Origin of the sequence: Nitrospira sp. SG-bin1 (genome assembly GCA_002083365.1) — a bacterium.
Lineage (GTDB): Bacteria > Nitrospirota > Nitrospiria > Nitrospirales > Nitrospiraceae > Nitrospira_D.
In genome coordinates this window covers 1-57,671 of record LVWS01000047.1, presented here as the reverse complement: position 1 = coordinate 57,671, position 57,671 = coordinate 1, and the positions used below count along the sequence as shown (strand labels likewise).

The window sequence follows — 57,671 nt, the reverse complement described above, 5'->3', positions numbered from 1 at the left end:
GGCGATCACGGTCTGTCTTTTATCCCGCTGGACCAGAAAGACTTCTGTAGCCTGCCGTAATGCCTCGATCAGCCGATCCCTATACAATGGCGCCTTGCGCCATGTTGTGCGCCTGGCACGTTCTCCTCGCATCAGTCGAACCACGTCGAGGTGATCGAGATCTTCGCTGGTGAATGTGAGTGTCTGTTCCTTTCCTGCTCTCAGCTCGAACGAAAACTCTCCCGGCGACCACCAATCTTCCTGGAAATCAAGGCCTCGTTGCCGCTCGACAGAATATTCGAGACACCGATACCAATCGGGGGCATGGCGATAGGCTCCTGAGTGAAACGCGCGCACGGCCGGGACACCGCTATATGGCTGCCAGATCACCGATTCATGTTTGATCGCAGCGCGCGTCGACAGAATGCCGTTCTCGCGGTGCAGAGCGTGGTAGCCTCGACCGGTCAACATCGGCCGAACTTTAAGAACCACGAAACCGCCCTTAAGGCCTATCAATTTCCATCGAACGATGACCAGGTCCCGACCGCGAACGCAGAAGATTTCGCGTCGAATTCGAACCCCGTTATAGATAAAGGTCCATGTCGGCCAGGGAAGCGTGGAAAATTCACAACAATGGGTATATCCGTCGGGATATATCGCTCCCGGATAGAGATTCGTCGTGAGCGAGCATCTATCTTCGTCGACGCTCAGCCACTCTTCGACGTGATTGACCAGCACATATCGATCGCTGGGAGGTCGACGCGCCGTCATCAACAAGGCATGATATCGTCGTGTATTGGCCCCGGCAACGGTACCCGAGGCAAATCCTCCTCGACCGTTCGTCTCCAACCATTCAAGGCTGAGGGCGCGATCGAGGTTCTGACAATCGGTTTGCTCCACCATCTTCCCTCTCACCTTAACCGGTGTGGAAACTTGGTTTTCGACGGTGCGCATGCGATGTACACCGTACGTTATCGTGATTCCCTTGGATCCTGGGAAGGGGTTGCACCAGAGAAAAACCCGCGATTTCTGCCGTCCTATTCTCCCGACTGCTGAATCAACTTTGCGACAAGCCCTGTCCATCCCGTCTGGTGGCTGGCTCCAATCCCCGCTCCATTATCGCCATGGAAGTACTCGTAGAAAAGAATGGCGTCTTTCCAGAACGGATCTTCCTGAAACTTCCTCGTTGCCCCATAGACGGGACGTCGGCCGTCGTTGTCTTTGAGAAAAATATGTGTCAGCCGTCGAGAGAGCTCGGACGCAACTTCGTTCAAAGAAACAAATCGGCCGGAACGTACCGGATATTCAACCCGGTACTCGTCACCGAGGTAATAGTGGAATTTCTGAAGCGATTCGATCAACAGATAGTTGACCGGAAACCAGATTGGACCTCGCCAATTCGAATTGCCCCCGAAGAGCCCCGTGCTCGATTCAGCAGGTTCATAGTCCACGCGATACTCCATACCCATGATGGAAAGCACATAGGGATGGTCCTTGTGGTAGCGCGAGAGCGCCCGGATGCCGTACGGCGAGAGAAATTCTTCTTCGTCGAGCATGTACCGCAACACCGACTTGAGTCGCGTGGGATTGACCAGCGACAAAAACCTGCGCACCCCGCCATCATGGGAATGCGCCTCGATGTGCGCGCTGAAATCTGGCCGATTTTCGATGAACCACTGCATGCGGTGCTTAAACCGGGGAAGGCTGTCGATCAATTCCGAGTCCAACGTTTCTACGGCAAACAGCGGGATCAGCCCCACGAGAGAGCGCACTTTGAGCGGAAAGGTCCGTCCATCGGGAAGATGCAGCACATCATAAAAAAAGCCGTCTTCTCTGTCCCAGAGCTCGATTTTTTCGCCGCCGATATTGTTCATGGCTCGGCAGATATACACGAAATGTTCAAAAAACTTGCTCGCCACGTCCTCATACGCTCGATTGTCACGTGCCAACTCCAGAGAGATCGACAGCATATTGAGACAATACATCCCCATCCAACTTGTCGCATCCGACTGTTCAATATGGCCACCCGTCGGCAATGGAGCACTGCGATCAAAGACGCCGATGTTGTCGAGTCCCAGAAATCCTCCTTGAAAAATATTCTTGCCCTCGGCATCCTTTCGATTCACCCACCAGGTGAAGTTCAAGAGCAGCTTATGGAACACTCGTTCGAGGAAAACCCGATCACCGACTCCTCTGCGTTTCTTTTCGATCTTGTACACCCGCCATGCCGCCCAGGCATGAACCGGGGGATTTACGTCACCGAACGCCCATTCATAGGCCGGAATCTGACCGTTCGGGTGCATGTACCATTCTCTGAGCATCAGGATAAGTTGCTCTTTGGCGAAGGTTGAGTCGACAAGCGCGAGCGGAATGCAATGGAAGGCCAAATCCCAAGCGGCATACCAGGGATACTCCCACTTATCCGGCATGGAGATCACATCGGCATTGTAGAGATGGGTCCAGTCCGAGTTGCGCCCACGCAGCCGTTCATGAGGAGGATCCGGCATCCCTGGATCACCGACGAGCCAACGCTTCAGGTCATAATGGTAGAATTGTTTGCTCCACAGTAATCCCGCAAATGCCTGTCGTTGTACACGCCGTGCATCATCAGATAGATCCTGGGGAGCCAGCTCATTATAAAATTCATCGGCTTCCCGGATACGTCGCTTAAAAACGTCATTGAACACTCGAACTGTGAATCCAGCCGAATCCGTACTGTTAGTAAGACATAGCCGAATGACTTCCGATGCCCCGGCAGGCAATGAAAGCTGGTAGAAGGCGGCGGCCTTGGAGCCGACCTTCTCAGGATTGACCGCCTCCGCTTGATTATGGATCACGTAGTCATGAAAACTGTCCTTCACGTATCTGGCGCCATCTTGATCGCCATAGAGGCGCCGGGTATTCGTTTCATTTTCCGTAAAGAGTAACGGAGGGCTTCCTTCACACCAAAGGCGTCGCTCACCATAATACTCGTGATCCAATTCAATCACGCTCATCCCATCACCGGCTTTTCCTTCACGCATTCTCGGCCGACGAGCATCAATTCCCCACGACCAGGTATTCCTGAACCAGAGCGTTGGCAAGAGTGTCAGTTCGGCGCGATCCGGCCCTCGGTTCGTGAGTTGAATGCGGATGAGGAGTTCCTCAGGTGTCGCCTTCGCATACTCCACCATCACATCGAAGTAGCGATTCTCGTCAAAAACTCCGGTGTCGATCAGCTCATATTCCAACTCCCCACGTCTACGGCCTCGACTCTCGTCTACAAGCCTGGCATAGGGAAACCCTGCCTGTGGATACTTATAGAGATACTTCATGTATGAATGTGTAGGCGTTGAATCTAGATAAAAATAGTATTCTTTAACATCTTCGCCGTGATTTCCTTCGTTACCGGTCAAACCAAATACCCGCTCCTTCAGAATCGGATCGTGTCCATTCCAAAGAGCGATGGCAAAACAGATGTATTGGTGACGATCCGATATCCCGGCAAGCCCGTCTTCGTTCCATCGGTAGGCCCGCGAGCGAGCATGATCATGAGGAAAAGCTTCCCAGGCCGTTCCGTATGGACTGTAGTCCTCACGCACGGTTCCCCAGGCGCGCTCGCTCAAGTACGGCCCCCATCGCTTCCAGTGCCGCTTCCGGACAGCGTCTTCGCCAAGCCGTTGCCGCTCGGCGTTGAGAGGAGTTTGGGAACGAGAAGATGTCCGAACTATTTTCCGCACTGGACTTTTACCGTGAGCACGTTAGTCGCCGCAGAACCTACGATGCACCCCTTGCGGACAAGAATCAAGCTGGCGGTCGCATGACGCAAGGACCTGGACCATTCTACTTCTCGGTCTCGGAGTGGTTTACCTGAAGAACGTATTAGTCGTGGGTCGATGAGAGAGCAAGAGCCTTACAGGGAATCATCGATGATGAGGGGAGCAGCTCAGTTTATGGGGGAATTGCTATGAAAAAACGATTAGCCGAGAAATCGAATCCTAACTCCAGATAACTCGTTCCTGATTTAAGAGATAGTCAATGACTTCGATGCTGTTCCGCATCTGGATCTGGGCTTGTTCAGACATCGGAAGTACGGCTCCGACCAACTTGCCGGATTCCATATCCATGAGCGAGGGGATGCCTTCACCCGACGGCTTTTCAAGATTGCTACGGAAGCTAGCCAAGGGAGACCTCCTGGTTGAAACTTTCTCGGCGCGATTACGGTGTTACTTGAGCTCAGGAATGATCCGGAAGCGCGTGTATTTAAGCATACCATGCGCATTCCTCCCATCAGGAGTGCCTTCTATCTCATTGTTTTGAATGGTCTTATCAGCGACTTTGTGTCGGCACTGGAATGGGGGGAAGCGCTCCGAGGTACCCAAACGATCCACGATTGACTAGAGTGGTATCGGGCTTGAGCCGGAAGTCGTCATGCTCGACATCGACAAAAAGCGGATCAACCGTCATGTCGGATTCAGCCTGTAGCTCCGGCGCATAAACGTTTTGAGGCCCGGTTCTCATATAGTTTACATCGCAATTAAACAACGCGTTGTATGAGGTTTTGGTCTGGCTCGAAGCGGCGATAAGAAACCCGACTTTATTGAGGCTGAGGATATTTGCCGCCGCCTCAATCGTCGCTGAGTCGAGGAACGCCGCCCCACCACCATTCTTAACCAGAGTATTATTGATCAAGACCGCTTTTGCCTGGTCACTGATCACGACGGCCTCGAATAAACTTCTGGTGACGATATTGCGCTCAAGGCGAACCGAAGATCTGCCGGTCACGTTCACTCCGTAATCGTTGTCATGAATGACATTTCCCGTCAGAAGGACCTGAGAATCAGAAAAGTGAACGCCCGTCGTCTCACTCCCCCCGATCACACAGTCTTCGATATGGACATCCTGCACCTGCTGGCCGAAGACCATTCCGTTCACACGAACTTGACGTAGCGTGATGTGGTTTCCGTTGAAGATGCCGACAGCGTGCCCCCCATGCTCGTTGATCGTGAGGCCGCTGATCTCTATGTCCGTTGCCCCATACGGCCACTTCCCCACATGCAACACCCCCACCATTTGGCCTCGTCCAAGCAGAACGACATTGTCGATTCCCTCACCGAGAATCTTAATCTTCTCTTTGCTGTGAATGGTCAAGTCCTGAGCATAAAAACCAGCCTTGATCACGACCGTATCACCCTTGCCGGCGCCGTCGACGGCCTCTTGAATCGAAGAAAAATCCCCTGAGCCATCGAGTGCAACCGTGATGGTACGTGGAACAACCTTCGTGCTGTCTCCCTCGGCCCAGCAGAACACAGTGGTACTGAAACAAAGACCGCTCACGAGAAGGACGACAAGCCGCATGAAGATTTTCATACAAGCTGACAGCTAACCCTGTCAATCACCCTTTGTGGGACGGCATACCGCATGATAAGCTTCGCCGCCATGATCCTGATCGGACTTACCGGAGGCGTCGCCACGGGGAAAAGCACCGTGGCGAAGATGTTCAAGCAATGCGGTGCTGTGGTCATCGACGCTGATGAATTGGCGAGAGAGGTCGTCCAGCCAGGCAAACCGGCCTGGCGAGACATTCTCCGCCAATTCGGAAAGATCATCTTAAACGCTGACCGCACCATCAATCGGCAAACTCTCGGGCAGATCGTATTTGGTGATCGTATGAAGCTTCGCCGACTTGAACGAATCATCCATCCTCGTGTGGCTCGGGAGCAGTCCCGACTGACGAGAGAAGCAGCTCACAGAAATCCCCGTGCCGTCGTGGTGTACGATGTACCCCTGCTCATCGAGGCCGGCATCGACAACCGCGTGGATCAGATCATCGTCGTGACCGCTGATCAAGAAACGCAAATCGCCCGCCTGAGGAAACGGAACGGCCTCTCACGAGCTGAGGCACTGCGGCGTATTAAGAGCCAGCTGCCCCTCGCGATGAAACGCCGACGTGCAGATTATCTGCTCGACGGAACTGTGCCCAAAAACAGGCTTCACCGATTGGTCAGACAAATTTTCCAGCAGTTACAGTCAGAAGCCAGCACACCCGGCTACCGTCCTCTTCCCTAGCTGTGATAGAGTCAACCGACATGCATAACGTTGCCATCATCGGATCCGGACCAGCTGGATTGACTGCCGCCATCTATGCTGCGCGGGCGAATCTGGCTCCCCTGCTCATCGAAGGCTGGCAAGCGGGCGGCCAGCTCACGACCACGACGGAAGTGGAAAACTACCCCGGTTTTGCCAAGGGCATCATGGGGCCGGAGCTCATGAAAGAGATGCGCTCTCAAGCGGAACGGTTTGGCACGTTATTCAAAACAGGCGATGTGACAGCCGTTGATCTCAAGAATCGACCGTTTAAGATTGTGGTCGACGGAGAACAGACAGTGGAAACGAAGACGTTGATCATCGCGACCGGTGCCTCCCCGATTACCCTTGGTCTCCCAAACGAAAAACGACTGTGGGGCCATGGTGTGTCGAGCTGTGCGACCTGCGATGGGTTTTTCTTTAAAGGCAAAGAACTGGTCGTCGTAGGCGGCGGAGACAGTGCGATGGAAGAAGCGACGTTTTTGACCAAGTTCGCCACCAAAGTATCGATCGTTCATCGTCGCGACAAACTTCGAGCCTCCAAGATCATGCAAGATCGGGCCATGAAGAACGAAAAGATCTCCTTCATCTGGAACAGTGTTGTCGAGGATGTGCTCGGTCAGGATGTCGTGACCGGGGTCCGCATCAAAAATATCCTCTCCGGAAAAGTTCGGGAATTACCTTGTTCCGGGCTTTTTCTGGCGATCGGTCATCGCCCAAACACCGCGCTCTTCACCGATCAATTGAAGATGGACGCCGCCGGCTATCTTCTGGCACATCACGGAACGGCCACCAATATCCCCGGCGTGTTCGCGGCGGGAGATGTGCAAGACTCCCATTATCGCCAGGCCATTACCGCAGCCGGAACGGGCTGCATGGCCGCCATCGACGCCGAGCGATTTCTTGAAAGCCTTGGCCAGGGCTGAGCTGACATTCAAAGGCATACCACCGTATAAGCTCCTTGATCCATTACTTGATGGTCCATATGCGCGCTGCCATTGCTCACTATCATGAGCTCGCTCTGAAGGGTCACAACCGAGACTACTTCGAACAATGCCTCATTAAGAACATTCGTACAGCTCTCAAGGACATAGCGGTCCGGCGGCTCGAGAACCTCCACAGTCGTATCCGCATCTGGCTTCCGCCGGAATCGCCCCTCGAAGCGGTTCGAAACCGGCTCAGACGCGTCTGCGGCATTGCCAACTTTTCACTGGGCCGTGTGGTTCCGCTCCAATTGTCAAACCCCAACCTGGATGCGCTCACAACGGCCGTCCTCGAAGAGATTGAGACACGATCGTTCACCACGTTCAGAGTGACCGCCAGACGGGCCGACAAACGCCTGACCTTGACTTCGATGGATGTGGAGAGAACCATCGGTGCAGCAGTCTGCGAGGCAAGAGGCAAGAAAGTCAGTCTCAAAAATCCTGATCTGACGATCTATATCGAGCTCCTTTCAAAAGAAGCGTTCTGCGCCACCGAAAAAATCGAGGGACCTGGCGGCATGCCGGTCGGCGTCAGCGGCAGGGTTGCTTGTCTTATTTCGGGAGGTATCGACTCTCCAGTGGCGGCCTATCGCATGATCAAGCGAGGCTGTGTGTCTACTTTCGTTCACTTTTCCGGACGGCCTTTGGTTAGCCGAGCCTCGGAGGAGAAAGTTCAGGATCTGGTAAGGAACCTCACCGCATATCAGTATCATTCACACCTCCATATCATTCCCTTTGGAGAGATCCAGCGCGAGATTGTCCTGAGCACGCCCGCCCCCTTCCGGGTCGTGCTGTACCGACGGATAATGATCCGAATCGCCGAGGAATTTGCGAGGAAGGAACAATGTTGGGCATTAGTGACCGGCGATAGCCTAGGACAAGTGGCCTCTCAAACGTCGCAGAACTTATGTGCGATTGAAGAGGCCGCGGAATTGCCGATTCTCCGGCCGTTGATCGGCATGGACAAACGCGAGATCATCGACGAGGCCAGACGCCTCGGCACCTATGAAACGTCGATAGAGCCGGACCAGGACTGTTGCAAGCTGTTTGTACCTCCCCATCCAAGCACTAAAACTCGGCTTGACGACGTGCACAAGGTTGAACGGCTGATCGATGTTTCCGCTTTGGTCAAACAAGGAGTGGAGAAGGCCGAGTTAATCCAGTTTGCATTCCCTCCATCAACTGCATAACCTATACACTGGTTTTGTGCGGAACCAAGGGGGCTGGGGAGTCATGGGAAGCCATTGCAAAACGGCATCGACCACGGTAAGCTCGGCGCACTCATCGAGCATGTTCTCCTCGCCCTGCTCGATACTCAACCAGCCGACGATCCGCCAGAACGGAGAGGTGCGAGAGCGGCCGAATCGGGCAGTCTCGAAAACTGCTGTCGGGGTAACTCGACCGTGGGTTCGAATCCCACCCTCTCCGCCATACTAACAGCCATGTCTGCTCAATTTACTAACCATCCAGGAGCTCATCGCCCTAAGAATAACAGGGAGGGGGTGGGATTCGAACAAGAGGGTTCGCGAGGGAAAGGTTCCCCCGAGCGGGGAGCATACGAGGGGGCTGGCCCCCTCAGTAGGAGCGTGAGCGGCACGGCGAACGCGACTTCGAATGCCCACCCTCTCCGCCACCCCAAGCTTGCTCGTACCGGGAGCCAGTTGATAGTTCTTGGCGACCGGATAAAACACATCAAGTGTTTTGAGAGTGCGCCTTCCAGCGAACGCGACTTCGAATGCCCACCCTTTCCGCCCTACCAAGCTTGCTCGACGCGGAGCCCGTATAATAAATCCTGGCGACAGGATAAACGCCCCTTATGTGGTTCTCGTTTTGACCCAGCATTCATCTTGTGCTCAGACATGGCGGTCAGCCTTCTCTCCAAGCACTCTGCGCAGTTCCACCATCGCCCAGGTATCTCGTGCGCAATAACGTAAGAGGGCGTCTCGTATCGCCGCCTGTTCCACCCAATCACTTTCGATGAATACCATCCGATAGTACTCCGCCGCCGCCTGTCCTCCCTCTTGAATCGCGAGATCTCCGTACCCGAGCGATGGCACCACAGCCGGCAAGACGGATTTGATCGAATACGATCCGTTGAAGGCGGGATGATAATAGTGACTCTTGATGACCGGAAGGAGATCCCAGAGTCGTTTGAGAATCGCCTTCAGCGCCGAGTTGAACTCCGAAAAGGTCTCCGCCAGCTGGCGAATGAGCGTTTCTTCGTAGCCTGAATAGACCACAATACTCCCTGTCTCCCCGAGCGATTCGATGAGACTTTCCACCCAATGCCTGCGAGGGTCCGACGCTTCGCCGTGCAGGAACTCCCGGTGCACCACTTCACCGGATTCCAATTCAATATGATTGGACCACTGAACCGGCAGAGACTGATAGGGCCTCGTCAAGGGAAACCGCGGGAGTGCCAGCATGACGGTTTCAGCATCGAGATGGTGAATGGGATAGCGGAGCGAGCGAAGGATCGGACCCAATCCCGATGAAATCCATTCGACGTTGTCCTTGACCTTTCTTTGGACATCGGACAGCCTCATTTCATCCGGAATGTCATCAATCATCCTGATGCCCTGTTGCACAAGCTGAGCGATGCTCTCTTTCTTGCCCGGCAGATGATAGACCCAGCGCAACGGCTTGTCTTTCGTGCAATGGGCCCAGAAGGGACATTCGTAGGGGGCCTTGCAATGCGGGCCAGCCTCGATTAGCGGAGCCTGCGGCTCAGACACAATCGCTTTCATGGCGGTCAGTCGCTCTGGTATCCGTCCTTGTCGAGCGCTCACCGCCTCTGATACATCTTCAATCGAGAAGAGCGCCTCGAGATCTACCTCGCTTCCCTGGAAGAGATACCCCGTGTCGATATGCATCAGGCAGGTCGCCTCAAGCCTGACTCCGGCCCCTTGAACGACGTGGCGTTGTATGGCGAGGTCATCGAGGTGGATCTCTTTCACTCTGGTCGAGGACTTCACTTCGATCAAACGCCAGGACGACGGTCCTTCCTCACGGTTCCGGACGCGCTCTAAAATATCGACGCGGACAAGAACTCCGTCATATTCGAACGCCCCTTCAAAGATGGCGAGGATAGCTGGGTCCTGAAGCAGCGCCGCGGTCTCAGCGATCGCCGTTTCTCGCTGACGGAATCCCGCTTTCACGAGGACGCCGCCACGGAAACGCTGCTGAGCCAGGACGCCGATCTCGGTGCCCATGTTCAGAATGGCCTGTGTCGACGCATCCGGCGGCGTGGCCAAGGCGGGTTGATGAATTTCCAGATACAGTCGCTTGTGACATTGCAATCCCGACAAAAATTTCGATTTCGACAAGCGCGGTGGGACAAACGTCGTGGAAGATCCGTTGCAAGAGTCCTTTATCATCATGCCATCCACGGTTCGATCAAGGATTTCTCACCTGGTCCCGGAAGAAACTCTGTTAGGATAGCGCTCCATGGGCAACGGTGTCACCCAGATCAGGCGATCCGTGCTGACGTTAGCGCTCCCTGTCACGCTCACCACGCTTCTGCAACGGGCCGAAGGCATCGTGGCGGTATTTCTGGTGGGCGGACTGGGAGCCACCTCGATCGCCGCGGTCGGCCTGGGCCAATTGCTGGCCTTCGTCGCCACGACGTTGGTCTCCGGAATTTCGGTTGGGACGAATGTGATCGTCGCTCAGCTATGGGGCGCAAGGCGCCGGCAAGACGCTGGAGAAGCGGCCCGTCACTTCTTATGGCTTGCGCTCGGCGTCTCGCTCCTGTTGGCCGGCCTAGGGATAGCCGGCAATCGGTTCGTCATGCAACAACTGGGCGCGGAGCCTCCCGTCATTGAGCTCGCCCTGCCCTATTCGACGCTCATCTTCCTCGTGATTCCCTGTACCGTCCTCATCCAAGTCTTGTCCTCCATTCTCCAGGGCACAGGCGATACCAAGACTCCTATGTATGGTCTGATCGGTGTCAATCTCCTTCATGGATTTCTTGCCTATCCTCTGATCTACGGACACTGGGGAGCTCCTGCATTGGGGTTGAAGGGTGCGGCAATCGCCGTCGGCCTCGCTGAAGCGACAGGCATGCTCTATCTTTTGCTGCGCTGTCGTCCCATCCTCAAGGAGTCATCCACACTCCGCCTCGATCTCATCCGATCGATCTGGGACGTCGGGGCCTCTGTGTCGGGCGAGCGAATCGTCCAGCAAGCCGGCATTTTTCTTTACACAAAACTCGTCCTGCTGTACGGCACCGTGGCTTATGCGGCTCACCAAGTCGGACTATCGATTGAATCCTTCTCCTTTCTCCCTGGCTATGGACTCGCGATTGCCGCCGCCACCATGGTGGGACAAAGCATCGGAGCCGGCAAATATACCAGGGCAAAGCTGGAAAATTTGGAAGCCAACCGGCTGGCCATGCTGCTCATGACCGGCATGGGGCTCCTTTTTTTCTTTTTTCCCTACACGTTGCTTCGTGCGTTCACGACCGACGAAGCGGTGATCGAACTCGGAACGATGTTCTTAAAGATCGTCGCCTTATTGCAAGTCCCGCTGGCTCTCACCATGGTGTTGGCTGGGTCGCTGCGGGGCGCGGGCGACACACGCTTCATCATGGGCGCCACGATGATCGGGATGTGGGGCGTCCGTGTCCCGTTGGCCCTGGCGGCCGCGCTCTGGGCACGTCACTCCGTGTTCTATATTTGGGCGGCCATGATCGCGGATTGGACCGTACGAATGGGGTTGTTACTCTGGCGATATCAGTCGGAACGCTGGCGGCAGATTCAAGTGATTCGGTGAGACATTGTAATCATCCATTGGTGACGTCCTTAAGAAGAGGCACATCAAGATTTGTTGGCATACACCAAACGTGACGCAGCCTTTTCATAGAGTGAGACGAATTCCTGCGAATTGAAGTCATACACCCATACATCCCCCGTTGAAATGGAGTAGACCCAGCCATGAAGTTCGACTTTGCCCTTGCGCAGCTGCAGGGCCACTGACGGATGTGTGCGCAGGTGCTCGAGTTGAACACGGACATTCTCATGGATCGTCTTAATGAGGCGATCGTTGCCTTTAAGATCAGCGTAAAGTTCTCGCATCAAGCGCCTGGTCGTTTCAACCTGGCCCACCCACTCTTTGACGGCCGGCAGATTTTGCACCTCCTCCGGATTCAACAATGCTTTCATGACGCCGCAGTCGGTATGGCCACACACAATAATATGGGGGGTCTGCAACACCGCCATCGCATACTCGATCGTCGCGGTCGTGCCTCCCTGCATCGAACCGTAGGGCGGCACAATATTCCCGGCGTTTCGTAGAATAAACAACTCGCCAGGATCAGCTTGCGTCAGGAGAGTTGGATCAACCCGAGAATCCGAGCAGGTAATGAAGAGCGCACGGGGAGCCTGGCTTTGCGACAGCCGTGTAAACAGCGCCTTTTTGTTCCCAAACACTTCACTTCGAAACTTCAAAAAGCCTTTGACAAGTTTTTCCATGGTCCAACCTCATCATCGTCCATACACCGTATAAAGCTATCCTGCTCAGGACTCTCTCGCCGGTGGTTTCGTCATTCACCCCCTGGTTCGTCTGGCAAAAACCTGATGTCTCCGGTGGTGACATCGTACATCGCACCAACGATCTCGATCCGTCCTTGTGTGACGAGACAGGCGAGCGTGTTGCTCTGCGTGTGCAGCTGCTCAACGACACGCACGACATTGTAACGGGCTACGACATCGACCAGTGTTCCTCTCTCACCGGCAGGTTGTTCTTGCAAAACCCGATAGGTCGCTTGGTCCACCGATTGCTGGAGGTCGTTGATGATGTAATGGAAATGTTCGCACCCTGTTGCGTCGCCGGCCGTTTGACCTGCTTCAAGGAGGTTGATCGCTGTACCGACAGTAGCGCATCTCGTGTGCCCCATGACAAGAATGAGTTTTGCGCCGGCCACGGCACATCCATATTCCGCACTGGCGATGACTTTTCGACCCGAGATATTCCCGGCAATACGGATACTACAGATGTCGCCCATACCGAGATCAAAAACCCGCTCGGCCGGAGTTGGCGAATCAATGCAGCTGAGGACGACGGCTAACGGGTGCTGGGCTTCGGCCGTCGCGCGGACTTGCCGGTTAAAGTCGCGGGTGAGGCGCCTTCCGGTACGGACACGCTCATGGCCGTCTCTTAGGATTTGAAGGACTTGCTGGGGCGTGATGGTTGCTTGCAGCTCGCGGGTCGAATAATCGACATACTGTATCCGGTCTTCAAAGTTGTACTCACTTTGAAACCCAAGAAGACTCACCTCGACACCGTGAGCCGGGCCGGCTTGTTCCTCGAAGTCCCGAATCAAGTCCAGCACGTCCGGATCAATGTAGTCTGTGTTTCGAGCATCGAGCAACACCTGGCCGTTGTGTGGCACCTCCTCTAGAGCTTTCGAAAGGGCGGCACGGTTCAAGAAACTTACTTGATTGGCCAATTCAATATGGACCACTTCGCCGCCGAGATGCTTTTCAACAAAACGACGCACTGGCCGCCGCATATTACTGTTGAGAATAAACGCGATAGCGACGGTGAGGCCGATCACGATGCCAATTAAGAGATCGGTGAGCACAATCGCCGCGACCGTTGCTGCAAAAGGAATGAACTGGTAGCGGCCTTCACTCCACATTTGCTTGATGAGGGCCGGACTCGCCAGTTTGATGCCGGTCATCAGGAGAATAGCTCCAAGAGCGGACAGTGGGATCGTATTGAGCCAGACCGGAATCAGCGGAACGCTCACAAGCAGCAATGTGCCGTGTATGATCGTAGCCAGCTTTGTTTTACCACCGGCATTGACATTGACGGAGCTACGGATGATGACCGACGTCACCGGGAGCCCTCCCATGAATCCACTTGCGACGTTCCCGATGCCTTGGGCCAGGAGTTCTTGGCTTGGCGGTGATGTGCGTTGTTGGGGATCGAGCCGATCGACAGCCTTCAGATTAAGCAAGGTTTCCAGCGATGCCACGATGGCCAGAGTCATTCCGGCGATATAGATGGCAGGATTGGTCCACTGCGAGAAGTCTGGACGTGGAAGCATTCCAAAGAGCTCGCCCAAACCGCTAGTCACGGGTACCTGAACCAGGTGACTCGGCTGGATGAGCCATGGCTGGCCGAGTTGCTCGAACCACAAACTCGCTCCGATACCGAATAGGACTACGGCAACGGGAGCGGGAAAGAGCGATGTTTTCAACGGTTTCCAGGTGTCCCAGAGTACCAGCATGGCTACAGACACCAGACCGACGAGAGTGGCGCCCAGTTGAAAATCTCCGAACATGCTGAAGAGTTCGGAAAACGTCGTTTCAAGGTCCGGCTGAAAGAAGGACATTTCTCCTTCCGGATCAGGATCATGCCCGAGAAGATGCGGAATTTGTTTGAGGATGATGATGACGCCGATCGCAGCCAACAGTCCTTTGATCACACTGGTTGGGAAGAACGCAGCGATGAACCCTCCCTTCGCGATGCCCAAGCCAATTTGTAGGACCCCGGCCAGGATCACAGCCATCAGGAAGGCTGAGAATGAACCGAGTGAGGAGATCTGCGCGGCCACGACCGCCGATAAACCGGCAGCCGGACCGCTCACGCTGGTGTGCGATCCACTGAACACTCCCACCAAGAGGCCGCCGACAATACCTGCTATTAACCCCGACAGCAATGGAGCACCTGAAGCTAAGGCAATCCCGAGGCATAAGGGCAACGCTACAAGAAAAACAACGACGCCAGATTTGATATCGGCGAGCACCCTCACTGGAGATGTGCCGTTCTCTGACAACATCCAGAACCCCCTTGTTCGAAAAGCTTGCCTGCCAGTTGGCCATGAAACTCCACCGTATCAATAACGAGGAGACGTTCTCGGCCGATTCTCCATACGGCGGACTCAGTACACTCGATCGAACCGCTTTTCGTTCAGCCCTAACTTGACTGAGCGAGTCACAGGTGATTCCAATTGAGCCATGTTAGTCGGACACCGTTCCCCTTCCACAATCCGCTCACGATCTTCGACGGCACGCTCATGTCCACTGAGCACATGGCGTGTAATCCGCCCGGCAAGGAATCCCGGCTCCACCCGGAACTCCGAGGTCCCCAACGAGGTACATTCTTGCGGCCGAATTTCGAACGCGGTCGGAAGCTCGGTGTGCCAGTCCCCTCTGGAACTGTCGAAAACGATTCTTGTGACGCGATAGGAGCCCGCCGGAAGCTTGACTGCAAAAGACCCATCTAGAGGCAGACGAACGATCAGTGACCGCTTTCCACGCGTGACGTCTTCAATCCACCATCTCATGTCGGTTGACCACTTGAGTTCCGATAGCCGGCGCTGGTCCTCGGCACTGAGGCGATGTGCACCAAGCAGCAGCCCGTGACCTTCATCGATCGCCTCAGTATGGAAGTGCGACACCGGAACCACCCTCGACGCGCAGCCGATCGACATACCGACCATCGACAGCGAAACCCCCGTCAGATACACAATGTGAAATAATAAACGCTTCATCCTGCTCTCCTTTCTGCAACGACCAGTCAGGAGCATATGGATTGTTCACGGCATGCAAATCCCAATGAGCCCATTCTTGGCCGTGATCGGATTCGAACGACATCACGTCCGGCATGGGGGAGCGTCGGGCACCTAAGGTACTCACGCGATGCACCGGACGTGGCGGAACCTCAAGGAACGGTCAGAGGAGGACGGGAGAAGGGGGACGGAACACTGACGTGAGGAACACCGGAAGATGACGCACGGGACAGAGCTCGGTAAGCACGTGCAACAAACGGGACCGCTCCGGATCAGGCGACGGTGAAACAGCGGAAAAATCTTCAGAAATCAGCTCCGATTCTGTGAGCATATCCGAGTTCAACAGATCAAGCAGTGTGAACGGCGCTCCGAGCATTTGCAACACCACACAGACACAGAGGAGCGAGACCATACACGCGACACTCCACATATGGCATGACAATCCGGAGGCCCATCGGTTCATCTGAATCATATGAATCATATAGCACATGAAGAATCCTCTGTCATAGGTGGGAAAAATTTCACTCACCGGACAGCACCGACATCATCCACCATACGTCTACCCCTGCACCCCTGGTTGGTTCTTCACCCACTCTGGCTATTGCCTACCACCATTCACGCCCTGGACGGATCGGAGCCGATCGTACTACTCGGGGAACGGCAAGGTTCCAAAATCGTCATAAGCACGTGCCGTGCTTCCTTTGTGTCAACCGATAAGGTGAACCGAGGACACCTGATGCTGTAAGGTCTGTCTTCGTAAGCTGTGTCCGGGAGTTTCTTCGGAACCAAGCGTCGGGATTGACGCATTCCGGCCGGTCGTTTCGTTGACCCATTCATGGGCTGCTCACAGCGCCATGTTCTGAGCGGACTACGCGCCGATCACCCCTGGTGGATTCCGATACATGGATAGCACTATAGTGGAATCAGGGACTGTTCCCACTAGGTGAGCTTCTAGGTTCGCGAGTTGGCCATGACTTTATGGATCGTCCCTTTGGTGGGAATTTCCTAGTCGCTGATCAGCGCCATAGTCACCATAGTGGCGCTATACAGTGACACTAATTGCTGAGGTGCATCAGTGGATGACGACCATCGCACTCAACGAACACGGACCGATGCCGACCCCCAGGAAACCCAAGAATGGATGGACTCCATCGAGTATGTGATCGAGAAGAAGGGTGCTGAGCGCGCCGCCTACCTCTTCGAGCGACTCCGTGACCGGCTCGGCCAACGAGGGGTACGCATTCCCACTCCGGTCAATACGCCGTACGTCAATACGATCCCGGCCTCTCAAGAACCACCTTATCCCGGCAACCTTGAGCTTGAGCGACGTATTCGCAGCCTCGTCCGCTGGAATGCCATGGCGATGGTCGTCAAGGCCAACAAAGAACATCCCGGCATCGGCGGTCATATTTCGACGTACGCCTCGGCGGCGACTTTATATGAAGTCGCCTTCAATCATTTTCTGCACGGTAAAGATTCGCCGCAGGGCGGCGATCACTTGTATGTCCAGGGACATGCTGTGCCCGGTGTTTATGCACGGAGCTATGTCGAGGGCCGTTTCTCGGAAGAGATGCTCCATCGTTTCCGTCGCGAGACGGCGGACGACGGAAAAGGCTTGTCATCCTATCCCCATCCCTGGCTGATGCCGGATTATTGGGAATTTCCCACGGTTTCAATGGGCCTGGGCCCTCTCATGTCGATCTACCAAGCCCGCTTCAATCGCTATCTACAGGACCGCGGGCTGAAAGAGACAAATCGACAGCGCGTCTGGGCCTTCATCGGAGACGGTGAAATGGACGAGCCGGAAAGTGTCGCCGCCCTGACGCTCGCGGCTCGCGAGCAGCTGGACAATCTGACCTGGGTCGTCAACTGTAATCTCCAGCGTCTCGACGGCCCGGTTCGTGGCAACGGCAAGATCATCCAAGAATTGGAGGCCATATTTCGTGGCGCGGGTTGGAACGTCATCAAGGTCATTTGGGGCAGCGACTGGGATCGTTTGCTCGCGCAAGACGATGAAGGCCTGCTGGTGAAGCGGATGGACGAGGTGGTCGACGGTTGGTACCAGAAGTACACGGTGGAAGGCGGCGCATTCACTCGGAAACACTTCTTCGGCGCCGATCCTCGACTGCTCCAAATGGTGGCGTCCTATTCCGACGAGCAGATCCATAAGTTGATGCGAGGCGGGCACGATCCACGAAAGGTGTATGCCGCCTACAAGGCTGCCGTGGAGCACCGAGGCCAACCGACGGTGATCCTCGCAAAAACGGTCAAAGGGTACGGATTGGGCGAGGCAGGCGAAGGGCGCAACATCACCCATCAGCAAAAAAAGATGAACGAGCAAGAGTTACGTGAGTTCCGCACGAGATTCAGTGTGCCGGTGTCCGATGAACAACTCGCCTCCACGCCGTTTTTTCGACCACCGGCCGACAGCCTTGAAGCCACGTACCTCGCCGAGCGCATGAAAGCCCTGGGCGGCCCCCTCCCGAAGCGCCGTGTGTCGGTGGAACCTCTGCACATCCCGGGTCTCGATGAGTTTAAGGAGTTCCTGGAAGGATCCGGCGACCGCCCTGTCTCGACCACGATGGGCTTCGCTCGCATGCTGGGCCGCCTTTTAGGGATGAAGCCTTTCGGGAAACACCTGGTTCCGATCATTCCCGACGAAGCCAGGACGTTCGGCCTGGAGGCGCTCTTTCGGCAATACGGCATTTACTCGCACATCGGACAACTCTATGAACCGGTTGACAAAAGCTCACTCCTCTATTACTTCGAATCGACGAACGGACAGATTCTTGAGGAGGGCATTACCGAGGCCGGCGCAATGGCCTCCTTCATCGCCGCCGGCACGGCGTACGCGACACATGGGCTCAACACGATTCCTTTGTACATCTATTATTCGATGTTTGGATTCCAACGAGTCGGAGATTTGATCTGGGCCGCCTCGGACATGCGCGCCCGAGGCTTTCTGTTGGGAGCCACGGCCGGACGCACAACGTTGGAGGGCGAAGGCTTGCAACACCAGGACGGACACAGTCATGTGCTGTGCAGCGGATATCCGTCGATGGCCGCCTACGATCCGGCGTTTATGTTCGAGCTTGCCGTCATTATGCAGGACGGGCTCACGCGCATGTACCAGAACCAGGAAGAACGGTTGTACTACATTACGCTTTACAACGAACCGTATCCGATGCCGGCCATGCCGGCTGATGCAGCGGAGGGCATCCTTGAAGGGATGTATCTCTTTCGTCCGGCGCCGGATGGGGCGCGACACCGGGCACAGTTGTTGGCAAGTGGACCGCTCGTCAACGAAGCACTGAAGGCACAAGATCTCCTGCGAGACCGTTACGACGTCGCCGCGGACGTATGGAGCGTGACGAGTTATAAGAAGCTACGGATGCGGACGCTCGACGCCGAGCGATGGAACCTGTGGCACCCGGAGGAACCGCCTCGGAAGAGTTATCTTCAGGAAAAAGTGGAACACTTTGATGGTCCTTGTATCGCGGTAAGCGACTACGTCCGGCTGGTCAGTCAGCAGATTGCTCCATGGATTCCGGATGGTCTCTTCGCGCTCGGGACGGACGGATTCGGCCGGAGTGATACGCGCAAGGCCCTGCGCCGGTTCTTCGAAATCGACGCGGAGCACCTGGTCGTGTCCGCGCTTTATGCCCTCCATCGCCACAACGGAACGATCGCGGCACAGACCGTCAGCCGAGCCGCCAAGGATCTCGGTCTCCGAACCGACGATCAGGCACCGTGGCACAGATGACCGTATAAGAGGTCACTCTCGATGAAAGTGGAATTGCCGTTCCTCGCAGAAGGGATCGACGGTGGTGATGTGGTCCTTGTGCTGGTCCATGAGGGCGACCAGATCAGCGAAGGTCAATCACTGATCGAGTTGGAAACCGACAAGGCGACCGTGCCTGTGCCGGCACCGGTGAGTGGACGAGTCGCGCGTCTACTTGTCCATAAGGGTGATCACGTGCGCGTCGGTGATGCGCTGATTGAATTGGATGATCGGCAGAGTGCGGAACAGCACCCTATCGCATTAGAGTCGGAGAAACCGGCTCTTGCACCCGCTCCACAACCTTCACCCTTGAGAGAAACGGCACAGGTGAAAGAGAGCGAACCACGAGACCAGGCAAAAGACGCGCCTGCAACCACCGCTATGCAAGAAAACCAACAAGTGTTGCCGGAGCCGACCCAGGTCGAACCATCACCACCTACTTCTCAGTCTCAAGGTCACCTCATCGCTGCTGCCCCATCCGTACGCAGGCTGGCTCGCGAATTGGGCGTGGATCTGACACAGGTGAAAGGCTCCGAGGCCGGAGGTCGGATTACGGCCGAGGACGTGAAGGCCTTTGTTCGTGAACGGACGAGACAGAGCGGCGCTCCGTCTGCCGCAGGCACTTCCGAACCAGGTCACATCGTCACCACCCTGTACGGAAACGAGCGACGCGAACCGCTCCCGTCACTTCGACGGAAGATCGCGGCCAACATGACGCAGTCTTGGACGACCGTTCCTCACGTCCATCAATTTCAGGATGCCGACATTACCGATCTCATGGTTCTGCATAAGCGGTATGCACCCGAGTTCAAGACGCGAGGCGCGACACTGACGCTCACGAGCCTCATCATCAAAGCCGTGGTCCATGCGCTGAAGCGCTATCCGCAATTGAACGCGGCGCTCGATCTCACCAGCGGGGAAGTCATCTACAAAGAGTATTACAATATCGGCGTGGCAGTAGACACTCCGGCAGGATTGATCGTCCCAGTCCTGCATGACGCCGATCACAAGGATCTGTTTCAAATTTCAGTGGAGCTTGCGGAGCTGGCCGAGCGCACGCGCAAGCGAGTGGTGACACTCGAAGAGCTGCGAGGGGCCACATTTACCGTCAGTAACATGGGAGGGCTCGGGGCCGGCCCGTTCACACCGATTATCAATCCACCTCAAGTCGGCATCTTGGGTGTCGGAAAAGCTTGCATGACTCCGGTCTATCGTGACGGACAATTCGTGCCACGGCGGATTCTACGACTCTGCGTCGCCTACGATCATCGGCTGGTTGATGGGGCGATCGGTGCCCGCTTTACCAACGAACTTGCCAAGGCGCTGGAAGACTTTCAAGCCACGTTTTTGGGACTCTGAAAACAGTTTCTGTTTGCGCGTTACGAATGTTGAGAGGTGAAAATTGGGAGACTTTTTTCAGCGTTCCAGACAACCCGAACCACGAAACTTAAAACGGAAACTTAGCGAAGCGAGGACTTCATGCCTGACTCACGCTACGACGTTGCCGTGATCGGCGCAGGACCCGGTGGGTATGCGGCGGCCTTTCACGCTGCAGATCTCGGCCTGCGCACCGCGTTGATCGATCAAGAGCCGCAGCTCGGAGGGGTTTGCCTTTTGCGTGGCTGTATTCCCTCGAAGGCCTTACTGCACGTGGCTAAGTTGCTCACCGATGCCGAGGAGGCGAACAGTTGGGGGATTCGTTTTGGAGAACCGCAGATCGACCTCGAAGTGCTTCGTGATCGGACTAAAGCCGTTATCGGCAAATTGACGAAGGGTGTACAGACGTTGGCAAAGAGCCGCACGGTTGATGTGTATCAGGCACGGGCGACCTTCACGAATCCGACGACGCTGGCGTTGTCCGGGCCTGATGGAACACGAACACTTTCGTGCGCTCACACCATCCTCGCCACCGGCTCGCGTCCCGCCATCCCGGAATTTCTCAGGCTCGATGATCCTCGTGTGATGGATTCCACCGGGGCGCTCGACTTGCCCGATATTCCCACCCGCTTACTGGTCGTGGGCGGGGGATACATCGGGTTGGAAATGGGCACCGTGTATCACGCATTGGGATCAGAGGTGACCGTCGTGGAGATGCTGCCACGCCTGCTCAGCGGCGCCGATGCTGACCTCGTGAGACCGCTGCAGCAACGCCTGCAGCGTCGGTTCAAGGCGATACAGCTGAATACGAAGGTGGACAAATTGGAGCTTCGTCAAGACGGTATCGCAGCCACGGTGACGGGCTCCGATGGAACCACCACGGAAATCTTCGATCGCGTGCTGGTCGCCGTGGGACGTCGGGCCAACACGGAGCAGCTCGGGCTCGAACACACCAAAGTTGCGATATCAGACAGAGGCTTCGTGCAAGTTGATCGCCACATGCGCACGGCAGAGCCCACCATCTTTGCGATCGGCGACGTCATCGGAGAACCGATGCTGGCGCACAAGGCGACGCACGAAGGCCTGGTGGCGGCCAGGGTGATCGCAGGGAAACAGGCGGCATTCGAGCCCGCTGCGATACCAGCCGTTGTCTTCACCGACCCCGAAATCGCCTGGTGCGGCCTGACAGAAGAAGCGGCTCACGCGATGAGACGAGCGGTGAAGATCGCGCGCTTTCCCTGGGCGGCTTCAGGTCGAGCCACGACCGTGGGCCGCAATGACGGTCTCACGAAATTGGTGTGCGATGCCGAATCTGGGCGAATCCTCGGTGTGGGGCTCTGCGGTGTCGGCGCAGGAGAACTGATTGCCGAGGGTGTCATGGCGGTCGAGATGGGAGCGGTCGCTGAAGATCTGGCGGCTTCTATCCATCCGCATCCGACCTTGAGCGAAACGGTCATGGAAGCGGCGGAACTCTTCCATGGACAAGCGACACACATCTACACGTCCAAACATTAGTCAACACATGCGCATCGTCACGCTTAGAACTCGCGAATGAGACGAAACCCGATTTCAGGGAGTGTCAAATCCTTGGTCCATCGCACACCGACTCCCCCTTGAATCATCCAGCGCCTGCTGACTTCATAATGGAGTTGCGGCATGACCAGCAAGGAAGCATGGCCGTCGATGACTTGGCCGAGATTCGTTTCGATGCCCGCCACCAGCCGACGTGTTACGTCCGCAAACAGCGTCGCGTTGCTCAACCACTCAGTTCGGCGGTCTGACACACGGCCTCCCAACTCGGTCCTCGGCCCGAACATGCCGAAGACGCTCCAGGTTTCGTTGAACCGAAAACCGGCCAGATAAAGAAACGTGGTCGTCCATAACTTCGGCTGCTGGTCATACTGGACGATGACTTGGGCTCCATGGATGAAGTGGTGCTCCAAAGCCGTGCCGAAGAACACCTGACCAGCGCCCTTATAGGCCTCCACGCGCCCGTTTTCCATCGGCAATTCGAATTCAAGCCCCACGCCATCCCACACATCATACTCGATCTCCGGAGCCCACTCGATGCCTTGCGTATCCTGGCTGCGCCGGACCAGGCCCAAGGGATCCGTCGCATCATCGACCGTCCTCGCCTTCCTTCGGAGTGGGATCAATCCAAGCACGTTCACTTCGCCTTCACCTCGTTTCCCACCTAAGGGTCGTACGAGGTCGAAGATCATCGGCTCGGGGATCCGTGGGCCTCGCGCTTCTCCAGATACCCGCTCAATGGTCTCACCATTACTACGGTTTTCGGTCGTAGGCAATACGCTTAGCACAGGAACGGCACGGATCTGCACCGATGAAAAGATGGTGTTTCGCACGGGAGTGACCCCCTCTTCAACGAGACGCGGCGGCTCCGGAGGTCCGATAGTCACAGCTTGAGCAAGAGGAGGAAAGAAGGCGGCAATGACCAGAACCACATGGCGAACGGCACAGCCGGAGATATGACTCATATGTTACGCAGATCACGGCACAGTCGCTGTTCTAGCGCCAGTGTCACGCCATCGACAGGTTAGTCGACGATACGAAACATGAAAGTACGCTTCGTCGGGCATAGCGGTGCATAAAGGACATACACTATGCAGCTGTTTCGACAAACGTTCTATCAGATGGTTGTCCAGGCTGTCCCCAATAGATCGTCCGATGAGGGAACGGAATCTCGATCCCCTTGGCATCGAACGTGTTCTTGATCCGACGGTTCATCTCCCGCCCGACCCGCCATTGTTGAATGGGCACTGTCTTGATCCGGCATTTTAGGATCACGGCGGATTCGCAGAAGCGGTCGACCCCCAGCATCTCTAGCGGTTCAAGAATGTCCGCCGCATACAGCGGATCGGCTTGGAGCTCCGAGGCAATCTCTTTTAGTACGGCCATCACACGATCCACGTCTTCCCGATACGCCACGCCGATATCGAAGACATAGAACGAGTGGCCCTTCGTCATGTTCTTGACCCGATCCACGATGCCGTTCGGCACGATGTGCACGTTTCCGGCAAGATCCCGCAGTGTGATGGTGCGCAACTTGACCTCTTCAACGAGCCCGCTCACACCGGCCACTTCGACGACGTCCCCCACGCTGATGGAATCTTCCAGCAGAATGAAGAAGCCCGAGATGACGTCTTTGACCAGACTCTGCGCGCCAAAGCCGATGGCCAACCCACCTAAGCCGGCGGCGGCCAGCAATGGTTTGAGGTCGATGTTGATCTCGGACAGGATCATCATCGTTCCGACAGCCAGAATGAGCACGCGGGCGACGTCGCGTATCACCTGGGTAAGCGTGTCGGCCCTCTTACGCTGTGCTGTCCCCGGCAACGCTCCCTCGTAGAGTCGCCGCAGTCGTTTGACGACCTGTCGCGTTATCGTGAGCAGGACCAGCATCGCCATTCCGACGAGCAACACGCGGATTCCTGAATACATCGCCCACTCCGCTGCTCGTTCATTGAGCTGTGTCAACCATGGTTCTTTCATCATGTCTCCTCAATTCTTCTACGGTCATGATTCGATGCGGAGCTGGCCGTCCTCGCGGAGAGCGAGTCCAGCTCCGTCGCTTCAGCGTTCACTCAGACATGGCAGTCCTCTTGTAAAGCTTTCTCAGCGGATATCCGCTTCGCTGTATTCGATCAGGAATCATTTGGCCGAAGAGTCATGAGACTCGCCAAGCACCCGGGTGATCGTCAATCCCTGGACCAGGATCGAAAAGACCACAACGGCGTACGTGATGGTGACGAGAGCGTCACGGGACGCACCCGTCGGCAAGGAGAGAGCCAGCGCAACCGAGATCCCGCCGCGGAGGCCGCCCCAAGTCAGGATCGTCACCGTGCGGGCGCTGAACTCCCGGACGAAACTGAACAGTCGGATTTGGAGTACGACGCTCAGCCAACGTGCCGCAAGCACCATGGGGATGGCCACGAGTCCGGCCATCAAATACGGCTGCTGAAAGTTCAACACCAGCACTTCCAATCCGGTCAGGACGAACAACACCGCATTCAACAACTCTCCAACAGCTCCCGGAAATTATCACGATGCTGCCGCGTCACTTCCGACGTGGTCCACTGGCCGGTTTGCTCATCGGAAACTACAGGCGGCATCGGGACGATCCTGTTGAGTCTGCTCATCGGCTTGCTCGGCTATGATTTGTTCGATTTCGTCGGCTTGCCGCTGCCCTTTCTCTATTGCCTCTTGTTTGGTGCGCTGATCTCGTCCACCGATCCCATCGCACTGCCATCAGCCCGATGGTCATCGGCAAGTTCAGCAGCCGATGGTTCACATAACTGAACAGTGCGGCGAGGCAAATGAGGATCGTGAGCGTGTGGATCAACGCCATGGGAGCCATCTTTCGTCGAGATCAATGTTCATCGCAAGCTCCCCGACCGATCGGTCTCGAAGCACCAGCCCTATTGACGAAAGTGAAAGACCCGGATGTGTTGCCGAGCTTCAGGAAAGGAAGACACAGGGCATGCCGTCACGATTGTTTATATGGCCTTTACTGCCGTTTACCCTTCTTCGCTTTTGATTTTGCTTCTACCACATCGATCACATGACCGGTTTCAGCATCGATGTGGGCTTCCATGACGTGTTTCTCCGGCGTGACAACTTCGACTTCCCAGACCAGCCGGTCGTGTTTCTGTTCCAGCTCGGCTTCGATGACCGTCCCCGGCACCTTTTCTAAGGCTGTCTTGATCGCCTCATCGATCGATACCTTGGTCGCGGCCGCCATTTCGACCTTGTTTGGTTCCCCATAGGCTGAGTCGGTCACGATCATGAATCCGGATGATGCCAACACCAGCGCGCTCAGTGTCATCTCTCGAGAAATCCTTCGGTACATGCATTCCTCCTTACTGCTGCTTTGGAATTCTGACAAAGACCGTCCCGGTGAACCACTCACGAAGGGACCATGACATGCATACTCTAATACTGAACTGATTGACCGAAACAAGCAGGCTTTCCTTCAGCCGACTCCCACGTGCTCCCTAGAGCACGAGTGAGAGTCGGACGGTCGATCCTTCGAGTGCATCCCGCCATTCTTCTGGAACTCTCGTCAGGCCTCCTCTCCTTGCTCGAGAAGCTCGTCGTAACAACGACGATGCCAAATCCCGGAGACGGTCTCCCGTGGAATCCTACCTGCCAGGAATTCCACAACGACATGACCGAAATCAGGGTTCGCCGGAAGTCCGCAATATGTACAAGGCGCATCAGGAAGCGCTTCTGACGATTGTGCGTGACCGTTGTTATTCATATGTCCCGCATAATCAGCTGGATGGAGACAGGGGGTATGCTTCGACCTTTTCGTCATGTGCTCCATCGAGCTGGCCTTAGAGAATCGTCTTTTCTCCTTATCGTTTCGCCGCACACCGCAAATTTGTGACAAGTTCACTATTCTCTCATCGGACGCATCGGCCCCTCACCATCGATTTCCTGTTCAGCCAGGCCTGAGAGCGAGCCGATGGGGAGCAGAGTTGAATGTTGATTGGCGAGGGATGGGATCACCTGGTACTTCAGAATAGAGACCGCTTGCCGGATAAGTTGCACCGCCAAGGCGTTATCCTTTTCGACGGCATTTGATGCTCTGTGCAACAATAGGGACGCGTACTTGAGGGATTGGCTGGGCGTTTCCGTCGAACTAGGCCGATTGTCCTTTTTGATGTTGACCAGCAGGGCCTGATCGTACCGGTGAACGACGGCGTCATCCTGCATGGCACGCACCACAGCCGACGTCGCGAGGCCTGTACCGACCTCGCGATCTGCCGCACACACTCCCTGAAAAAAGAACCAGCAACTTACGACCGATAGCGCGAGTATCGGGGCACGCTTGTTTCTGCACCGGTTCACAATAGATGTCATGTTAAAGCCTTCCTTGAAAGATGCTCATATTCCGGGCGTCAATGCGATGAAGCAGAGAGTCCCGTCTTCTCACATGCCGTCTCTCGAGGCATTACCAGTTCCTCGGCAAGGTGAACTCGGTTCTTTTACACTTCGCCGCACGTGCCGAATCGAAATTGTTTCTCTTATCGGGGGTGAGAGTTGCGGATCCAACAATCTTCGATCACGTTCCATCTTCTTATCGGCGACACAGCCGAAGGGTGAAATACGTTTACCGGCCTCCTCAATTCTAAAAGTGAGCAACGCTTCCTCTGCTGATATCTGCTCCGTCCTGGTCACGACACGCTTATTCACGATGGATTCGTACGCCGCACACGCGCCCGATGCCTCAAGTAATCCGCTCAGCAGGACGACCACCACCGTACTCATGGAAATTCTCGTCACTTTCATGTTTCTTCCTACTTCCTTACATCAAGATGATTTCCTGGCCTCACGAGACACAACAATTCCCCCACCACACACATTGGGTGAGGTGCCGATCACCCGCGCGCAACCGCATCTGAGAAGCACGTGCGCGAGTTCACGACTACATTTTCAAGAGAACGAAGATCAACCCTGTGGGGGATGGAAGACGGAGGTTGAGAAGATCGGAAGGTGAAACGACGGCTGGAATTCCGCATGGAGGCTGGAAGGGCTTGGCGTGCCCGGCTCAGTTGTCATCGGAAGGGAGAAATCTTCAGAGAAAGATTCCGCCGGGGTATCCGAGGTCAGCAGGCCAAGAAGCGTCACTGGTGCTCCAAGCATCTGCGAGACTACGCAAATGCAGACGATCAAAACCAAGATGACCGCTCCTGCTCCTTGAGGCCGAAGCCGGACCGTCTTTTTACCCATACGACTCATTACGACTCATTGCCCGACCATATCCCTCGGCTCAAGCTTGCGGGCAAGCGCACCTGAGACCGCACTTCCCTGAACAACATCCCGGACCCTCCACCTCATGGTCCATTGACGCAACTGATGAACCCTGCACATGAGACAAGTATTGCATCTACTCAATCGACTGAGTTCTTGCGCGATTCCGCGCCTGGATTCAGGCGCGGAAATCATGGATGTCGATCATCCTCTTCCTATTGTTCCAGGTGCGCGACGCTCTGGCTTAGAGAAGATCTTCAGCACCTTGGGACTCTAAGGTCCCTGTAGTCGCATGAAGTCGCGTTTCCAAGAGTGCTGCTCCAACCTAGCCCGCACTGAAGAGAGCAAACACGATGATCGCGAATACAAAGACACCAAAGATGATGTATGAGAGCGCATCGTTCATTCCAGGCATGGCATGTACCTCCATGGTTGACCTGCATAACGCACTATCATGCATGCGGGGTCGGACAACAGATGACTCGTTTCGCCATAGCCATCTAATATTGCTACCAAGCTCTTATTCAACCTTGCATGCATTCGCGAGCGACTGACTTCAGCCAATGGCCTTGACACCGGGACCCCTCCGCTACCATAAGGGTCAGACAGCTCTGTATCTACGTAACTTACGAGACTTACGGGGATGAAAGTTGTGCTTGAGGAGGATGGAAGACCGAAATCAGAAGAATAGGGAGTGAACTCTTAGATTGGTACTCAGTGTCTAGAAAAGGTTGGCCTGTTGTTACTGGGTCAGGCGCCACTGATGGAAGAGAAAAATCTTCGTAGGCAGGTTCCGACAGCATGTCGGATGAAACGAGCACACTTGAAAAAGTCACGGGCGCCCCAAGCATCTGCGCCACGATGCAAAAAGAAAGAAATAGCACCGCCCATGTAGTGCCCATCGCACGCAAGCCAATCATGACCAAATCATACTCCCCCAAGATTCGGTGTGCAAGGTCGATGCAAGGGTACATGTCCGCAGCTTGGCGATAAGTCGGTGTTCGAAATGACTGCCGTCCTGACGGCGTCCTGTGGAAGGCTTGATCGACTCAACGGAGATTTACGACTCCTTCTTTCCTTCTTTCCTTCCTTCCGACCAGGCATAGGCTGCACCAAAAGAGAGACCGGCCACAGCCGATTGGATAAATGCGTTATCCGCATGAACAGCAAGCGCCCACCACAGCATGGCAGCCAAAAGACCGGCCACTGCTCCAAGAACAATTTTGCCCCCTGCAAGCTTCAGCCAGTCGGTAAAGAGGACCCATGCGGCCATGTAGACCACTCCTGCGGCGGCGGCGGCCCATAGATACATGAGATCGCGCTCAAAGAACCAGACTTGGACCACTCCGGCCAACACACCAAGAATGAGGCCCGTGCTCACTCGACTTAAGAGAATCGAATAATGAAACGATGGGTCAGCCAATTCCTTCTCCTTAGATACTGTTCCGCTTCACCGCAGGAAACGGCCACGAGAAGCAGTCAGTACAGCCATACCTGACCTCCGGATCGGAGCGCAAGACCAGCCTGAGGTGTAATCTGCTCCATACCAAACAACCACTGGTGCTCAGGATGCATACAGTACAACCTCACGCTCTCGATGATGGACCTTCCGCTGGAGCCGACCTCTGGCTGAGCTCCAAGAATTTGCTGCCATGCCGAACGCCATCGCGAAGGCCGCACATGGATGGGATCAAACCCGTACCAGGCTGGGTCAAGCTGGAACAACCTGGCGCCGTAGACAGCGGACAACCTGGCCAACCCCTCGTTGACCGACTCCGCCCGATCGAGAATCTGAGTGAGGGAAAGTCGGCATGACGGCGCCAGGATGGACCGAAACACTAGAAATTTGACATTCGAGAGGCGATGAATACTCGCGAGCGGTAGATCGGTGAGAATGATATCGTTCGTCACGGCTCGTAGACGCACCAAGACTTCTTCCACCCATCCCAATGTGTGCTCGACGGAAAAGCCATACAAGATATCATTGCCGACATCCGTCACAAGCCCCCTGGTAGCCATCGGAGGACGGCACTCCAGCTCGGCCCACAAACCCGATTTGAGAATGCTCGGCAACGTACGAAACAGGAATTTACTCGGAGCACCATACGATCGCCCATGGCCGAGCGCCGCCAGCACTTCGATACTGGGTCCCCAGACAGACCGGGCAGTCGAAACAACGGCTTGAAAACCGCGCGTCAGGTTGCTGGCGCCAAGGGCAACCACACGGGCGACATCAGCAGGCATGACCATCCTCACGGCTCCGTCGTCTGGTCTGTCCATGCTGTCCCTATCTGCCGAGTATCTGGCCCCGGCCGTTCGGTTCCAATCTGACGACGATTGTATCGGCTGCCGGTTGACACCGGTATTGCCGTGTGGAGGAATTGCCGTCGGGCAACACCGTGCACTTGGACTCGATATCCTTGATATCACCGGGCTGAAACCTAAATCGCACCGCAACAGTTGCTCCATCAAATCGGTATGTTTCGCGGATGTCATACGAAGATTTTGGAATGACACGCGAGATCCATCCTCGGCTCATCAGCTCAGTCTCTTCCAATTTCTGATAGCTTTCATAGTAGGACTCAAAGGTCTGCAGAGAATCCACCAACCAGACGGCTCCAACAAACACGGCGGCTGCTCCCACGACGCTGATCAAGATTGATTTCATCTCTATGCTATGCGCACGATGTCATACGTGCCCCTTTAGGGCTGCACAGGAGCCGGCGGACAGGTTGTCTGTCTGGTGTCACGCCCCGGTCCTTTCGTGATTTCGACCCGTGCGACACCTTTCACATTGGCGCACAGATCACCCAATCCCGGGGTGATCAGACGGAACGGACCGCCTTTCGAATCAGGCAGCGATGCTCCATCAAGCTCATACACGAGCACTCCATGATCTCTGGCCTGCTGGAGCGTGAGGCAGGCCGAATACTTGCCGTCCGCCGCATGAAATACAACATGATCCGCTTCGATCGCCAACGCCGGAACATCGAGCAGTCCCTTGAGACGAATTCCCCGTCCCTTCATACCACGCATCACGGTCGAGACATCCACATGATGCTCAGCCGGCAAGGAGGCGACCGCCGCACGATCGAGTGAGACGGGTTGAACGACGGCGCCTTCAATCCTGAGCCGGCCCGGGCCGACCCGTTCCTTCTCCGTGATCGTCTTGATCATCGCCGTCAAGGCTTCATTCACTGGGGTCGGAATCCCCAGCTCATGCCCCTTCTTCACGATGAAGCCGTTGAGGTAATCGATTTCCGTCCGCCGCCCAGCCTTCCAATCGTCATACATGGAGGTATGAATATCGCGAATCTCCTGTGTCGCTTTCACCACTCGTTCCGGCATATCCGATGGCAACGGCACTTTTGTCGCAGCCGAGACCGCGGCCACCTCTCCGACGATCTGCCGAATCACGCCCGTCATCTCCGGATGATCGAGCGCTTCGGCGACGTGATCATCGATGAGCACCGTAATCGGGTTGAAGACGCAGTTCCAACACATCTTTTCCCATTTGGTGCGGCGAATGTCCTTCGACAGATGGCACGGAATACCAGCCGAAACGAAGAGGTCCCGGATCCTGAGCAGACGGTCGCTTTCATGCCCCATCAGCTCGCCGAGGGCGACGGCGCCCTTCTTATAATGGTCGATCACGCCGGGCGCGGCGATTTTTGAATAGATGTAGGCGACGCCGCCCACGACACAGTCACGATTGATTCGGGCGATGAGCCGGTCTTCGGTATCGATGCCGTTCTGCAACGTCAAAATCACCGTCTTCTCCGTCAATACAGGTTCGATCTGGTCCATCACGTCGTCGAGATCGTAGGCTTTCACGCCGAGCACGATGAGATCCGGCCGAGGAAGTTGACGCGCATCCGAGGCTGCTTGAGGTCTGACTGTAAACGTTCCCTCCGCACTGCGAATGGTCAATCCCTGTCGTTGCACCGCCGCTAGGGTGCGTGGCCGCAGCAAGAACGACACGTCGAGATTATTCTTGGCCAATCTCGCTCCGAAAAACCCGCCGACTGATCCGGCGCCGACCATCAAAATCTGTTTCATGCGTTCATCCCCGGGTTGCGTGACAAACGGCCGTACTATAGCATGCCGTTGCGAGGCGACGCAGCCTAACCGACGGAAAATGGGAACTCGATGGCCCCCGGATCCGATGTGGGTATTGTGCGACAACAACTCGCCGACGCCCGGAGCATGACCGTGCTCACTGGCGCCGGGATCTCGGCCGACAGCGGTGTACCGACGTTTCGCGGAGCGGACGGATTGTGGAGGAACTTTCGCGCGGAGGACCTGGCGACGCCCGAAGCATTCGAACGGAATCCTCGTCTCGTATGGGAGTGGTACAACTGGCGGCGCGAGTTGATCGCCACCAAACAGCCGAACGATGCTCATAAGGCCCTCGTCGAACTGGAACACCGCAGTGAGAGCTTTTGGTTGATCACACAGAACGTGGACGGACTGCATCGAGACGCCGGCTCAGAGAAGCTTTCCGAGATTCACGGCAACATTTGGAAAGTGCGCTGCATCGGCTGTAGCATGGTGGAAGACAACCGTGACGTGCCGATTTCCATCCTGCCTTCCTGTTCCCGTTGCGGGTCCCTGCTCCGGCCCCATATCGTCTGGTTCGGAGAATCTTTGTGTACCACCGATCTGGATCAATGCACCGAGGCGCTGAAGAGCTGCGATCTGCTGCTCGTCATCGGCACGTCCGGTCTCGTCTATCCAGCTGCGAGCTTCGCTTCCTTGGCCAAAGAAGCCGGCGCTTTCGTCGTTGAAATCAATCTCGATCCCACCCCACAGTCGGCGTTGGTCGACATCTCACTGCGGGGCCGGGCAAAAGATGTCGTGCCGTTACTTCTCTAGCAGTGCTAGCAGCGGGGACACCTCCTCCAAGCTTTTGATGGTCCGCATGTCTCCGCCGGAGTGTTTCCCGTCACGGTCCAAGAGGGCGGCGTGAATCCCGACTTTCATCGCACCCTCCAGGTCGTCTCGCAGACTATCACCGATGTGCAAGGCTTCTTCCGGATCGACGGCGTGCTTTTCCAGCGCGATGTGAAAGATCTGGGGAGCGGGTTTTGCCGCCTGGGCCACGCTCGAGATGGTCACCGTATCAAACACGTCGGCAATCCCGAGTCCGCGCATGACTGTAAAGAGACGGGAATCGAAATTGGAGATAATGCCCAATTCCAGGCCTTGTGTCTTCAGTCGAGTCAGGGTAGCGACCGTTTCAGGAAATAGGCGCCAGGATCGAGGTTCTTCGAACACACGGAACACGTGATCGAAAAACTCGTCGAATCGCTCGAACATGCCCACACGATAAAAGACGTGATGAACGATATCGAACCACCACAGGCGTTCACTCTGTTTGATTCGTACCGGTTCAGTGGCCGCGAACACCGGCGGAGGAGCTTCGCGGAACGCTCGACCGAACGCGTGTTTGATCGCCGCTAAGGAGTCCGGTTTCTGCGCAAAGCCGAATTCCACCGCATGTCGGAGATAGATCTCCGCGACGGACCCGTGCACGCGAAACAGGGTATCGGCGGCGTCGAAAAACACCACTCGTATCGGCGAACTCATGATGGGTCTCCCATGATCTCATTCGTCAAATAGCGGCGTGCCGAAATACATTGTGAATCCAATCACCTATCGATGGTTTTCTTGACAAAGGATACCCCCCTTGCTAGCTTCGAAGAAACTCAAAAGGCAGGGAGCATTGTTCATGGCTTCGCCGATTTTTGTAGTGGACAGCAGCCCGGCGGTAAGACGAATGGTGGAACAAATCTCAACCTCGGAAGGGTTTGAGGTCGTCGGATTCCAGGACGGGCCGGCCGCCCTTGAGGCCGCTCGACAGAATTCACCATTGCTGATCATCGCGGACTACCATCTAGATAACATGACCTTTTCCGGGTTTTGCAAGGAAATCAACAAGCTGGACAATCTGACGGAAACCTATCTTATTTCATTGGTGAACCCGGCTGATCATCCGGATGAAAATCACCTCAGGACGCTCGGCGTCAAAGCATTCCTGAAGAAACCGTTTCAATCCGAAGAGCTTTTGGAGGTCATTAAGTCTCTCCAACAGAAACCTGCGACGAACGGCACGGGTTTCAAACGGCGAGCCTGGCCACCGAGTTCGACGTCAACCGACTCCGATGACGATGAGGTCCTGAACCACCTGTCGGATCGCGACGGCCATGAGGAGCCCATGAACCAGCCCGGCAGTTCGTCCAGTGCGTCAGGAACACAACCAGTCCCTCCAGCGGCACCCGAAGATGCCATGAAGGGGCTCTTCGATCAACTTTTGCAATCGATGATCAAGCGAAGCGAACAGAGCCTTGCCGAGCTGCTCCCTCGCGTAATCGATGAAAAACTGGCAACCCATGTCCGATCAATCGTTCAGAAAGAATTACAAGCACAACTCGGGAACATTCTCTCCCAGGAATACCTCACAACGATCATTCACCCGCTGGTCTCTCAGGCATTGCCCGCTCTCATCAGGAAAGAACTCGAGGCGAGCGAGTCTCTCATCCGGCAAACCGTAACCGACGTGGCCAAAACATCCATCGAGTCGAATGTCGATCGACTGGTGAAGGATCAGGTCGAATCGGGAATCCATCAATACTTGCCCGCAGCCGTGCGGGAACAGGTGGGAGCGGTCGATCAACTGATCAAGGATGAGCTTCAGCGGGCGGTGCTGAAGCAGGCCCCACTGCTGGCCGATGACCTGGTGAGAGCCACAGTTGGACATACCGTCGAACAGGCCGTTCAGCGAATCGTGCCTGACGTGGCCGAGCAGCACATCAAGGCCGAACTGAGACGGCTGGTCGAGACTGAAGAAGCATCACATTCCTCTCAAGCCTAACTTTTCTTGCCTCGCTTGCCTCGTCGAGCCTTGGCCAAGGCTTTCACCCGCTTGACATTCTTCCGGTGTTTCTTGCGCGTTTTCCGATCCTTCTCGCGACCTCGTGCCATGATCCTCCTACGGCGATGTGTGTAAAGACTCTGTGGGCGACTGTATAGCACATGCCTCATAGCGCCACAAGCGGAGACTGCCCACCAGTTTCCTGAACAACATCATCCATGACGAGTCGCACAGAGGCCGGGCAAGGCCTGCGGCTCCATCATGAGTCCAGTCAAAACTGCAGACGCCAGCGAATTGCGCAACGATGGATCGGCGGTTGAAGTAGAAGCACTCATGAATAACGTGGCCTAGACATGCTAAGATGCCTGCCTTACTTTTTGGACGTGATGTCATGACTCCATCTCAACTCGACAAAGCCTATGATCCGAAAGCCGTCGAAACTCGATGGTCGCATGACTGGCTCGCGCGCGGATACTTTCACGCCTCACCAGAACGGCCGGGCCAGCCCTATAGTATTGTCATTCCGCCGCCGAACGTGACAGGCTCGCTCCATGTCGGCCACGCGCTCAACCATTCACTCCAAGACATTCTGATCCGGTGGCGGCGTATGCAGGGGCGTAATACCCTCTGGCTCCCCGGAACCGACCATGCCGGCATTGCCACGCAGAACGTCGTGGAGAAGCAGCTCATGGCCGAAGGTCTGTCGCGGGAGTCGCTGGGACGAGAGCGGTTCGTCGAGCGGGTCTGGCAATGGAAAGCGACGTCGGGCAACACGATCGTCAACCAACAGAAGCAGCTCGGTGAATCCTGCGACTGGGAGCGTTTGCGATTCACGATGGACGAGGGCTTGTCCAAGGCCGTCATCGAGGTCTTCGTGCGTCTGTATGAAGACGGGTTGATCTACCGAGGCGAGCGGCTCATCAATTGGTGTCCACGCTGCTTGACGGCCCTCTCCGACATCGAAGTGGAGCATGAGGAGGTAAAAGGCAAACTCTATCACCTCCGCTATCCGTTGGCGGACGATCCGAATAACGGTTTGATCGTAGCCACGACCCGGCCTGAAACGATGCTGGGCGACACGGCCGTCGCCGTGCATCCGGACGATCCCCGCTACCGCCATCTGATCGGCAAGAAGGTCCGCCTGCCGCTGACGACACGTGAAATTCCCATCGTAGGAGACCGGATCCTGGTCGATCTGGAATTCGGAACCGGTGCCGTCAAGATCACGCCGGCACACGACTTCAACGACTATGAAGCGGGAGAGCGGCACGGACTTCCTCGGCTTGCCGTGCTGGATCATGCCGCGTTGCTCGACGCCGCTGGCATGCAACAGGCGGCGGTTGAGTCATCGATCTTTGAGATGCTTCGCGGCCTCCCAGTCCTCAAAGCACGCCCCAAAGTTGAAACACTCCTGCATGAGCAGGGACTCCTTGAAAAAACCGAAGACCATAAGATGGCCGTGGGGAAATGCTACCGCTGCAAGACCGTCGTGGAGCCGTATCTCTCGCCGCAATGGTTTGTGAGCATCAAGCCGCTGGCCGAGCCGGCAATCAAAGCGGTGGAGGATCGACGCATCCGAATTGTTCCTGAAAGCTGGGTCAACAACTATCTGGGTTGGATGCGCGACATCAAGGATTGGTGTATCTCACGGCAAATCTGGTGGGGTCATCAAATTCCCGCTTGGTACTGTCTGGCATGCAACAGCCGCCAGATCGTCACGACGGACGGTCGCACCACGATCCTACAAGGAGCCGTCCCAATCGTCTCCAAATCGACTCCCGCTCACTGTCCGACCTGTAGCGGCCAACAACTACTCCGCGATCCCGATGTGCTCGATACCTGGTTCTCCTCCGCTCTCTGGCCGTTCACAACGCTCGGCTGGCCGGAGCAGACCCCGGAACTCAAAACCTACTATCCGACTTCCACGTTGGTCACAGGCCTCGACATTCTGTTCTTCTGGGTGGCCCGCATGATCATGATGGGACTCAAGTTCATGGGGGATGTCCCCTTCAAAGACGTCTATATCCATGCCTTGGTCCGCGACGCGGAAGGCCAGAAGATGAGCAAATCAAAGGGCAACGTGATCGATCCGCTGCATGTCATGGATCAATTCGGCACCGACGCCCTTCGGTTCACCCTGGCCTCCATGGCCTCGCCGGGCCGCGATATCAAGCTCGCTGAAGAACGGATCGAGGGGTACCGCAATTTTGCCAACAAGATTTGGAACGCCGCGCGGTTCGCATTGATGTATCTCGACGGCCCACGCACCGCCCTCCCGCCGGTACAACGAACGTTCCCTGATCGGTGGATCTTGAGTCGCCTTGCCGACACGATCCGCACCGTCACGGCGGAGTTGGACTCATACCGATTCGATCGTGCGGCGACCGTCCTCTATCAGTTCATTTGGCGCGAGTACTGCGACTGGTATCTTGAATTGATCAAACCGGTTTTACAAACACCCGATCACCCTGACGCAGCAAGCACAAGGCACTCGCTCGCGGAGACATTGGAAACGACGATGCGGCTGCTGCACCCCTTCATGCCGTTCATCACGGAAGAGATTTGGCAAACGATCCCCCATCAGGGAGAGAGCATCGTCGTCCAAAGCTACCCGATTCCTGATCAGATGTGGACGGCACCTGACGTAGAACAGCGCTTCGCGTTGCTGGAACGAACAGTGGGACTCGTCCGAACCGGTCGTGTCCTCCTGAATTATCCGCCGGGACAGCAGATCCCCTTCCATGTCGGGCACGACGACCAGAATAAGCAGAACCAGCTCCACCAGTTACACCGACACCTGGCCCCCCTCATCCGTGGCACCGCCGAAGTAAGCCGGCCTCGCGATTGGCCGGCGACAAGATTGTTGCGACTCATTACGGAAGGCCTCACGGTCGGTATCGCAGTCGCCGATGACGTCGATCTCAACAAAGCGATTGAGCGCCTGGCGAAGCAACTCACGGAGACCGACAAGGAATTGCAACGGATCGGCGGAAAATTAAAGAATTCCGAATTCGCGTCGAGAGCTCCATCGGAAGTGATTGCCGAGCACCAGGAACGGATGCGAACGCTCTCCCGCGATCGAACCTTGCTGGCCGACAGCGAACAGCAGCTCCGCGTGATGCTCGGAGCCTGACCGATGGCCACGCTCCCCGCTGCAGAAATTCGCCGTGCGGTGCGCCAAGGACTTGAAGAGGATTTGGCGCAGGGCGATGCCACGACCGCGTCGATCTTCTCTTCTTCCGTGCCGGCTCGGGCAGAGATCATCGCCCAACAGTCGTTGGTCGTGGCAGGCATGGCCGCGGCGGTTCAGACCTTTCTTGTGATCGATCCTTCCCTACGGTTGTCGGTCCTCAAGCGCGACGGCCAGCGCGCGAAGAATGGAGACCCGCTCCTCCTTATCGAGGGCGACGGGCGGTCTATCTTACGGACCGAGCGGGTTGCTTTGAACTTTCTCCAACACCTCTCCGGGATCGCCACGTTGACGCAACGGTTCTGTCAAGCCGTGCGCGGCTACCCTGTCCGTATCCTGGATACCAGGAAAACGCTTCCGGGCTGGCGCGCGCTTCAAAAGTGGGCCGTGTCTCTCGGCGGAGGGGTGAACCACCGTCAATCATTGAGTGACGGCATTCTGATCAAGGACAACCACCTGGCGCTCCTCCAAGGCAATCGACGACCGGTTGAAAGGGCCTGCCGACTCGCCCATGCGCGTCGGCCCAAGGCGTTACCCATCATCGTTGAAGTGGAATCTCTCTCCGATGTTCGACACGCGCTCTCGGGAAAGCCTGATGTTATTCTCCTGGACAACATGGATCCGGACATGGTTCGACGTGCGGTGGCGTTGATCAATAAGCGGACCCTTGTGGAAGTCTCGGGCGGCATCACGTTGAAGAACGTCCGAGCCATGGCGGCAGCCGGGGCCGATCGCATCTCCATCGGAGCACTCACCCATTCCGCCCCGGCGGCAACAATCAGCCTTGCCATGGCCTTGACTCGTTCATCGCGACACCGACGTTCATAATTATTGATGGCCGCTTCTCCCCCACTCAGCCTCGACGGTATTCGCAGCACCCTTGCGACCACTTCTCTGGGGCAATCCTTGTATCTTCATCAAGTTCTCCCCTCGACCAACAAGGAGGCCTTGTCGCTGGCTCAGAATGGCGCGCCACACGGCACGGTCGTGGTCGCTGAAAGCCAGTCCGGCGGCTATGGCCGACATGGACGCACGTGGTTCTCACCATCGGGATTGAACATCTACTGCTCCGTCATCGTTCGTGGGATGGGACACACCCGTTCCCTTTCTCAATGGCTGTCCTGGGTCCCCTTGGTCAGTGCCCTTGCCGTGGCCCAAGCCACTCAGCAGGTGGCCGCCGTGTCCCTTTCGCTGAAATGGCCGAACGACTTGCTTTTCCGTGAGCGGAAGGTCGGCGGGATTCTCTGCGAGAGCAGCTTGGTCACGACTAATGACCCAGTCGTCGTCATTGGAATCGGACTCAACGTCAATGTCCCGCCGGATTCTTTTCCGGAAGAATTGCAGCCGATCGCAGCCTCCCTGATGGAAGCCTCTCAACGAACGATCGACCGCAATCGACTCATTGCTCAACTGCTTCTGGAACTTGAACAATGTCTTGACGAGCTTCGATCCGCCGGGCCGATCCGGCTGCGGCAGGCCTATACGGCTCGCTGTGCCACGCTGCGGCGTCACGTTCGCGTCCAGTTCACGAACAATCCACCGATCGTCGGTATCGCGGAAGCGCTGTCCGTCGACGGGGCGCTACAAGTGAGAGCCTTGCCTTCTCCCGCTCGTTCACAACCGATGCCCCTCATCGATGTCCGTGCGGCCGACGTCGTCCATCTGAGATGAGTAGCGAAAGCGCATCGAGCCGGGTAGAATGGTGCGATGCTCCTCGCGATCGACATCGGAAATACCAACGTGGTGGCCGGGATCTTTGACGGATCCACGCTGTTGACTCATTGGCGGTTGGCGACCGATCCCAAGACCACCGCCGATGAATACGGTGTTCTTTGTCTAAGTCTCATGGCTCGAGACGGGCGTGCCCCTGAACGGATCACCGGTGCGATCATCTCCAGCGTCGTTCCGGCCCTCACGGAAACCTTCGAATCGATGGTTCACACGTCCTTCGGTTGTATTCCCCTCACCGTCTCATCCGACATGGATACCGGCTTGACCCTGAAATACCTGAACCCGAAGGAAATCGGGAGCGACCGTATCGTGAACGCGGCGGCGGCCTATGCGAAGTTTCGTCGCGATCTCATCATCGTCGACTTCGGCACCGCGACGACATTTTGCGCAGTCAGTCGGGATGGAGAATATCTCGGAGGCGTGATCGCACCGGGCTTGGCCATTTCTGCGGACGCCTTGTTTACCAGAGCGGCAAAGCTGAGCAAAGTGGAACTCGCCCGGCCAAAAACCGTCATTGGAATCGATACGGCGGGCAGTATTCAATCGGGGCTCATCTTCGGTTATGCCGGTCTGGTGGACACGCTTGTTCAGCGGATGGAAGGGGAAATGGGGCGCACGTCGTATGTGATCGCCACGGGCGGATTAGCCACCGTGATCGCGCCGGAGGCGCGATCGATTCAACATATTGAACCGTTCTTGACCCTTCATGGGCTTGAACTCCTCTATCGCCGTGCCCACGGCGAAGGCCTGACGCAATGGGTCTAGCCTTCTCCTTGTAAGTATCTGCACATTTTTATTTTCCCGCTACCCGTTGACTTCCCTCCTCCTATGGATATCTCACCGCTTGTATAGGTATCAGGATGAGTCACGATCAAGAGCAAGAAAAGTCAAACGCCAATACAATCGAGAACTTAGAGGAAGATTCTCCGGCTTTGAATTCGGCGGACTCCTCGGTTCAGCAAGAACTGGCCGGTAAGACGGAAGAATGTAACGCGCTCAATGATAAGTATCTCCGGCTGGCTGCCGAATTTGAAAATTACAAGCGCCTTATCCAACGCGATCAACGTGAGCAGATCCGATTCGGGAATGAACAGCTCCTCAAAGAGCTGCTCCCGGTGGTCGACAACATGGAGCGGGCCATCAAGGCGGCTCGGACGAACGGAGGCGATTCGGCCCTCATACAGGGTGTGGAACTGACGCTCAAGCAACTGTTTGGCACCCTGACCAAGTTCGGCGTGCAGGCGATCGAAACGGTCGGCCAAGACTTCGATCCAAGCGCCCATCAAGCCGTCTCATACGGGCCGTCCGACGACGTGCCGGCCAATAAGGTCTTGGACGAGTTTCAAAAAGGGTATCGCTTACACGATAGGATTCTACGGGCTGCCATGGTCAGTGTCTCGTCGGGTCCAGCTCAGGCAAGCGAACATGACTCAACGACGCACTGACCTGTTTCAGTCGCCGTTGTCGAGAAGGAAGGAGTCCACCAATGGGTAAAGTCATCGGTATTGATCTTGGGACCACCAACTCTTGTGTGGCGATTATGAGCGGCGGAGACCCCGTCGTGATCGCCAACGCCGAAGGGAGCCGAACCACTCCTTCCGTCGTGGCCATCACCGATAAAACTGAACGTCTGGTCGGCCAAATCGCCAAACGACAAGCGATCACCAACCCCGAAAACACCATTTTCTCCGTCAAGCGCCTGATGGGCCGAAAATTCAAGAGCCGTGAGGTTCAAGAAGCCATGAAGCGGCTTCCCTATAAGGTGGTCGAGGCGGACAACGGAGACGCGCATGTGGAATTGCGCGGCAAGCGCTATAGCCCCCCGGAAATCTCGGCGATGATACTGCAGAAAATGCGGCAGACGGCCGAAGATTATCTCGGTGAAAAAGTCACGGAAGCCGTAGTCACCGTCCCCGCCTATTTCGACGACAGCCAACGCCAGGCGACCAAAGATGCCGGCCAGATCGCCGGTCTGAACGTGCTCCGTATCATCAATGAACCGACGGCCGCCTCTCTGGCGTACGGCCTGGACAAGAAGAAAGATGAACGGATCGCCGTGTACGACTTGGGCGGCGGGACCTTCGACGTCTCCGTGTTGGAAATCGGCGAGGGCGTCTTCGAGGTGAAGTCGACCAACGGCGACACCTACCTCGGCGGAGACGACTTCGATCTCCGCGTGATGGATTGGCTGGTCGACGAGTTCAAGAAAGATCAGGGCATCGATTTGCGGAAAGACCGGATGGCGCTCCAACGCCTGAAGGAGTCGGCGGAACGGGCCAAGATCGAACTCTCGTCGTCCCAAGAAACGGAGATCAATCTGCCGTTCATCACCGCCGATGCCAGCGGCCCCAAGCACATGGTCACGAAACTGACGCGAGCCAAACTCGAACAACTGGTGGATGATTTGATTCAACGCACGATTGAACCTTGCCGCAAAGCCTTGTCCGATGCGGACGTCACGGCCAAGGATATTCAAGAAGTCGTCTTGGTCGGCGGCATGACCCGCATGCCCAAAGTCATTCAAGTAGTGAAAGACTTCTTCGGGAAGGACCCGCATCGAGGCGTCAACCCCGATGAAGTGGTCGCCATCGGGGCCGGGATCCAAGGCGGAGTGCTCAAGGGAGAGGTCAAGGACGTCCTGCTTCTCGACGTCACGCCGTTGTCCTTGGGCATTGAGACGCTGGGCGGCGTGTTTACCAAACTCATCGAACGCAACACGACCGTTCCCACGAAGAAGAGTCAGGTTTTCTCGACGGCGGCGGACAATCAAACGGCCGTCACGATTCGGGTCTTCCAAGGCGAACGGGAAATGGCCAATGACAACAAACTGCTGGGGCAATTCGACTTGGTGGGCATTCCGCCGGCGCCACGGGGCATGCCTCAGATCGAAGTGACGTTCGACATCGATGCCAACGGCATCGTCCATGTCTCCGCAAAGGATCTGGCGACCCAGAAAGAGCAATCCATCAAGATCACGGCTTCCAGCGGTCTGAGCAAGGATGAAGTCGAGAAGCTCGTTCGGGACGCGCAGTCGCATACGGAAGAAGATAAGAAACGCCGCAAACTGGCGGAAGCGAAGAACCAGGCGGACAATCTGATCTATCAAACCGAGAAAAACATCACTGAGTACGGAGACAAGGTCTCCGAGGAAGAAAAGACGAAAATTCAAGATGCCGTCGCCGCCGTCAAGAAGGCGCTGGAGGGAACCGACGCCGAGGCCATCGAATCGGCGACCCAATCTCTCATGACGGCGTCACACAAATTAGCCGAAGAGATGTATAAGAAAGCCGCCGCATCTCCTGGTCCTCAACCGGGTGCCTCATCTTCCGGCGGGACCGGAGAGGCGAAGACCGATGAGAAAGTCGTGGACGCGGAATTTGAAGAAGTAGACAAAGACAAGAAATAGCCTAGAATAGCGCATCAGAGTGCCCGAGTTCCCGGCGTGATCGAGAACTCGGGCGATTTCCTTACTTCCATACGCAATGGCGGCCGTGTCTAAGCGCGATTATTACGAAATTCTCGGCGTCGATCGGAACGTATCCGACGACGATCTTAAAAAGGCCTACCGGAAATTGGCCCGCCAGCACCATCCGGACCTCCATGCCGGCGATCATCAGAAAAAATCCGCAGAAGAGAAATTCAAGGAGATCAACGAAGCCTACGAAACCCTGAGCGATCAAGACAAGCGAAAACGCTACGACATGTTCGGGCATGCCGGTGCCCAACAAGGCGGACCCGGCTTTGACGGGTTCGATTTTGGTCGTGGCGGATTCGGGGACGTCTTTAACGACATCTTCGAGGACTTTTTCGGTCAGGCCCGAGGCGGCGGAGCGACGCGAGCCGAACGCGGCAATGATCTCCAGTACAACCTTGAAATCTCGTTCGAGGAAGCCGTCTACGGCAAAGAAGCCAAACTCAAAATTCCGCGCTGGGAAATCTGTGTCGACTGTAAAGGCACCGGCGCCAAGTCAGCGTCCGCCATCAAGCCCTGCACGAGCTGCAAGGGTGCGGGACAGATTCGCTTCCAGCAGGGATTTTTCAGCGTCAGCCGGCCCTGTGGTCAATGCGAAGGCGTCGGACACTTCGTCACGGAACCCTGCGCGACCTGCCAGGGACGTCAACGGGTGTACAAAGAACGCACCATCGCCGTCCATATCCCGGCCGGCATTGAAACCGGCATGCGACTTCGTCTCTCCAATGAAGGAGAACATGGCCCCAACGGAGGCCCCCCGGGCGACCTTTACGTTGCCATTACCGTTCAGCCCCATCCGATCTTTCATCGCAAGGGCCTCGATATCGTCTGTGATGTGCCGGTCAACCTCGTCACCGCCGTGCTCGGTGGGAAAGTGGAAGTCCCGACCCTCAAAGGAGAGACCGTCATCAAGGTGCCGCCCGGCACACAACACGACAAGGTGCTTCGCATCAAAGGCTTGGGAATTCCCAGCCTGAAGGGCGGCTCGACCGGTGATCAGGTCTACACGATCAAGGTCAAAATTCCCACCAAATTGACGGCCAGACAGAAAGAGCTGCTGATGGAGTATGCCAAAGAAAGCGGCATGACCATGGAAACCAACGGCGACGGCTTTTTCGACAAGATGAAGACATTCTTCGAGTAGATCATCGCCGTCCACATCTCCAGGGCCACATGCCCGTATTTTTCGTTCCTCCTCAATGCGTCGCCCCGCCGGCCATTTCCATCACAGACGATCTCCTGATTCACATCAGGGATAGTCTCCGTATCGCCGTCGGGGAAACCCTTTGGCTCGGCGATGGACAGGGCACCAAGTACCTGGCAAGAATTACCAATGTATCCAAACAGGCGGTCACCGGCCAGATTCTCGAAACGATCCAAGAACCGCCGCGCCGCACCCCTCGTCTGATCCTCGGCCAATCGTTGCTCAAGGGCGAAAAGATGGATTGGGTGATTCAGAAAGCCACCGAGCTGGGCGTGGATGAACTCGTGCCGATTGAAAGCCGATACAGTGTGGTGCAACTCAAAGCCGACCGTGTTGGCCACCAACTTGCCCGCTGGCGGCGCATCGTGCTGGAAGCCGCCCAGCAATCCGAACGGTGGCACATACCGACGATTGCGGAGCCGGAATCACTTGCCTCATTGCTGACACGGCAGGCAAACGGTACAGTGACTCTCATGCTTGCCGAGCGACGGAAAGGAAAAATTTTACAAACGGTCGCACTACCACAAGATGTGACAGGCTCCGTGCTGCTCTTGATCGGGCCGGAGGGAGGCTGGAGCAAGGAAGAAATGGAGAAGGCTGAGCAGGCAAACGTTTGTTCCATCACCCTCGGTCAGCACATCTTGCGATCCGAAACGGCCGCCATCGCCACCATCAGCATTCTCCAATCGCGCCTCGGCGGACTGGGATAGCCGAATCCGATGGTATGGGCGAATCGCTTTTCACTTCGTCATGGCTGCGGAGGCTGGCCCTACGAAGCGAATGGCAGAGAGTACCTTACTCCTAAACTACTGTGAGACGCAGCCACGCGATCCGATGAAGAATGATTGTATCGAAAACGTGACGTTCTGGCCGATCGATACGCCCGTCACGGACCCTTTCGTCGTCTCGACGGGGACGCGGATCGCCGCGGAGAATGTCTTTGTCCGCATCACACTCAGCAACGGTATTCATGGCTATGGGGAAGCAGCGCCGTTCCCTGAAGTCGGCGGTGAAGATCGCTGGTCCTGCCTCCAATCGCTGGCACGTCTTGCGCCTTCACTCATCGGCCGGTCGGTTCGTGACTACCAAAGCTTAGCCCACTACCTGGCAGAGCAAGCCCCTGCCCAACCCTCTGCGCGGTGCGGTATCGAGACCGCATTGCTCGATGCGCATTGCCGTGCCACCGGTATCCCCTTGTGGCGGCTCTGGGGCGGTGCCGATGTGCGTCCCCGCGTCACCGATATCACGATTCCGATCGCTACCCAGGAGAAGACGTTGTCCCTTGCTTGCGGGTGGTATGAGCGAGGCTTCCGCCTGTTCAAGATGAAAGTCGGCAAGGATGTGGATGGAGATGTCCGCCGACTTGAAGCCTTACATCGAGTCTTGCCCGGCATTTCATTCATCGGCGACGGCAATCAGGGGTTTTCACGAGCGGAGTGTCTTGCGTTCGCCGATGGGGTCCGGCAATTCGGCGGGACGATGGTCTTGCTGGAACAGCCGGTCGTGCGGGATGACCTCGACAGTCTGGCCGCCATTCGGCGAGAAACCGGCATTCCCGTCGCGGCGGACGAGTCCGTACGCTCCCTCGATGATGCTCGGAAGATTGTCGCACAGAACGCCGCCGACTACATCAATATCAAAATCATGAAAACCGGCGTGCTGGAGGCGGCGGAAATTGCAGCCTTTACTCTCAAGGCCAACTTGAAGCTGATGGTCGGCGGCATGCTCGAATCGCGCATCGCCATGGGATGCTCCTTCAGCTTAGTCTTGGGCATGCAAGGGTTCGAGGTGTTGGACCTGGACACTCCCTTGCTCCTGACTGCTGATCCCGTGCAAGGAGGTTATCGCTACGAGGGTCCTACCCTTCAGCCTTGGCATGAACCGGGTTTGGGAATGTCTGTGTCCGTTCCCGCAGACGCCCGGACAACAAGCATCAAGAGGCAAACTCTTGACGAAAGGTAGCCGCCATAGTCAATACAATACTCGTGACATTGCGAAGCAGCAGAAATCGGCGTGGAGCAGAAGGGAACAATGATCAAATCAGATGCTATTCGGAATTTGGCTTCATGCCAACAACGATTTCAAGAGCCCCGTCGGGCACGGAGCGATCAATAACTGCCGTAGGCATAAACCCGATGGAATCAAAAGCTTCCCCTACCTGTACTGCAAATGACGGGATGTTCTGACGGTCTCGAATCCTGATTTCGAAATCTCTCACTCTACCGCTAAACAAGGCTTGCTTAACGGTGATGTTGTCCCACCCGGCTTCTTTAAGAATATCCGCGATCTGTCTTGCAAGGCTGACTGCTTCTTCATCCCCCAATAGTGCGACGATGCCTATTGGCTCTTTGGGCAGCGGTTTCAGCTTCTTGAGGAGGCGTGCGCGCTGAGCATCTGAGATTATTCTTCTCTTGATGCGATCTTTGACTTTTAGAAGTTCGGCTTCTGCTCGCGCCGCTCGCTCTCGAAGCGCCGCTGCCTCCCCTTCCAGCTTATTTGCGCGCTCCTTAGTGGCCGCAGTTTCGGCCAGTGCTTTAGCCGTTCCTTCACCGGCCTGCGCGGCCTCTTTCTTCGCTTCCTCGGATCGTGCTTCAGCGGCTCTCATCATGTATTCCACTCGCGCCGCTTGGTCTCGAAGTGCCGCTGCCTTCGCTTCCAATTTTCCAGCACGCTCGTTCGCGACAGCCACATCCGCGAGCGCTTTCGCCGTTTCCTGGCGTGCCCTCAACACTTCCTGCGCAGCCACCTCCAGCTTCGTTTTAGATTCCTCCTCAAAATGCCGACGGGCTCCTTCTTTCATGTCGCCGACTGTGGAAGTAAACCACCAGGACAAGCCGCCACATAAGGCTCCCAACGCCGTGAGCACGACGCCTGCTTTCAGCGTCCACTCTGCTGGCAGCTGCAGGTAGGAAACGGTTTCAGTAAGCGCTTGGATTTTTTCCCCCTCAGTGACGTCTATCTCTTCTTTCAAAGACTTGATGGTGGAGGAGAACCACCACGATAAACCGCCACATAAAGCCCCCAATGCCGGGAACACCACACCGGCTACTCCCGTCCAAAATGCCCACGATTCGAGTGCTGGAGGGATCATCTCGCCGTGCCTGTCTGGGTAAGCTCAATTCTAAGCTTGCCCATTGAAATCATACTGGTTGTGAAATCGGATTACAAAAAGGCGGTTAAGCCACCGAGCTGCAACCTCGTCGTTCAGTAGATGCGGCACTGATCCCAGCGCCCGCAGCTGCAGAGCGGGAGCGGCATGCTTCAAATGCGTGGGCCCGGTGGCGCTTCTCGTGAAAAGCTTAGGAATAGCTTGCTCGAGAATCCGTACGCCATGCAAATCAAAGTAAAAGCTGCTCATCGAAAGATCACTGCCATCTGGATCTTCGCAAGCCGATACCGACCCGACCGCCTACCCAGACAAGAAAGTGCATAGGCGCCCTTCTCACAGCAGCCGGCAAAACATTGACGGATTACACTCTCGTGCATCGTCAATATTTTGAAAATCATCTACCTAGTCTAACTACGTAGCCTACAACTCCTTGCAATACCGCACCGCGGCGAATTGGCGTAGGTTTTGCTTGACCTTGTCATTAGCTGTGAACCTAACCGACCTGGGAGGGATCAATGGAATGTCCGAAGTGCAAGGGGATGATGATGTTGGAACGGTTTTCAGATTTCTTTCTCGTCTTTTATGCCTGGAAATGCATGAATTGCGGGGCCATCATCGATCGCACCATTTCCCATAATCGCCGAAGGAGTCTCGCGGCTCGAGCGTCACGAATCGGTGCCATACCTTAAAAAGATCTCACTGTCTCCAACAGGGAATCGCGGCCGAATTCTATGCGGGCCGGCTTACATGAGTTGGACATCTTTTGTCGCGCCAAGACCTCGAAGCCGAATGGTTTGACGCATGGAGGACTCTTATCCAGCAGTACGGATGCGACTCTCGAGCGGAATGTGCAAGCTTACGATAGCCACAGGCGGGTAATGTACCTCCTGCCGAAAATTTAGCTCACAATGTCGAAATGGGATCCAGCATGAGAGACCTAGGGAGAATCCTCGTCATGATGAGTACAACGACACGCTACACTGGCGATACTCGAACGTGTTGCACATTCAGTTACTGATTGCTTATTGAAGGTACCCCTTGCGTCTTGAGTTCCGTCTACACTGGAGGTGGACAATGAGACGGCAATACAGACTTGGCTTTCGGGTCCTGTTGATCGGAGTAGCAGCCATTTTCACAGGGCACGGTATTGCAGGATTGGCGGATGCCGAGACCTCGCCGGAGGAAAGAACCATACAGCATGGTTCGACATCACCCGGCAAGGGACAAGGGCAATCACCCGCCAACAAACGCACATCACAATTGCAGTCGGGAGAATCCAAGACGCACGGAGCAGCATCAGCTGGCAAGGGACAAGGCCAGTCGCCAGCCAATAAGCGGACGTCAAAAACACAACCCAGTGATCCTCAAGACGGTAGTGATGGGTCTGGAGAAGACCGACAAGGCCAATCGCCGAGCAATAAATGAGCGCACAGTATGCTGCCGACATCGGTCGCCAAGAAAACGCAATGGGCCATAGCGGTTTTATTCAACCCAAATCAGATGTAGTCCAAGTCGTTCGGCTGCTTTGTGCTGTTTCACATCCGCGGTGACGAAGGGAATGGTGAGTCCTGAAGCGGCTTGGAATGTGAGGGCCGAGGCAAGGTGGAGGGCATCAAGCGTTCTTAAGCCGGTTTGTTGGGCCAGTTCCTCCGCCCGATTCAGAACAATCCCACTGACTTCTACGAGCTCCCAGTAGCTGCGGTCTTTCCGGATCCTCGACCGGATGGCTAAAAAATGACGTTGCGTAAGGTCTCCGACCAGGCAGCGTCGGCTCAATACGGACAACACTTCGACCGGGGCGACAGCCGAGGACAGAAATCGATACTGCTGCAAATGTCGTCGCGCGGCGGATGACCCCGGCTCCTTGACATATCGTTTCACCAGCACACTAGCATCGAAATACGCCCAGCGACTCTGTCTCACCGTTTGTCTCGCTCTTGCCGCATCGTCTTAGCCAAGGGACGCCCTGTAGCTGGCCTCGGCTTCCACACCGGAAGGCCGGCACGTTTGGCTGCAGGACGCAAGAAGCCCGCAGCCTCCAACCGTTGAATGGCCGTCTGGTCTCGCTTCCGAATCGGTCTCAGCACTGCGAATGGCCTTCCTCGCTCAGTCAGGACCACTTCCTGTCCGCCCCTTATCATTTTAATCAGGCGAGAAAATTGTTGATTCGCTTCGCGTAATCCAATATGCATACAATTGTCCATTGTTGTAGTGATGTCACTACATTAATTTGGCCACAGACATTTGTCAACGGAGATCGGCATGGGTCATGGAGTGTTGGATCAGCCCGCGAATTTCGAAGTGACACTTTCAGGATGAACGTTCGAAACCGTACCCGAGGAAACAGCGTCGCGACAGAATTTCTTCCGGCCTGATCGAGAGGCGGCTCGCCTAATCCCTCTCATCCTCGACTCGATGTCTGCCCGGAGATCAGAATCAAGAAGCGCACCGAATAGAGACAAGAACATTCGAAATCGCCGGAAAGCAGAGAGGAATCGGATGAACCGATGGAGGATCAACGCCCTGGTTGGAGATGAATGATGGTCCCGTTTTCCCCGCTGGCCCACCCACGGGCAGCGTCTGGAAAACTGAGACCAAATAATGAAGATGGAGTGATCGATCGTCCCTCACTCCAGGTGTGGCCGGCGTCGGCCGTCCGATACAGCATGCCCCGCTCGCCGACAATCCAACCTTCTTGAGGACTCGTGAAGCGGACTTTCAACAGATCGATGACCTTTGTGCACGTCTTGCCGCAGGGCAAGGTTTGATCCACCCATTTTGCTCCACCATCAGTGGTTTGAAACAAGGCCCCCGCATTGCCGACGGCCCATCCGGTCGTAGCATCCGTGAAAAAAACGTCGAACAAGGTCGCCGCATTCTGCGTTTCTTGCGGAGTCCAGCTCGCCCCCCCATTGTCCGTGGAAAGGACGGTGCCCAACGCACCGACAATCGCGCCCTTCCGGTCATCGAGAAAATGCGCCGCATAAAGGGCCGCCGTCGTCCCACTGACCTGTTCGGCCCAATGTTGGCCGCCATCCGTTGTGTGAAAGATCGTGCCTCCTCCTCCGACGACCCATCCGACGGTTGGAGAAGAGAAATAAGCGGCGTACAGTGGCTGTTGCGTATCCAAGACTTGTTGAACCCAGGACTCGCCTCCATTCGTCGTGCGGCTCAGAAATCCTCCGCTCCCCGCCACCCATCCAATGGATGGGTCCGTAAAGAACACCGACGTCAACAGAGTCGACGTCCCGCTGGTTACCCGTTTCCATCTCTTGCCGCCATCGGTGGTCTTTAGGATTGTGCCTCCGCTTCCTACCGCCCACCCCTGCTGAGGCGTGCGAAACTGAATGCTCATCAACGTTGATTTCGTGCTACTCGCTTGGGCGATGACCGACAGGTTGGAATCGGCGTTTCCCGCCGATTGAGGCGGCAGGAGCAATGCTCCGAGTAAGATGCCGAGCGATGCGACTACGTTCTGTCGCGTGGGGTGACCGAGGCGAGAGAACCACACCGGCATTATTGATTGGTACTCGCGTCAGGTCTGTTGTTATCCCAGTAGCCTGAGTCGGGAAGCCCTTTCGCCTCGATGGTGAACGGTCCGGCTTCAAGCGTCAACCATTTTTTCGGCGAGCAACAGGTTCCATCGGGAAGCAAGTCCCATGATCCCCGGCGAACGACCAACGGCCCGGTCGCCAGGTTATCGAAAAACTCTCCCTTCTTTCCGATGCCGTAGAGATTACGGTGCGGGACCTTGACGACGATTTCCTCATCGGTCCATGACTGAACCAGTGCGGCCGCGCCGTTGAACAAGACTTCGGTCCGTGACACATTCGACACGACGGTGGTATTTTCACCCGGCTCGTTGATTTCGACGTCGGTGCGTCGTTTATAGGCTTTTTGATTCAACCCAAAGTCCGCATGTTCGGCGGTCTTGAGGAAGGTGCCGAACCCCCGGCCTTTGATCGTCACCGTGGCATCCAATCCCGCGGTGTGAGGTGCATACGATTCGATGACGGGTGTGACCAACATGAAGTCCCCGGCCTCGACGGCGAGCGCTCTTCGCTCGGCGCAACAGAGTCCGCCGACGTTCGGCGTGTTGGCACTCCGATAGATCACGACCTTGCCGGACTTCGCGCTGAACGGCACCCACGCATCGATCCGGTCATCGTTCCACCGGTAGATCACCGCCGGCACCCCGCCGATTTCGACGCGATTCTCGCCGGTATTGAAGTCCATGAAGTTGTAGGGAGTCGATCCGCTCTCCGAGTAAAACCCAAAGTGTTCGCCGTTAATGCGCAGCAACGTCCCGATGGGCGCACTGGCCGGAGTCATGGACGTGACGCGGGGAACATGAACGGTAAACTGTGCCAGCACCCGTTCCCGTCCCTGATGTTTCAACACCAACGGACCCGACTGCGCGTCGAGCGGGACATGAAAGACGATGACATCGTCCTTCCATTGGGCAATGGTCGCCGGCCGTTCACCTATCAGTACGCCATCGTCCATCGATTCCTTGGCATTTCCGAATCCCTGGCCGAACAGGACCACCTTCGTCCCCACCGGCCCGCTGACCGGGTCCACTCTGATGGACGGAATCAGCTTCAACGGAACGGCGTTACTCACGACATGTTCGACCGGAGCGCAACACGATCCGTCCGGAAGCGGATCGGAGGAAGCCAGCCGAACCACCACATCACCGTTCACCGCATTCGTCGGAATTTCAAGCTCGATCTTGTCGTCTTTCCACCGCTTAGGACGCACCACGACCCCACCGACCACCACGTCATTGACGCCGAACATCGTGTTCGGATCACGCGCACCAGCCGAAAGGCCGAAATGACGCCCGGTAATCTGCAGCGTGGTTCCCCGTTCCGCTTCCGTCGGCGTGATGGCGTCTATCCGAGGAGCCGTGATGAGCAACGGCCCGGCGGACAGCTTCTTCTTGCCCATGAACACTTCAACCGGACCGCTGGTGGCCTTGAAGGGAACCTTGATTTCGATGGCCTCTGTGTCCCATCGTTGCACCAATGCCGACACTCCATTGACGGTCACCCGGTTGAATTGAGTCGACTTAAAGGTTCCCAACCCTTTCCCATTCAGCACCAAGGTGGCACCGGGTGTGGCGGATCGGGAAGATAATTCAATGGGTCCCTGCCCGGCCTGTGCGATCATGCCGTTCGTCCCGGCTGCGAGACACACCGCCCATAGAAACAACTTGGTCAAGTTTGAGATACAGTGCATGGATAGCCTATCGGGAGGAAACAAACATACAGAAGCATACGAAACACGACAACCTCGACTTTAACAAGCTGTTTTTTCGGGAGTCAAGGGTAGGACACAATTAGCGATTAGAATGGGACGCTTGACCTCTGCTCATTCACTTGCTTGTCCGCAAGAAGCGAACATTCCAATCTCTGGCATCGATACGTCGCCGCAGCAGTAAAGGGACGGATGAGATCTATCGGTGAATCGACTTTCGAGAGTATCTACGATCCCACTGCCTGAACGATCGTCTCATGGAGTTGCTCCACCGCTGCCTCTTTAGTCAGCAGCGTAGCGGCTCCGGCTCGCCGCATTGCGTCGCTGTTCCCGTCTCCGATGTTCACCGAAATGCCGATCACCATGGTGTCCGGGTAACGAAGTTTGATGTGCTCCGTCGCCTCGATTCCATTCATCTTCGGCATGTTGATGTCCATCACCACCACCCGTGGCCGGAGCTCCTCGACGAGTTTGACCGCCTCCGATCCATCCCGAGCCTCCCCGACCACCTGAATATCCGCATAGGCGTCCAGCACCGAACGCAGCCCTTGCCGCACCATCGCATGGTCATCCACGAGCAACACCCGGATCGTGGGGCGATCGCCAAGACACGGATCTTGTGACGCGCCGTTCGCGTGAGGACGACGAGAGATCAGCGGCGAATCATCGGCTGTGGTCTCTTGATTCTTTGCGTTCGTCGTCAACGGCACCATTAAAGTCGCGCTAGTCCCGTGCCCCGGAACGGACTCCAGGATGAACGAACCGCCTAAAGCCCGCATACGCTCCTCAATGCTATAGAGCCCGAACTTGGAGGAAAGCTCACCGCTGGGGGTTCCGGCCGTCGCCGCAGGCTCGAACCCCTTGCCCTCATCCCGCACGGTGATGCGAAGCTGGTCCGCTCGCCGGTCCATCCGGAGCGTCGCCCGTCCGGTACCGGCGTGTTTCGCCGAATTGATCAAGAGTTCCCGCGCCGATTGAAACAAGAGGATCACTTGGTCTTCCGGCAGGGTGAGTTCCGTATCGTCGGGCACGGCGACGGTCACGGTGTGCGTATGCTTTGTCTTCATGTATTCCGCCAGCCACTTGAGGCTGGCCGCCAGGCCATGATCCCGCAGGACCGGCGGACTGAGTTCCGCGACCAACGTCCGGCTATAGGTCAACGCGTCGGACAGGATGTCGTCGACCTTCTTGAGAACGGCTTCACAGGCAGGCAGGCTATTAGTCACTCGTTTCCCCTGTCCGATGGTCAACTTGCCGACAACCAGCATCTGTTGCAGATGGTCGTGCAGTTCGGTGGCCAGGCGTTTGCGTTCGCGCTGCTCGGCCAGGTTCAACTCGCTCGTCATCGTCCGGAGGCGATCCTGTGACTGCCGCAATTCCGCGGTCTTCTCATTGACGGCCTGTTCCAGCTCCACGTTCCAGCGCTGAAGACGCGCTTGCGTCTCGCGCAGCGCCTGCTCCGCCTTGCGCCGTTCCGTCACGTTGGTCACCAACGCCACCAAATACTTCGCCTCGCCGGCATGATCACGCAGCAACGAGACGAACTTGTGCACCCACACCGGTTGACCGTTCTTGTGCACGTACCGATTCTCGATTTCGAAGTTGGGCAACTCCGCCCTCAGCAATCGCTCAATCTCGGCAAGGTTGTCGGCACGGTCGTCGGCATGGATCAATTCCGAAAATCTCAGCCGTCGGAATTCTTCCTCGCTGTAGCCCAGCATCGCGCAGTAGGCCGGATTACACTGGACAAAACTTCCATCGAGCGTGGCAATGGCGATTCCTGTCCCTGCATGCTCGAAGACGTTCCGAAACCGTGTTTCGCTCTCACGCAGCGCGGCCTCCGTCTCCTTGCGATCATGAATATCCGTGCAGGTACCCACCCATGACTGGATGCGGCCTTCAGCATCCCGTACCGGGGCGCCTCTCACGCGAAACCACCGATAAGTGCCGTCCACAGCGCGGCGGAATCTCGTTTCGGCATCGTATTCCCCGCCTGTCTCGACGGCTTTCTTCCATGCTTCGGCCAATCGTGGGGCATCGTCCGGGTGCTGGACCGTGAGCCATCCGCCCCGTCCCGTCGTCGCATGCGTCAAACCTGTGTAGTGGTACCACCGCTGATTTTCATATTCCGCCTGGCCTTGCTCATCGGTCTGCCACACGAAATGCGGCATCGCCTCGGCCAACAAGCGGAACCTCTCCTCGCTTTCGCGTAGCGCCCGCTCCGCCTGCTTGCGTTCCGTAATATCCTCCGCGACGCCGGCGACAAGATCCCCAATGCCCAACGGTTTGCCTCGATCATGGATCCATCGTATCGAACCATCCGGCCGCACGACGCGGTATTCCATGTCATATGTTCCGGCATAGATACGCTCAATAAACCCTGCGGCCACTCTCGGTCGATCGTCCTCATGGATCGCATCCATCCACAATCCAAAATGGTCGTACAGTTCTCGCGGATGACGGCCCCATATGTCGGCAAATGTCTGACTGACATACAGCAAGGTCTTCGAGGAAGGGTCGGATATCCAGAACACATCGCCGATACGTTCGACCAGCGCGCGAAACCGCAGCTCGCTTTCACGCAGCTTTTCCTCGGCTTGTTTCCGTTCCGTGATATCCGTGGCCATCCCAAGGATCTGGCGCACCTCACCCTCCGCGGACCGCTGCCACACCACATCACGACTCAGGAACCATCGGTAGGATCCGTCTCGATGGCGGAAGCGATATTCCATCTGGGCCGTGACTCCATCCGCCAAGTCTTTCAGATATTCCAGGTGCTGTTGCAGCCGCGGTGCATCGTCGGGGTGCAAGACGGAAGGGATAAATTCGGTCCCCAGAGCATGCACCTCTTCCGCGCTATACCCGAGCACCTTCCCCGTGTGTCGATTGACGTAGACGTTTCGGCGCTCGCGGAGATCGAACACATAGAGCACGCCGGGAAGCACGCCGGTCATTTCACTGACGAACCGATGACTCTCTCGCAGCTGCTCTTCGGCCCGCTTCCGCTCGGTGATATCCCAGGTGAGTCCCGCGACTCGAACGGGCCGACCGTTGGCATCGCACATCACCTGACCCTCACTATGGAGCCACCGCACTTCGCGGTCTCGCAGAATGCGAAATTCGAGGCGCTGTGCCCCTCGGCTTGCTATCGCGTTCGCAAACTCCGCTTCGACCCGCGCACGATCCTCGGGATGGATGCTGGCAATCCAACCTTCCTGTGATGGAATCACCTCCCGGCTGAGCCCATAGAGTTCATAATATGGCTCGGACCATCGAACCCTACCGCCTACGAGATCGACGTCCCACACCCCGGCTCGCGCACTCCGCTGAGCCAGAAGCAACATCTCTTCGCTCTGGCGGAGCGCCTCTTCGGCCTGCTTGCGCACGTGGATGTCGATACTGATCCCATACCACGCCTCAATCCGGCTTTGTTCGTCTCGCCGCGGCAAGGCTCGAAAGCTGTGCCACCGATAGGCGCCGTCGTGCCGACGGTAGCGGCATTCGCCTTCATACGTGGTTCCAGCGGCCCGGCATCGCTCCCAATATGTCAGGATGCGCGCGTGGTCATCGGGATGGAGAGTCTCCGCCCATCCAAATCCGACCGCCTGTTCGCGCGTTTGACCGGTATATTCATACCAACGTTCGTTCACGTAAATGATCTGTCCGTCGGCATTACAAACCCAGACCAATGCCGGCGCCGCGTTGCTGATCGTGCGGAACTCTTCTTCGCTCCTCCGAAGCGCCGTCTCCGCTCGCTTGCGATCCGTGATGTCCAGGCAGATGCCGATCACTCGCCTCGGTTCTCGTTCGCTCGCCGAGTAGAGTCGGCCGAGGCCTTGCATCCAACGGATGTCCCCATCCGGTCGGACGATCCGATATTCCGAATCGATCACACCCTCTCCCCGGTCAAGCACACATTGGACGGCTTGCAGCGTCCTGGAAAGGTCGTCCGGATGGACTGCATCGCGCCAGAGTTCAAAACTGCAGGGCCTCGATGGATCGATCCCGAACAGTTCATAGTGAGCTCGGTTCCAGATGACCTGTCCGGAGTCCGGTCGCCACTCGAAGGTTCCGATGCCTGTTGCACGATGAGTGAGCGCAAACCGTTCTTCGCTTTCACGCAGCTGGTCCTCTCGACGCTTCCGTGCGGTGATATCCGTGAACAGGTTCACCGCGCCGATGATGTGGCCTTCCGCGTTTTGCAATGGATCGATATGGACGATCACGTGGCGCCTGGTGCCGTCCGGGCGTTCAATGATGATTTCCTGGCCATGCAGGACTGTGCCGTGCTGCACCGCATCGGCCATGGGCGTCTTGTCGTGCGGCAACAGTGTTCCGTCCGGCCAAAACAGCCTGTGAGACCCGCAAAACCGATCCTCCCTGTCTCTCAGGTTGGGCCGGCGCCCCCACAACTCAGCCGCTTGCTCGTTGTAAAACGTGATGCGGCCGTCCCGATCGATGGTGTACATGGCCGCCGGCATCCGCTCGACGAGGGACCGATAGCGTGCTTCGCTTTCGCTGAGACGTTCGATGAGGCGCCGGTTGTCCCGTTCATGCTGGCCCAGCTTCAATAGGGCCTCCACCGTGCCGATCAACTCTTCTTCTTCCGCCGGCTCAATCAGATAGGCGTCGGCGCCGACTTCCAACCCCCGTAACCGATCCGGCGCGCCGATGCGGGCGGCGGAAGTCTGCAATATTTTGATGAATTGGGTCTCGGGTTGTGTCTTGAGTTGCCGGCACACATCGAAACCGTCGATGTCCGGCAGATTGACGTCAAGGAGTATCAGATCAGGTCGTTCCGCGGCGGCCATGGCGAGTGCCTCGCGGCCGTTATTCGTCTCGATCACGCGGTAGCCCTGTCGGCTGAGCAGTCGACTCTTCACATACAAGGCAGCCGGATTGTCGTCCACGATGAGAATGGTCCGGTGATCCGATCCGGCGGTCAACCGAGTCATATCAACCTCACACGCGTGGGCGGAAACCGATCGAGCTCGGCATGTGTCGGCCGTCGATCCGATCCACCGTCACATGTTCTTGGGCCTGCCGGTCGCCCCTCAACGATGGTCCCCGATATTCTTGGTTACAAGGAACCGTGTTGAAAAGATCGATCCTTTACCCGGCTCGCTTTCAGCCATGACCCCGGCGGCGCGACGTTGCTTGACGGCTTCCTTGTGACATCGCTCGCTCTCGACTCTTACCGCGTCGATCCGATTCAACGTCCCCGCTACTCTCCAGAGAATGACGCTGAAGCTCGTCACGCTCAGCCAACGGTCAAGAGAAGGCTTAACCGGTCGTTATACAATCCGGCCGTGTCTCCCGCTAGGGAAGGTCTGATTTATTCTCCGCGCGGAATG

General features: G+C 56.4%; 50 protein-coding genes and 1 tRNA gene (1 of these 51 running past the window's edge). 21 read left to right on the top strand and 30 right to left on the bottom strand.

Annotated features, from left to right (window positions below; translation table 11 throughout):
- The 4 genes from A4E19_10945 to A4E19_10930 form a co-directional block, all read right to left on the bottom strand.
- On the bottom strand, positions 1–933 hold the 5' end (the start) of the coding sequence (locus A4E19_10945; GenBank protein ID OQW30066.1) for a hypothetical protein. 1,113 nt of this gene lie to the left of the window's left edge; the window shows 933 of its 2,046 coding nt (coding positions 1–933); it begins with the start codon at positions 931–933; the stop codon falls past the left edge of the window.
- Positions 934–1,016: 83 nt separating this feature from the next.
- A complete protein-coding gene (locus A4E19_10940) occupies positions 1,017–3,689 on the bottom strand; it encodes a glucosidase (protein OQW30115.1) in 2,673 nt (890 codons plus the stop codon).
- A 267-nt stretch (positions 3,690–3,956) separates the two neighbouring features.
- Positions 3,957–4,142 carry a hypothetical protein gene (locus A4E19_10935; GenBank protein ID OQW30065.1) on the bottom strand — a complete coding sequence of 62 codons (186 nt, stop codon included), beginning with the start codon at positions 4,140–4,142 and terminating at the stop codon, positions 3,957–3,959.
- 145 nt (positions 4,143–4,287) lie between these two features.
- Positions 4,288–5,316 (bottom strand): hypothetical protein, encoded by a 1,029-nt coding sequence (locus A4E19_10930; protein ID OQW30064.1) that lies wholly within the window; start codon positions 5,314–5,316, stop codon positions 4,288–4,290.
- 81 nt (positions 5,317–5,397) lie between these two features.
- On the opposite strand from A4E19_10930, the gene A4E19_10925 reads away from it, so the two are divergent.
- The 4 genes from A4E19_10925 (at position 5,398) to A4E19_10910 (ending at position 8,459) form a co-directional block, all read left to right on the top strand.
- On the top strand, positions 5,398–6,027 hold the full coding sequence (locus A4E19_10925) for a dephospho-CoA kinase (GenBank protein ID OQW30063.1): 630 nt from the start codon (positions 5,398–5,400) through the stop codon (positions 6,025–6,027).
- Between the two features lie 20 nt (positions 6,028–6,047).
- A complete protein-coding gene (locus A4E19_10920; protein ID OQW30062.1) occupies positions 6,048–6,971 on the top strand; it encodes a thioredoxin-disulfide reductase in 924 nt (307 codons plus the stop codon).
- A 59-nt stretch (positions 6,972–7,030) separates the two neighbouring features.
- Entirely contained in the window at positions 7,031–8,218 is a 1,188-nt protein-coding gene (locus tag A4E19_10915) for a hypothetical protein (protein OQW30061.1), read from the top strand.
- Positions 8,219–8,369: 151 nt separating this feature from the next.
- A tRNA-Ser gene (locus tag A4E19_10910) sits at positions 8,370–8,459 on the top strand.
- Between the two features lie 422 nt (positions 8,460–8,881).
- Here the strand turns inward: A4E19_10910 and A4E19_10905 are convergent.
- On the bottom strand, positions 8,882–10,405 hold the full coding sequence (locus A4E19_10905; GenBank protein OQW30060.1) for a hypothetical protein: 1,524 nt from the start codon (positions 10,403–10,405) through the stop codon (positions 8,882–8,884).
- A gap of 70 nt (positions 10,406–10,475) precedes the next feature.
- On the opposite strand from A4E19_10905, the gene A4E19_10900 reads away from it, so the two are divergent.
- Positions 10,476–11,801, top strand: a complete 1,326-nt coding sequence (locus A4E19_10900) for a hypothetical protein (GenBank protein OQW30059.1) — start codon at positions 10,476–10,478, stop codon at positions 11,799–11,801.
- Positions 11,802–11,845: 44 nt separating this feature from the next.
- Here the strand turns inward: A4E19_10900 and A4E19_10895 are convergent, their stop codons facing one another.
- From A4E19_10895 to A4E19_10880, 4 genes are all read right to left on the bottom strand, one after another.
- Positions 11,846–12,499: a hypothetical protein gene (locus tag A4E19_10895; protein ID OQW30058.1), complete on the bottom strand. Its 654-nt coding sequence runs from the start codon at positions 12,497–12,499 to the stop codon at positions 11,846–11,848.
- Positions 12,500–12,570: 71 nt separating this feature from the next.
- Complete coding sequence (locus A4E19_10890) at positions 12,571–14,814, bottom strand: sulfate transporter (protein OQW30057.1); 2,244 nt, start codon at positions 14,812–14,814, stop codon at positions 12,571–12,573.
- A gap of 102 nt (positions 14,815–14,916) precedes the next feature.
- Positions 14,917–15,528, bottom strand: a complete 612-nt coding sequence (locus A4E19_10885; protein ID OQW30056.1) for a hypothetical protein — start codon at positions 15,526–15,528, stop codon at positions 14,917–14,919.
- Between the two features lie 181 nt (positions 15,529–15,709).
- A complete protein-coding gene (locus A4E19_10880) occupies positions 15,710–16,036 on the bottom strand; it encodes a hypothetical protein (protein OQW30055.1) in 327 nt (108 codons plus the stop codon).
- A gap of 651 nt (positions 16,037–16,687) precedes the next feature.
- Here A4E19_10880 and A4E19_10875 point away from each other — a divergent pair.
- From A4E19_10875 to A4E19_10865, 3 genes are all read left to right on the top strand, one after another.
- A complete protein-coding gene (locus A4E19_10875) occupies positions 16,688–19,309 on the top strand; it encodes a pyruvate dehydrogenase (acetyl-transferring), homodimeric type (GenBank protein OQW30114.1) in 2,622 nt (873 codons plus the stop codon).
- A gap of 21 nt (positions 19,310–19,330) precedes the next feature.
- Positions 19,331–20,686 (top strand): hypothetical protein, encoded by a 1,356-nt coding sequence (locus A4E19_10870; GenBank protein ID OQW30054.1) that lies wholly within the window; start codon positions 19,331–19,333, stop codon positions 20,684–20,686.
- Between the two features lie 120 nt (positions 20,687–20,806).
- Positions 20,807–22,219, top strand: a complete 1,413-nt coding sequence (locus tag A4E19_10865) for a dihydrolipoyl dehydrogenase (protein OQW30053.1) — start codon at positions 20,807–20,809, stop codon at positions 22,217–22,219.
- Positions 22,220–22,242: 23 nt separating this feature from the next.
- On the opposite strand, the gene A4E19_10860 is transcribed toward A4E19_10865, so the two are convergent.
- The 3 genes from A4E19_10860 to A4E19_10850 form a co-directional block, all read right to left on the bottom strand.
- A complete protein-coding gene (locus tag A4E19_10860) occupies positions 22,243–23,199 on the bottom strand; it encodes a hypothetical protein (protein ID OQW30052.1) in 957 nt (318 codons plus the stop codon).
- 124 nt (positions 23,200–23,323) lie between these two features.
- The gene (locus A4E19_10855) at positions 23,324–24,217 is read right to left on the bottom strand and encodes a mechanosensitive ion channel protein MscS (protein ID OQW30051.1); all 894 of its coding nucleotides are present in this window, start codon (positions 24,215–24,217) and stop codon (positions 23,324–23,326) included.
- A 156-nt stretch (positions 24,218–24,373) separates the two neighbouring features.
- A complete protein-coding gene (locus A4E19_10850; protein OQW30050.1) occupies positions 24,374–24,739 on the bottom strand; it encodes a hypothetical protein in 366 nt (121 codons plus the stop codon).
- Positions 24,740–24,790: 51 nt separating this feature from the next.
- On the opposite strand from A4E19_10850, the gene A4E19_10845 reads away from it, so the two are divergent.
- On the top strand, positions 24,791–25,021 hold the full coding sequence (locus tag A4E19_10845) for a hypothetical protein (GenBank protein OQW30049.1): 231 nt from the start codon (positions 24,791–24,793) through the stop codon (positions 25,019–25,021).
- Between the two features lie 208 nt (positions 25,022–25,229).
- Here A4E19_10845 and A4E19_10840 read toward each other — a convergent pair whose 3' ends face one another.
- The 9 genes from A4E19_10840 to A4E19_10800 all read right to left on the bottom strand — a co-directional run bounded on the left by A4E19_10840 (position 25,230) and on the right by A4E19_10800 (position 31,537).
- Entirely contained in the window at positions 25,230–25,571 is a 342-nt protein-coding gene (locus A4E19_10840) for a hypothetical protein (protein ID OQW30048.1), read from the bottom strand.
- A 213-nt stretch (positions 25,572–25,784) separates the two neighbouring features.
- Entirely contained in the window at positions 25,785–26,048 is a 264-nt protein-coding gene (locus tag A4E19_10835; GenBank protein ID OQW30047.1) for a hypothetical protein, read from the bottom strand.
- A 71-nt stretch (positions 26,049–26,119) separates the two neighbouring features.
- Positions 26,120–26,587, bottom strand: coding sequence for a hypothetical protein (locus A4E19_10830; GenBank protein ID OQW30046.1), 468 nt, complete (start codon positions 26,585–26,587; stop codon positions 26,120–26,122).
- Between the two features lie 69 nt (positions 26,588–26,656).
- Entirely contained in the window at positions 26,657–27,016 is a 360-nt protein-coding gene (locus tag A4E19_10825) for a hypothetical protein (GenBank protein OQW30045.1), read from the bottom strand.
- A gap of 159 nt (positions 27,017–27,175) precedes the next feature.
- Positions 27,176–27,457, bottom strand: a complete 282-nt coding sequence (locus tag A4E19_10820) for a hypothetical protein (GenBank protein ID OQW30044.1) — start codon at positions 27,455–27,457, stop codon at positions 27,176–27,178.
- Between the two features lie 1,081 nt (positions 27,458–28,538).
- Positions 28,539–28,901, bottom strand: coding sequence for a hypothetical protein (locus tag A4E19_10815; GenBank protein OQW30043.1), 363 nt, complete (start codon positions 28,899–28,901; stop codon positions 28,539–28,541).
- Positions 28,902–28,957: 56 nt separating this feature from the next.
- Positions 28,958–29,728: a hypothetical protein gene (locus A4E19_10810; protein OQW30042.1), complete on the bottom strand. Its 771-nt coding sequence runs from the start codon at positions 29,726–29,728 to the stop codon at positions 28,958–28,960.
- Between the two features lie 37 nt (positions 29,729–29,765).
- The gene (locus A4E19_10805; GenBank protein OQW30041.1) at positions 29,766–30,146 is read right to left on the bottom strand and encodes a hypothetical protein; all 381 of its coding nucleotides are present in this window, start codon (positions 30,144–30,146) and stop codon (positions 29,766–29,768) included.
- Between the two features lie 35 nt (positions 30,147–30,181).
- A complete protein-coding gene (locus A4E19_10800) occupies positions 30,182–31,537 on the bottom strand; it encodes a hypothetical protein (protein OQW30040.1) in 1,356 nt (451 codons plus the stop codon).
- A 90-nt stretch (positions 31,538–31,627) separates the two neighbouring features.
- Between A4E19_10800 and A4E19_10795 the strand changes: the two genes are divergently transcribed.
- On the top strand, positions 31,628–32,353 hold the full coding sequence (locus A4E19_10795; GenBank protein OQW30039.1) for an NAD-dependent deacylase: 726 nt from the start codon (positions 31,628–31,630) through the stop codon (positions 32,351–32,353).
- On the opposite strand, the gene A4E19_10790 is transcribed toward A4E19_10795, so the two are convergent.
- Positions 32,342–33,067 (bottom strand): hypothetical protein, encoded by a 726-nt coding sequence (locus A4E19_10790; protein ID OQW30038.1) that lies wholly within the window; start codon positions 33,065–33,067, stop codon positions 32,342–32,344. The two genes, A4E19_10795 and A4E19_10790, sit on opposite strands and share 12 nt — an antisense overlap.
- Positions 33,068–33,209: 142 nt before the next feature.
- Between A4E19_10790 and A4E19_10785 the strand changes: the two genes are divergently transcribed.
- From A4E19_10785 to A4E19_10740, 10 genes are all read left to right on the top strand, one after another.
- Positions 33,210–34,352, top strand: a complete 1,143-nt coding sequence (locus tag A4E19_10785) for a hypothetical protein (GenBank protein OQW30037.1) — start codon at positions 33,210–33,212, stop codon at positions 34,350–34,352.
- A 391-nt stretch (positions 34,353–34,743) separates the two neighbouring features.
- On the top strand, positions 34,744–37,485 hold the full coding sequence (locus tag A4E19_10780) for a valine--tRNA ligase (protein ID OQW30113.1): 2,742 nt from the start codon (positions 34,744–34,746) through the stop codon (positions 37,483–37,485).
- A gap of 3 nt (positions 37,486–37,488) precedes the next feature.
- Positions 37,489–38,370 (top strand): nicotinate-nucleotide diphosphorylase (carboxylating), encoded by an 882-nt coding sequence (locus A4E19_10775; protein OQW30036.1) that lies wholly within the window; start codon positions 37,489–37,491, stop codon positions 38,368–38,370.
- Between the two features lie 6 nt (positions 38,371–38,376).
- Positions 38,377–39,213 (top strand): hypothetical protein, encoded by an 837-nt coding sequence (locus tag A4E19_10770; protein OQW30035.1) that lies wholly within the window; start codon positions 38,377–38,379, stop codon positions 39,211–39,213.
- Positions 39,214–39,249: 36 nt separating this feature from the next.
- Positions 39,250–40,038, top strand: coding sequence for a type III pantothenate kinase (locus A4E19_10765; GenBank protein OQW30034.1), 789 nt, complete (start codon positions 39,250–39,252; stop codon positions 40,036–40,038).
- 95 nt (positions 40,039–40,133) lie between these two features.
- Complete coding sequence (locus A4E19_10760; protein ID OQW30033.1) at positions 40,134–40,718, top strand: hypothetical protein; 585 nt, start codon at positions 40,134–40,136, stop codon at positions 40,716–40,718.
- Positions 40,719–40,759: 41 nt separating this feature from the next.
- A complete protein-coding gene (gene dnaK / locus A4E19_10755) occupies positions 40,760–42,679 on the top strand; it encodes a molecular chaperone DnaK (protein ID OQW30032.1) in 1,920 nt (639 codons plus the stop codon).
- Positions 42,680–42,755: 76 nt separating this feature from the next.
- The gene (locus A4E19_10750; GenBank protein OQW30031.1) at positions 42,756–43,889 is read left to right on the top strand and encodes a molecular chaperone DnaJ; all 1,134 of its coding nucleotides are present in this window, start codon (positions 42,756–42,758) and stop codon (positions 43,887–43,889) included.
- Between the two features lie 29 nt (positions 43,890–43,918).
- On the top strand, positions 43,919–44,659 hold the full coding sequence (locus A4E19_10745) for a hypothetical protein (protein OQW30030.1): 741 nt from the start codon (positions 43,919–43,921) through the stop codon (positions 44,657–44,659).
- A gap of 124 nt (positions 44,660–44,783) precedes the next feature.
- On the top strand, positions 44,784–45,911 hold the full coding sequence (locus A4E19_10740; protein ID OQW30029.1) for a dipeptide epimerase: 1,128 nt from the start codon (positions 44,784–44,786) through the stop codon (positions 45,909–45,911).
- A gap of 85 nt (positions 45,912–45,996) precedes the next feature.
- On the opposite strand, the gene A4E19_10735 is transcribed toward A4E19_10740, so the two are convergent.
- Entirely contained in the window at positions 45,997–47,040 is a 1,044-nt protein-coding gene (locus A4E19_10735) for a hypothetical protein (GenBank protein OQW30028.1), read from the bottom strand.
- 30 nt (positions 47,041–47,070) lie between these two features.
- Positions 47,071–47,307, bottom strand: coding sequence for a hypothetical protein (locus tag A4E19_10730; protein OQW30027.1), 237 nt, complete (start codon positions 47,305–47,307; stop codon positions 47,071–47,073).
- Positions 47,308–48,132: 825 nt separating this feature from the next.
- Between A4E19_10730 and A4E19_10725 the strand changes: the two genes are divergently transcribed.
- A complete protein-coding gene (locus tag A4E19_10725) occupies positions 48,133–48,483 on the top strand; it encodes a hypothetical protein (GenBank protein ID OQW30026.1) in 351 nt (116 codons plus the stop codon).
- A 57-nt stretch (positions 48,484–48,540) separates the two neighbouring features.
- Here A4E19_10725 and A4E19_10720 read toward each other — a convergent pair whose 3' ends face one another.
- The 6 genes from A4E19_10720 to A4E19_10695 form a co-directional block, all read right to left on the bottom strand.
- Positions 48,541–48,981: a hypothetical protein gene (locus A4E19_10720; GenBank protein OQW30025.1), complete on the bottom strand. Its 441-nt coding sequence runs from the start codon at positions 48,979–48,981 to the stop codon at positions 48,541–48,543.
- A complete protein-coding gene (locus tag A4E19_10715; protein OQW30024.1) occupies positions 48,978–49,250 on the bottom strand; it encodes a hypothetical protein in 273 nt (90 codons plus the stop codon). Before A4E19_10715 ends, A4E19_10720 begins: the two co-directional genes overlap by 4 nt.
- A gap of 323 nt (positions 49,251–49,573) precedes the next feature.
- Positions 49,574–50,575, bottom strand: a complete 1,002-nt coding sequence (locus A4E19_10710; protein ID OQW30023.1) for a hypothetical protein — start codon at positions 50,573–50,575, stop codon at positions 49,574–49,576.
- Positions 50,575–52,299 carry a hypothetical protein gene (locus A4E19_10705; protein ID OQW30022.1) on the bottom strand — a complete coding sequence of 575 codons (1,725 nt, stop codon included), beginning with the start codon at positions 52,297–52,299 and terminating at the stop codon, positions 50,575–50,577. Before A4E19_10705 ends, A4E19_10710 begins: the two co-directional genes overlap by 1 nt.
- Before the next feature lie 245 nt (positions 52,300–52,544).
- The gene (locus tag A4E19_10700) at positions 52,545–57,272 is read right to left on the bottom strand and encodes a hypothetical protein (protein ID OQW30021.1); all 4,728 of its coding nucleotides are present in this window, start codon (positions 57,270–57,272) and stop codon (positions 52,545–52,547) included.
- A 99-nt stretch (positions 57,273–57,371) separates the two neighbouring features.
- Positions 57,372–57,575 carry a hypothetical protein gene (locus A4E19_10695; GenBank protein OQW30020.1) on the bottom strand — a complete coding sequence of 68 codons (204 nt, stop codon included), beginning with the start codon at positions 57,573–57,575 and terminating at the stop codon, positions 57,372–57,374.
- Positions 57,576–57,671: the final 96 nt, after the last annotated feature.

What these genes read in the sequence shown, in the direction of transcription:
- A4E19_10805 (OQW30041.1), bottom strand. Translation starts at nt 30,146, where the DNA reads ATGAAATCAATCTTGATCAGCGTCGTGGGAGCAGCCGCCGTGTTTGTT.
- A4E19_10825 (OQW30045.1), bottom strand. Translation starts at nt 27,016, where the DNA reads ATGAAAGTGACGAGAATTTCCATGAGTACGGTGGTGGTCGTCCTGCTG.
- A4E19_10800 (OQW30040.1), bottom strand. Translation starts at nt 31,537, where the DNA reads ATGAAACAGATTTTGATGGTCGGCGCCGGATCAGTCGGCGGGTTTTTC.
- A4E19_10735 (OQW30028.1), bottom strand. Translation starts at nt 47,040, where the DNA reads ATGATCCCTCCAGCACTCGAATCGTGGGCATTTTGGACGGGAGTAGCC.
- A4E19_10780 (OQW30113.1), top strand. Translation starts at nt 34,744, where the DNA reads ATGACTCCATCTCAACTCGACAAAGCCTATGATCCGAAAGCCGTCGAA.
- A4E19_10715 (OQW30024.1), bottom strand. Translation starts at nt 49,250, where the DNA reads ATGCATATTGGATTACGCGAAGCGAATCAACAATTTTCTCGCCTGATT.
- A4E19_10820 (OQW30044.1), bottom strand. Translation starts at nt 27,457, where the DNA reads ATGGGTAAAAAGACGGTCCGGCTTCGGCCTCAAGGAGCAGGAGCGGTC.
- A4E19_10835 (OQW30047.1), bottom strand. Translation starts at nt 26,048, where the DNA reads ATGGAGCACATGACGAAAAGGTCGAAGCATACCCCCTGTCTCCATCCA.
- A4E19_10915 (OQW30061.1), top strand. Translation starts at nt 7,031, where the DNA reads ATGCGCGCTGCCATTGCTCACTATCATGAGCTCGCTCTGAAGGGTCAC.
- A4E19_10750 (OQW30031.1), top strand. Translation starts at nt 42,756, where the DNA reads ATGGCGGCCGTGTCTAAGCGCGATTATTACGAAATTCTCGGCGTCGAT.
- A4E19_10775 (OQW30036.1), top strand. Translation starts at nt 37,489, where the DNA reads ATGGCCACGCTCCCCGCTGCAGAAATTCGCCGTGCGGTGCGCCAAGGA.
- A4E19_10860 (OQW30052.1), bottom strand. Translation starts at nt 23,199, where the DNA reads ATGAGTCATATCTCCGGCTGTGCCGTTCGCCATGTGGTTCTGGTCATT.
- A4E19_10765 (OQW30034.1), top strand. Translation starts at nt 39,250, where the DNA reads ATGCTCCTCGCGATCGACATCGGAAATACCAACGTGGTGGCCGGGATC.
- A4E19_10925 (OQW30063.1), top strand. Translation starts at nt 5,398, where the DNA reads ATGATCCTGATCGGACTTACCGGAGGCGTCGCCACGGGGAAAAGCACC.
- dnaK (OQW30032.1), top strand. Translation starts at nt 40,760, where the DNA reads ATGGGTAAAGTCATCGGTATTGATCTTGGGACCACCAACTCTTGTGTG.
- A4E19_10725 (OQW30026.1), top strand. Translation starts at nt 48,133, where the DNA reads ATGAGACGGCAATACAGACTTGGCTTTCGGGTCCTGTTGATCGGAGTA.
- A4E19_10770 (OQW30035.1), top strand. Translation starts at nt 38,377, where the DNA reads ATGGCCGCTTCTCCCCCACTCAGCCTCGACGGTATTCGCAGCACCCTT.
- A4E19_10710 (OQW30023.1), bottom strand. Translation starts at nt 50,575, where the DNA reads ATGCCGGTGTGGTTCTCTCGCCTCGGTCACCCCACGCGACAGAACGTA.
- A4E19_10875 (OQW30114.1), top strand. Translation starts at nt 16,688, where the DNA reads ATGGACTCCATCGAGTATGTGATCGAGAAGAAGGGTGCTGAGCGCGCC.
- A4E19_10740 (OQW30029.1), top strand. Translation starts at nt 44,784, where the DNA reads ATGAAGAATGATTGTATCGAAAACGTGACGTTCTGGCCGATCGATACG.
- A4E19_10790 (OQW30038.1), bottom strand. Translation starts at nt 33,067, where the DNA reads ATGAGTTCGCCGATACGAGTGGTGTTTTTCGACGCCGCCGATACCCTG.
- A4E19_10705 (OQW30022.1), bottom strand. Translation starts at nt 52,299, where the DNA reads ATGCACTGTATCTCAAACTTGACCAAGTTGTTTCTATGGGCGGTGTGT.
- A4E19_10885 (OQW30056.1), bottom strand. Translation starts at nt 15,528, where the DNA reads ATGAAGCGTTTATTATTTCACATTGTGTATCTGACGGGGGTTTCGCTG.
- A4E19_10785 (OQW30037.1), top strand. Translation starts at nt 33,210, where the DNA reads ATGGCTTCGCCGATTTTTGTAGTGGACAGCAGCCCGGCGGTAAGACGA.
- A4E19_10895 (OQW30058.1), bottom strand. Translation starts at nt 12,499, where the DNA reads ATGGAAAAACTTGTCAAAGGCTTTTTGAAGTTTCGAAGTGAAGTGTTT.
- A4E19_10930 (OQW30064.1), bottom strand. Translation starts at nt 5,316, where the DNA reads ATGCGGCTTGTCGTCCTTCTCGTGAGCGGTCTTTGTTTCAGTACCACT.
- A4E19_10865 (OQW30053.1), top strand. Translation starts at nt 20,807, where the DNA reads ATGCCTGACTCACGCTACGACGTTGCCGTGATCGGCGCAGGACCCGGT.
- A4E19_10880 (OQW30055.1), bottom strand. Translation starts at nt 16,036, where the DNA reads ATGTGCTATATGATTCATATGATTCAGATGAACCGATGGGCCTCCGGA.
- A4E19_10730 (OQW30027.1), bottom strand. Translation starts at nt 47,307, where the DNA reads ATGAGCAGCTTTTACTTTGATTTGCATGGCGTACGGATTCTCGAGCAA.
- A4E19_10905 (OQW30060.1), bottom strand. Translation starts at nt 10,405, where the DNA reads ATGATAAAGGACTCTTGCAACGGATCTTCCACGACGTTTGTCCCACCG.
- A4E19_10795 (OQW30039.1), top strand. Translation starts at nt 31,628, where the DNA reads ATGGCCCCCGGATCCGATGTGGGTATTGTGCGACAACAACTCGCCGAC.
- A4E19_10830 (OQW30046.1), bottom strand. Translation starts at nt 26,587, where the DNA reads ATGACATCTATTGTGAACCGGTGCAGAAACAAGCGTGCCCCGATACTC.
- A4E19_10745 (OQW30030.1), top strand. Translation starts at nt 43,919, where the DNA reads ATGCCCGTATTTTTCGTTCCTCCTCAATGCGTCGCCCCGCCGGCCATT.
- A4E19_10810 (OQW30042.1), bottom strand. Translation starts at nt 29,728, where the DNA reads ATGGTCATGCCTGCTGATGTCGCCCGTGTGGTTGCCCTTGGCGCCAGC.
- A4E19_10840 (OQW30048.1), bottom strand. Translation starts at nt 25,571, where the DNA reads ATGTACCGAAGGATTTCTCGAGAGATGACACTGAGCGCGCTGGTGTTG.
- A4E19_10920 (OQW30062.1), top strand. Translation starts at nt 6,048, where the DNA reads ATGCATAACGTTGCCATCATCGGATCCGGACCAGCTGGATTGACTGCC.
- A4E19_10890 (OQW30057.1), bottom strand. Translation starts at nt 14,814, where the DNA reads ATGTTGTCAGAGAACGGCACATCTCCAGTGAGGGTGCTCGCCGATATC.
- A4E19_10760 (OQW30033.1), top strand. Translation starts at nt 40,134, where the DNA reads ATGAGTCACGATCAAGAGCAAGAAAAGTCAAACGCCAATACAATCGAG.
- A4E19_10855 (OQW30051.1), bottom strand. Translation starts at nt 24,217, where the DNA reads ATGATGAAAGAACCATGGTTGACACAGCTCAATGAACGAGCAGCGGAG.
- A4E19_10700 (OQW30021.1), bottom strand. Translation starts at nt 57,272, where the DNA reads ATGACTCGGTTGACCGCCGGATCGGATCACCGGACCATTCTCATCGTG.
- A4E19_10900 (OQW30059.1), top strand. Translation starts at nt 10,476, where the DNA reads ATGGGCAACGGTGTCACCCAGATCAGGCGATCCGTGCTGACGTTAGCG.
- A4E19_10870 (OQW30054.1), top strand. Translation starts at nt 19,331, where the DNA reads ATGAAAGTGGAATTGCCGTTCCTCGCAGAAGGGATCGACGGTGGTGAT.